The 56986-nt window shown below is 70.5% G+C and carries 51 protein-coding genes and 1 pseudogene (2 of these 52 cut by a window edge); 11 read left to right on the top strand and 41 right to left on the bottom strand.

What is annotated here, in order from left to right; genetic code table 11:
* The 3 genes from ACK1X7_RS40335 to ACK1X7_RS40325 all read right to left on the bottom strand — a co-directional run.
* A protein-coding gene (locus ACK1X7_RS40335) for an amidase family protein (RefSeq protein WP_390793516.1) crosses the window boundary here: on the bottom strand, positions 1–355 show its beginning. It extends 1226 nt beyond the left edge of the window; the window shows 355 of its 1581 coding nt (coding positions 1–355); it begins with the start codon at positions 353–355; its stop codon lies off the left edge, out of view.
* 638 nt (positions 356–993) lie between these two features.
* Positions 994–1443, bottom strand: a complete 450-nt coding sequence (locus tag ACK1X7_RS40330) for a hypothetical protein (RefSeq protein WP_093466426.1) — start codon at positions 1441–1443, stop codon at positions 994–996.
* On the bottom strand, positions 1440–1679 hold the full coding sequence (locus ACK1X7_RS40325) for a hypothetical protein (RefSeq protein WP_093470651.1): 240 nt from the start codon (positions 1677–1679) through the stop codon (positions 1440–1442). The genes ACK1X7_RS40330 and ACK1X7_RS40325 overlap by 4 nt, the downstream gene beginning before the upstream one ends.
* 714 nt (positions 1680–2393) lie before the next feature.
* Here ACK1X7_RS40325 and ACK1X7_RS40320 point away from each other — a divergent pair.
* Complete coding sequence (locus ACK1X7_RS40320; RefSeq protein WP_390793433.1) at positions 2394–3710, top strand: transcriptional regulator; 1317 nt, start codon at positions 2394–2396, stop codon at positions 3708–3710.
* A 16-nt stretch (positions 3711–3726) separates the two neighbouring features.
* Complete coding sequence (locus ACK1X7_RS40315; RefSeq protein WP_413116431.1) at positions 3727–4446, top strand: 5-formyltetrahydrofolate cyclo-ligase; 720 nt, start codon at positions 3727–3729, stop codon at positions 4444–4446.
* 308 nt (positions 4447–4754) lie between these two features.
* Here ACK1X7_RS40315 and ACK1X7_RS40310 read toward each other — a convergent pair.
* From ACK1X7_RS40310 to ACK1X7_RS40245, 14 genes and pseudogenes are all read right to left on the bottom strand, one after another.
* Positions 4755–5012 (bottom strand): annotated as a pseudogene (locus tag ACK1X7_RS40310) (recombinase family protein); the annotation flags it as partial.
* Between the two features lie 153 nt (positions 5013–5165).
* The gene (locus ACK1X7_RS40305; protein WP_390793435.1) at positions 5166–6551 is read right to left on the bottom strand and encodes a cytochrome P450; all 1386 of its coding nucleotides are present in this window, start codon (positions 6549–6551) and stop codon (positions 5166–5168) included.
* Positions 6552–6737: 186 nt separating this feature from the next.
* The gene (locus ACK1X7_RS40300) at positions 6738–7892 is read right to left on the bottom strand and encodes an ABC transporter substrate-binding protein (RefSeq protein WP_413116430.1); all 1155 of its coding nucleotides are present in this window, start codon (positions 7890–7892) and stop codon (positions 6738–6740) included.
* 60 nt (positions 7893–7952) lie between these two features.
* Positions 7953–8858: an ABC transporter permease gene (locus ACK1X7_RS40295; RefSeq protein WP_385139002.1), complete on the bottom strand. Its 906-nt coding sequence runs from the start codon at positions 8856–8858 to the stop codon at positions 7953–7955.
* Positions 8855–9694 carry an ABC transporter ATP-binding protein gene (locus ACK1X7_RS40290; RefSeq protein WP_385138999.1) on the bottom strand — a complete coding sequence of 280 codons (840 nt, stop codon included), beginning with the start codon at positions 9692–9694 and terminating at the stop codon, positions 8855–8857. Before ACK1X7_RS40290 ends, ACK1X7_RS40295 begins: the two co-directional genes overlap by 4 nt.
* A gap of 112 nt (positions 9695–9806) precedes the next feature.
* Positions 9807–11735 (bottom strand): glycoside hydrolase family 5 protein, encoded by a 1929-nt coding sequence (locus tag ACK1X7_RS40285; protein ID WP_390793437.1) that lies wholly within the window; start codon positions 11733–11735, stop codon positions 9807–9809.
* A gap of 114 nt (positions 11736–11849) precedes the next feature.
* Positions 11850–14111, bottom strand: coding sequence for a glycoside hydrolase family 3 N-terminal domain-containing protein (locus ACK1X7_RS40280; protein ID WP_390793438.1), 2262 nt, complete (start codon positions 14109–14111; stop codon positions 11850–11852).
* The gene (locus ACK1X7_RS40275; protein ID WP_413116429.1) at positions 14108–16042 is read right to left on the bottom strand and encodes a glycoside hydrolase 5 family protein; all 1935 of its coding nucleotides are present in this window, start codon (positions 16040–16042) and stop codon (positions 14108–14110) included. The genes ACK1X7_RS40280 and ACK1X7_RS40275 overlap by 4 nt, the downstream gene beginning before the upstream one ends.
* A 48-nt stretch (positions 16043–16090) precedes the next feature.
* The gene (locus tag ACK1X7_RS40270; RefSeq protein WP_385139072.1) at positions 16091–17119 is read right to left on the bottom strand and encodes a LacI family DNA-binding transcriptional regulator; all 1029 of its coding nucleotides are present in this window, start codon (positions 17117–17119) and stop codon (positions 16091–16093) included.
* Between the two features lie 11 nt (positions 17120–17130).
* A complete protein-coding gene (locus tag ACK1X7_RS40265) occupies positions 17131–17958 on the bottom strand; it encodes a carbohydrate ABC transporter permease (protein ID WP_385138987.1) in 828 nt (275 codons plus the stop codon).
* Between the two features lie 16 nt (positions 17959–17974).
* A complete protein-coding gene (locus tag ACK1X7_RS40260) occupies positions 17975–18913 on the bottom strand; it encodes a carbohydrate ABC transporter permease (protein ID WP_385138984.1) in 939 nt (312 codons plus the stop codon).
* A 52-nt stretch (positions 18914–18965) separates the two neighbouring features.
* A complete protein-coding gene (locus tag ACK1X7_RS40255; protein ID WP_216344002.1) occupies positions 18966–20255 on the bottom strand; it encodes an ABC transporter substrate-binding protein in 1290 nt (429 codons plus the stop codon).
* A 227-nt stretch (positions 20256–20482) separates the two neighbouring features.
* Positions 20483–21976, bottom strand: a complete 1494-nt coding sequence (locus tag ACK1X7_RS40250) for a carboxylesterase/lipase family protein (RefSeq protein ID WP_413116428.1) — start codon at positions 21974–21976, stop codon at positions 20483–20485.
* 59 nt (positions 21977–22035) lie between these two features.
* The gene (locus tag ACK1X7_RS40245) at positions 22036–22938 is read right to left on the bottom strand and encodes an MBL fold metallo-hydrolase (protein WP_413116427.1); all 903 of its coding nucleotides are present in this window, start codon (positions 22936–22938) and stop codon (positions 22036–22038) included.
* A 371-nt stretch (positions 22939–23309) separates the two neighbouring features.
* Here ACK1X7_RS40245 and ACK1X7_RS40240 point away from each other — a divergent pair, with 371 nt between their 5' ends.
* Positions 23310–24689 carry an endo-1,4-beta-xylanase gene (locus ACK1X7_RS40240; protein ID WP_413116426.1) on the top strand — a complete coding sequence of 460 codons (1380 nt, stop codon included), beginning with the start codon at positions 23310–23312 and terminating at the stop codon, positions 24687–24689.
* Between the two features lie 97 nt (positions 24690–24786).
* Here ACK1X7_RS40240 and ACK1X7_RS40235 read toward each other — a convergent pair whose 3' ends face one another.
* The 12 genes from ACK1X7_RS40235 to mhpD all read right to left on the bottom strand — a co-directional run bounded on the left by ACK1X7_RS40235 (position 24787) and on the right by mhpD (position 37363).
* Positions 24787–26127, bottom strand: coding sequence for an MmgE/PrpD family protein (locus ACK1X7_RS40235; RefSeq protein WP_385138973.1), 1341 nt, complete (start codon positions 26125–26127; stop codon positions 24787–24789).
* Entirely contained in the window at positions 26124–27173 is a 1050-nt protein-coding gene (locus tag ACK1X7_RS40230; RefSeq protein WP_385138970.1) for an LLM class flavin-dependent oxidoreductase, read from the bottom strand. Before ACK1X7_RS40230 ends, ACK1X7_RS40235 begins: the two co-directional genes overlap by 4 nt.
* Positions 27170–28024, bottom strand: coding sequence for an alpha/beta fold hydrolase (locus ACK1X7_RS40225; RefSeq protein WP_385138967.1), 855 nt, complete (start codon positions 28022–28024; stop codon positions 27170–27172). Before ACK1X7_RS40225 ends, ACK1X7_RS40230 begins: the two co-directional genes overlap by 4 nt.
* Before the next feature lie 49 nt (positions 28025–28073).
* Positions 28074–29426 carry a M20 family metallopeptidase gene (locus ACK1X7_RS40220; RefSeq protein ID WP_413116425.1) on the bottom strand — a complete coding sequence of 451 codons (1353 nt, stop codon included), beginning with the start codon at positions 29424–29426 and terminating at the stop codon, positions 28074–28076.
* Positions 29416–29589 (bottom strand): hypothetical protein, encoded by a 174-nt coding sequence (locus ACK1X7_RS40215; protein ID WP_385138961.1) that lies wholly within the window; start codon positions 29587–29589, stop codon positions 29416–29418. Before ACK1X7_RS40215 ends, ACK1X7_RS40220 begins: the two co-directional genes overlap by 11 nt.
* Before the next feature lie 55 nt (positions 29590–29644).
* Positions 29645–30787, bottom strand: coding sequence for a Rieske 2Fe-2S domain-containing protein (locus ACK1X7_RS40210; protein WP_385138958.1), 1143 nt, complete (start codon positions 30785–30787; stop codon positions 29645–29647).
* 244 nt (positions 30788–31031) lie between these two features.
* On the bottom strand, positions 31032–32000 hold the full coding sequence (locus ACK1X7_RS40205; protein WP_413116424.1) for a PDR/VanB family oxidoreductase: 969 nt from the start codon (positions 31998–32000) through the stop codon (positions 31032–31034).
* A 59-nt stretch (positions 32001–32059) separates the two neighbouring features.
* Entirely contained in the window at positions 32060–33409 is a 1350-nt protein-coding gene (locus tag ACK1X7_RS40200; protein ID WP_413116423.1) for an MFS transporter, read from the bottom strand.
* A 261-nt stretch (positions 33410–33670) separates the two neighbouring features.
* Positions 33671–34342, bottom strand: coding sequence for a TetR/AcrR family transcriptional regulator (locus tag ACK1X7_RS40195; protein WP_390793444.1), 672 nt, complete (start codon positions 34340–34342; stop codon positions 33671–33673).
* A gap of 164 nt (positions 34343–34506) precedes the next feature.
* The gene (gene dmpG, locus ACK1X7_RS40190; protein ID WP_413116422.1) at positions 34507–35571 is read right to left on the bottom strand and encodes a 4-hydroxy-2-oxovalerate aldolase; all 1065 of its coding nucleotides are present in this window, start codon (positions 35569–35571) and stop codon (positions 34507–34509) included.
* The gene (locus ACK1X7_RS40185; RefSeq protein ID WP_385138945.1) at positions 35568–36533 is read right to left on the bottom strand and encodes an acetaldehyde dehydrogenase (acetylating); all 966 of its coding nucleotides are present in this window, start codon (positions 36531–36533) and stop codon (positions 35568–35570) included. The genes dmpG and ACK1X7_RS40185 overlap by 4 nt, the downstream gene beginning before the upstream one ends.
* Positions 36530–37363 carry a 2-keto-4-pentenoate hydratase gene (mhpD, locus tag ACK1X7_RS40180; RefSeq protein WP_385138942.1) on the bottom strand — a complete coding sequence of 278 codons (834 nt, stop codon included), beginning with the start codon at positions 37361–37363 and terminating at the stop codon, positions 36530–36532. Before mhpD ends, ACK1X7_RS40185 begins: the two co-directional genes overlap by 4 nt.
* A 311-nt stretch (positions 37364–37674) precedes the next feature.
* Here mhpD and ACK1X7_RS40175 point away from each other — a divergent pair, with 311 nt between their 5' ends.
* Positions 37675–38475, top strand: a complete 801-nt coding sequence (locus tag ACK1X7_RS40175) for an alpha/beta fold hydrolase (RefSeq protein ID WP_390793445.1) — start codon at positions 37675–37677, stop codon at positions 38473–38475.
* A 13-nt stretch (positions 38476–38488) separates the two neighbouring features.
* On the opposite strand, the gene ACK1X7_RS40170 is transcribed toward ACK1X7_RS40175, so the two are convergent.
* Complete coding sequence (locus tag ACK1X7_RS40170; RefSeq protein WP_385138935.1) at positions 38489–39610, bottom strand: 50S ribosomal protein L11 methyltransferase; 1122 nt, start codon at positions 39608–39610, stop codon at positions 38489–38491.
* A 741-nt stretch (positions 39611–40351) separates the two neighbouring features.
* Here ACK1X7_RS40170 and ACK1X7_RS40165 point away from each other — a divergent pair.
* The 3 genes from ACK1X7_RS40165 (at position 40352) to ACK1X7_RS40155 (ending at position 43664) form a co-directional block, all read left to right on the top strand.
* Positions 40352–41662, top strand: coding sequence for an MFS transporter (locus ACK1X7_RS40165; RefSeq protein WP_385155295.1), 1311 nt, complete (start codon positions 40352–40354; stop codon positions 41660–41662).
* Positions 41663–41765: 103 nt separating this feature from the next.
* A complete protein-coding gene (locus tag ACK1X7_RS40160) occupies positions 41766–42359 on the top strand; it encodes a TetR/AcrR family transcriptional regulator (RefSeq protein WP_385155292.1) in 594 nt (197 codons plus the stop codon).
* Positions 42360–42539: 180 nt separating this feature from the next.
* Positions 42540–43664 carry an alpha/beta fold hydrolase gene (locus ACK1X7_RS40155; protein WP_413116421.1) on the top strand — a complete coding sequence of 375 codons (1125 nt, stop codon included), beginning with the start codon at positions 42540–42542 and terminating at the stop codon, positions 43662–43664.
* A 19-nt stretch (positions 43665–43683) separates the two neighbouring features.
* Here ACK1X7_RS40155 and ACK1X7_RS40150 read toward each other — a convergent pair whose 3' ends face one another.
* The 3 genes from ACK1X7_RS40150 to ACK1X7_RS40140 form a co-directional block, all read right to left on the bottom strand.
* The gene (locus tag ACK1X7_RS40150) at positions 43684–44304 is read right to left on the bottom strand and encodes a class I SAM-dependent methyltransferase (protein ID WP_413116420.1); all 621 of its coding nucleotides are present in this window, start codon (positions 44302–44304) and stop codon (positions 43684–43686) included.
* Between the two features lie 81 nt (positions 44305–44385).
* Positions 44386–44598, bottom strand: coding sequence for a DUF397 domain-containing protein (locus tag ACK1X7_RS40145; RefSeq protein WP_385155283.1), 213 nt, complete (start codon positions 44596–44598; stop codon positions 44386–44388).
* A gap of 1 nt (position 44599) precedes the next feature.
* Positions 44600–45463: a helix-turn-helix domain-containing protein gene (locus ACK1X7_RS40140; RefSeq protein WP_385155280.1), complete on the bottom strand. Its 864-nt coding sequence runs from the start codon at positions 45461–45463 to the stop codon at positions 44600–44602.
* Between the two features lie 222 nt (positions 45464–45685).
* Here ACK1X7_RS40140 and ACK1X7_RS40135 point away from each other — a divergent pair, with 222 nt between their 5' ends.
* Both ACK1X7_RS40135 and ACK1X7_RS40130 read left to right on the top strand, forming a co-directional pair.
* Positions 45686–45997 carry a hypothetical protein gene (locus ACK1X7_RS40135; RefSeq protein ID WP_385155277.1) on the top strand — a complete coding sequence of 104 codons (312 nt, stop codon included), beginning with the start codon at positions 45686–45688 and terminating at the stop codon, positions 45995–45997.
* 7 nt (positions 45998–46004) lie between these two features.
* Positions 46005–47111, top strand: coding sequence for an NAD(P)-binding domain-containing protein (locus ACK1X7_RS40130; protein ID WP_390793449.1), 1107 nt, complete (start codon positions 46005–46007; stop codon positions 47109–47111).
* Here ACK1X7_RS40130 and ACK1X7_RS40125 read toward each other — a convergent pair.
* Positions 47082–48164: a LacI family DNA-binding transcriptional regulator gene (locus ACK1X7_RS40125; protein ID WP_385155272.1), complete on the bottom strand. Its 1083-nt coding sequence runs from the start codon at positions 48162–48164 to the stop codon at positions 47082–47084. The two genes, ACK1X7_RS40130 and ACK1X7_RS40125, sit on opposite strands and share 30 nt — an antisense overlap.
* A 285-nt stretch (positions 48165–48449) precedes the next feature.
* Here ACK1X7_RS40125 and ACK1X7_RS40120 point away from each other — a divergent pair, with 285 nt between their 5' ends.
* Together ACK1X7_RS40120 and ACK1X7_RS40115 are read left to right on the top strand one after the other, a co-directional pair.
* Positions 48450–49922: a sugar porter family MFS transporter gene (locus ACK1X7_RS40120; protein WP_385155269.1), complete on the top strand. Its 1473-nt coding sequence runs from the start codon at positions 48450–48452 to the stop codon at positions 49920–49922.
* Positions 49919–50278: a universal stress protein gene (locus ACK1X7_RS40115; protein WP_385155266.1), complete on the top strand. Its 360-nt coding sequence runs from the start codon at positions 49919–49921 to the stop codon at positions 50276–50278. Before ACK1X7_RS40120 ends, ACK1X7_RS40115 begins: the two co-directional genes overlap by 4 nt.
* A gap of 114 nt (positions 50279–50392) precedes the next feature.
* On the opposite strand, the gene ACK1X7_RS40110 is transcribed toward ACK1X7_RS40115, so the two are convergent.
* From ACK1X7_RS40110 to ACK1X7_RS40080, 7 genes are all read right to left on the bottom strand, one after another.
* Positions 50393–51412, bottom strand: coding sequence for a LacI family DNA-binding transcriptional regulator (locus ACK1X7_RS40110; protein WP_385152871.1), 1020 nt, complete (start codon positions 51410–51412; stop codon positions 50393–50395).
* 155 nt (positions 51413–51567) lie between these two features.
* A complete protein-coding gene (locus ACK1X7_RS40105) occupies positions 51568–52593 on the bottom strand; it encodes a LacI family DNA-binding transcriptional regulator (RefSeq protein ID WP_385152869.1) in 1026 nt (341 codons plus the stop codon).
* Between the two features lie 3 nt (positions 52594–52596).
* Entirely contained in the window at positions 52597–54030 is a 1434-nt protein-coding gene (locus ACK1X7_RS40100) for a BNR repeat-containing protein (RefSeq protein WP_413116419.1), read from the bottom strand.
* Between the two features lie 214 nt (positions 54031–54244).
* The gene (locus ACK1X7_RS40095; RefSeq protein WP_413116418.1) at positions 54245–54565 is read right to left on the bottom strand and encodes an L-rhamnose mutarotase; all 321 of its coding nucleotides are present in this window, start codon (positions 54563–54565) and stop codon (positions 54245–54247) included.
* 13 nt (positions 54566–54578) lie between these two features.
* A complete protein-coding gene (rhaS, locus tag ACK1X7_RS40090; protein ID WP_385152860.1) occupies positions 54579–55661 on the bottom strand; it encodes a rhamnose ABC transporter substrate-binding protein in 1083 nt (360 codons plus the stop codon).
* Positions 55662–55690: 29 nt separating this feature from the next.
* On the bottom strand, positions 55691–56662 hold the full coding sequence (locus ACK1X7_RS40085) for an ABC transporter permease (protein ID WP_390793452.1): 972 nt from the start codon (positions 56660–56662) through the stop codon (positions 55691–55693).
* A protein-coding gene (locus ACK1X7_RS40080) for an ABC transporter permease (RefSeq protein WP_385152854.1) crosses the window boundary here: on the bottom strand, positions 56659–56986 show its 3' end. 716 nt of this gene lie beyond the right edge of the window; the window shows 328 of its 1044 coding nt (coding positions 717–1044); its start codon lies off the right edge, out of view; the stop codon is at positions 56659–56661. Before ACK1X7_RS40080 ends, ACK1X7_RS40085 begins: the two co-directional genes overlap by 4 nt.

The raw sequence follows: 56986 nt of genomic DNA, 5'->3' as shown, positions 1-56986 counted from the left end.
CGAGCGGGCCACGGGTGGCGCCGTGCCGGTGCCTGGCGTCGCTGGCGGCCGCCTGCCGCAGGGCGGTCGGGTCGGTGCGCAGCACCGCGTGGATCGTGGGGTCGATGGCCTTGATCCGCCGCAGATAGGCGCTGGTCAGCGCCGACGAGGTCAGCGAGCCGCCCGCCATGCGCGCCTGGAGTTCGGGGATCGTCACGGTGTCGAGATCGACGCCGAGTTCGGCGGGGGAAGCGGTCGGCGGCGACGACATGCCGCCGCCGGCCTCGGCGGCCTCGGCCCGCGGTCGAGGTGCGCCCGCACAGAGGGAGCCCACCACCAGGGCGGCGACCAGCGTGGCGAGGCTCGGTTTCCTCATAGCGCTCATGACCCTCATGCTCCTCATGGAGGTCAGCGGACTACGGGCCGGCGGTCCAGCACAAGGGGGTTACGCGCCGAGCTTGGGCGCGGACGCCTACGGGTGTCCGGCGGATCTGTCCCCTCCCCGCCCCTTCCCGCTACCAAGGACTCCGCCCCTGGACCCCGGCTCTGGGGCACAGCCTCGGTCCGGGGGCGCAGCCCCAAGTCCGGGCTCTGGGGGCACAGCCCCGACCCGGGCCCTGGAGCGCAACCCAGACCCGGGCCCTGGGGACACAGCCCCAACCCGGGGTCCAGGGGCGCAGCTCCAGTCCGAGGTCTGGGGCGGAGCCCCAGTTTCGGGAAGCCCCGATGCTCGTAAGTAAGTGTTCTGGAGCATACCGGCAGGTCAGCGGGCATGGAAGTGCCCCGCCCCCGGTCGTGATCAGTCGGGGGCGGGGCTGGTTGGTGGCGCTCTGACCGCGCGGTGCGCGGCGCTCCGGTGAAGGGGCGGACCGGGGCGGGAGCCTCAAGCGCGTCCGCTCGGCGTGGGCACGTCTGCCCATCGGGCTCGGGGCTTGTCCGGTCGGGAGAGCCACCGTTCCCGCGCGACTGGAGGCTACGGGGGAGCGTCCCCGGCCGTGCGGGCGCTTCAGCGGGTCAGCCGGTGTCCTGGCCGGTCCCGATGAGGTAGCCGCCGAGTCCGGCGGTCACGATGAACATGGTCAGGACCAGCGGTCCGGCGAATCGCCCCAGCCACGCCACGACGCGCCGCCAGCAGGCACCCCAGCGTCCGGGGGCGCGGTGCGTGGCGGGCGCCTGGCCGGCGCTGCGGGCCGGGGGCGGCATAGCCGTGCCGTGTCCGTCCTGGGGCCGTATGGGGTCCACGCGCCAGTGACGCTCAACGGTCACGAGGAACTGACCGTGATTCAGCCCTTGTTGCTGGGTGTGGAGGATGGCCCAGCGCGCGACGGGACCGGGATCGCTGTCCACCCGCCCCGACATGGCGGGGCACGTCATGCATTCGGCGAGATAGATCCCGTCCGGCGCTCCCTGGGCGCGTTCGGCGCTGAGCACCAGGTCCGAGCCTTTAAGGATGGTTCGCGTCACTGCCACGCTCCCGGTTCGAACCGGCAGGGGCGGGTGTTGATCTCCCGATAGGTGAAGTGCTCCGGGTTCGCCTTCAGGTGGCCGGTCGCCCATGCGTGCGCGGCGGCCTGCTCGTCGCCGGGCTCCCCGGTCTGCTCGCACACCGCGCACTGCATGGCGAATGTGATCGGTTCGGCGTCAGGCTCGGTGTCGGGGATGAGCTGGAACTCACGGAAACGGTACGTGGCCCGGTTCATGCCCGCCCCCTTCCAGAGAGCGCTCCTCTTGCTGTGGTCGGGGGGCGCTTGAGTAACACGGCACAGTCGGTGACCTTGCTCAGGTCCCCCGCCTGACGCGCCTCTTCCTTCTCGCGCTCCAGGCGGGCGCACTCCGCACAATTCGCACTCATGACACCCCTGCCGCACGTCGTGCCTCTTCCAGCCGTCGCGCTATGTCGCACGACTGGTCGGGCGTGCACGTCTGGCACTCGGTCCGGTGCATGAGGTACGCGGCTTGAAGTTGCTCAATGTCAGCGGCGCGGGGGTGTTCGGAGACTTCGCGCTCAGGCACGGCTCACCTCTGCCGGGCGAAGGTCTTCCGGGCGTGCCTGCCATTCCTTGCCACCGTGCTGGGGCCCGAGCATTAAGCATGGTTCGCCCCGGCCCATGTAGCTACCCAGGCGGTCGGTGGCCGTATCTCGTACCAGCATCCCCACGTTCGGGTGATCGTGGCTACTCTTGCGCACGGCTGCCTGTCCTTTCTCTCATGTGTACAGGTGGCCCGCGCCCCCGGACGTTGGCCCGTCGCGGGGGCACCCTTTGGGGCGCACTGCACGTGTTCCATGAGCTTCAAGGCGGCAGACCTCCGAGAGAACCGCGAATGGGGAACCCCGCAAGCGACTTTGGGGAACCCCGTTGCGAGGAACCGGGGACTACGCTGGGGAGATCACCTCCGTCCCTGCTAGGTGGGCCATGGACGAACGCGAGACGCAACGCGCTGGCTACCCGCTGACGATTCCTGACACGCTCCTCAGGAGCGAGGCCATGCAGCGGGCATGCGCTACCCGCAACTTCCAGGAGATCTTCCGCCTCGTCAACAGGCGTACAGGCTCAAGCCATGCGGCCATGGCCGCCGCCATCGGCAAAATGACGAGTTCCCGTGTGAGCGACATCATCCGGGGTGTACGTGGCGTACGCAGCCAACAAGTGATCGAACGTATTTCCGACGGCTTCGGCATTCTCGGCGAAATGCTCGGACTACCGAAACGGCCATGGGAGGGTTCCCCAAATGACATTGACGGAACCACCAACACCGGCACTACCGTCGAGGCTGTGACTGATTCGCAGGCCAAAGCGCGTACTCAGTACGTGCAGGAGAACCCCGGAAGCCTTGACCTATTGGCGGTGGCTGAACTCCGGCAACAAGTGCAAACCCTGGACGCGCGCTATGTCACTGAGCCGTCTACGGCGCTAATCGCCGAAATCGGGCAGCATTTAGGGCAACTCGCGTACTGGCATACTCACACGACCACGTATGCTGTTCGCCGAGACCTCTATGCCGCACAGGCGGAAGCCTCCACGTTAATGGGGCAATTGGTCTGGGATGCTTCGGGGAGGACCGACCACGACACCCCTCGCGCTTACTTCGCTCAAGCTGCCGAGGCGGCACGCGAATTACACGACCCCGTTGCCGAGGGGCTGGCCTTACTGCGTACTTCTTTTGTTTCCCTATATGGCGAGAAGAATCCGCGTACCGGTCTAGAAATTGCACAGCGCTCCGCCGACACGGTTGAGAATACCAGCCATGTTCTTGCGGGACTGGCTGTGCTACACACGGCCGAGGCTTACGCGATGTTGCAGCAACGCCGAGACTGCGAAAAAGCATTGAGAAACGCCGAATGGCATTTCAGTCAAGTTAGCACCAACGATGCTGGCGTGTCGATGTTCTCTCCTGGGCAGTTCGGGCGATTGACTGGGTCTTGCTTTCTTTTCCTAAATGAAACTACTCGCGCGCAGACAGTCCTAGAGGACACAGCTAAAGAGTTGCGTGAGGGGTCAAAATCTCATGCTATCGCCCTGGGGAATCTGACTCTTGCGTACATTCGACAAAGGAAGGTAGACGAAGCTGCGGGTACGCTCGGCAAAGCGATTGACGTTGTAGAACGTAACCGTGGCGGCGGCGGGCTGAACCTCATCTTTCAGGCAGGTCGTGAACTGCAACCATGGCGAGCCGTCCCGGCAGTACATGAACTCAATGACCGGCTTCTGAATCTCATTGCATCCGCATAAGCAGAAAGAGGCATCGATGAATAGGGCGCAAGTTCAGCATGCCAAACAAGCCGTCCGCGAACGCGTCTGGGCTCGACTGGAGCCCACGCACGGGGACGTGACGGGCCGTATCCCTTCTTTCATCGGTGCGGACTCTGCTGCTGCCCGTCTCGCTGAACATCTTGCCTGGCAGACTGCAAGCGTCATCAAGGCGGTTCCAGACAAAGCCCAGTTGCCTGTACGTGCTCGGGCGCTCCAAGAGGGCAAACGGATTTATATGGCATCGCCGAAGCTGGCGACGGAGAATCCTTTCTACCTCTTGGACCCTGAAAGTCTCAGCATTCCGCCGATCGAAGCCGCCGAACGGCGAACAGCAGCAAGAGTCGCGCAGCCGGTAGGCGTGCATGAGATGCCGGTCGTTGACTTGATCGTGTGCGGAAGTGTTGCCGTTAACTCAAAGGGTGTACGGCTAGGGAAAGGCGCCGGATACTCCGATATTGAAGTAGCCCTACTGCAGGAAGCTGGCCTCATCGGCCCGAACACACTTATCGCGACTACGGTTCACTCTCTCCAAGTCGTGAAAGAAGAGCTACCCGAGTCCGAACACGACTTTCGAGTGGACCTTATTGTTACTCCAGATGAAACTATCGAGTGTCCACCCCATCCACGTCCGCCCGGAATCTTCTGGGAACGCCTTACCTCTGACTCCATCGCCGCAATTCCCGCGCTGGCAAATCGCAAGCCAAGTAGCCGGTGAGAGGCTGAAGCCCCCGCACCTGCCATGGTGGGCGGGAACGGGGGTTTCGATGCTCGACAGGACAATGCGAACGGGGAATCATGGATCAGGGATTAGCTGCCGTTTTAGGCGGGCAGTGCGTCCCGTACTTGCAGGAGGCACACCCATAGTTGCCCGACGACTTGTTGAGGTACATCCGCCCGCCGCACCCCTCACAGTGGATGACGCGCAACAGCAGCGCGCCACAGTCGCTGCGCTGCGCAGCCCCCTCGGCACGGGACTGGGACGCGAACAGCGCGGCCACCTGGTCGAACTCCTCACGAGTGAGGATCGGGGCGGGCGAGCCATCCGCCGAGTTGCGGACGATCGAACGGACCGACCTTCGACGCGCTCACATCCAGGTCCACAGCCTCACGGACCCCGCTGCCCCGCCCGAAGTCGACACCGAGCGTCGCCGCCGCTATGTCGTCGGCCTCCCGCTGCCGCTCCGGGCTGGTGGTCTCGTCCGTCCGCACTGACAGCCGGATACACCGGACCCCGCGCAGCGTCTCAGTGACGCCGACCCCTACCGTCGTATTCGTCTCCATGCCCCGGGGGGAGCGCAAGGGGTGCGAGACTGCTTTGAACTGCTGCGTTACCACCACTGTCGATCCCAGAACTACCCATCTGGAGCATCGGGAAGGGGCAGGGAGGGGAACAGCCCGCCGCAGGCGTCACGCTCCGCCCGGACCATCCATCCCCTAGCCTCGGCGCAGGCTCGCCAGGAAGCGCCAGAGCGCGGAGCGGGGCCGTTCCGGCTCGGCGGGGGCGGGTGCCGCGGGCTCCGGCAGCGGGGCGGGCGCCGCGGCTCCGGCGGCCGGGGGCATCGGGGCCCGCCGCGTCCGCATCCGGTACCGGACCGGGAAGGACTTCAGGCCGCGTACATGCGTGGACGAGCGCCAGGGCAACTGGTCGATGGGCAGGCCCAGTTCGAAGTCACACCGTTCGAACAGCTTGCCCACCGCCGTGGTGACGATCATGTCGGCCAGCCCCCGGCCCGGGCACTGGTGCGCCCCCGCGCCCCACGCCAGATGGGCACGCGAACTCACCGACGCGTCCTGGCTGCCGGGCGTGGCGAACATCGGGTCGCCGTGCGCGGCGGCGATGGAGGGCACCACCACATCGCCCGCGGCGAGCCGGAAATCCCCCAGGTCGGTGTCGACCGCGGGGAAGCGGAAGGTGAGGTTGACCCACGGCGGCGAGGCTATGTGCACGCGGTTGACCAGTTCCTCGACCGGCCCCGCCATCAGTCCGGCCCGCGTCCCGGCCTCCCCGGCCAGCACCTCCAGCACGCTGTTGGTGATGGCGTGGCTGACCAGCTCCGACATGATGACGATGATCGCGTACAGCTCCAGGCCGATCTGCTCCACCGTCAGCGGGGGCTCGATGGCGAGCAGCCGGGTGGTCAGGTCGTCACCGGGGTGCTGCCTCTTGTACGCCGCGAGTTCGGTCGTCGCGGCCACCAGCCGGCCCACGGCCGCGGCGGCGTCCGGGCCGCCGTCCACCATGCGCCACGAGTCCATGAACACGTCGTCGCCCTGGTCGACCGGGAAGCCGAACAGCCGGTTGACGGCCATCAGCGGCAGCGCCCGCGCGAACTGCGCGCCGAGGTCCACCCATCCGCTCTCGCTGCCGTCCGCGAAGAAGGTGATCAGCTCGTCGGCGTGGCGGGAGACGGCGTTCGCCAGCTCCCAGGACTGGGGCGCGTCGGAGTCCTGGAAGGGGGCGAGTGCCTCCTCCACGGCGGCGCGTGTCGCCTTGTGCCGCTGGTCGTCCTGGACCAGCAGATGGCTGACCTGGTAGCCGGGCAGATGCGGCCAGTCGGACGGCACCCGGCCCTCGCGCAGCCACCGCCAGTGCTGGACGTCCTTCTTCCAGGCGCTCTCGTCGCGCAGCACCTCCCACACCTCGCGGTAACCAAGCACCAGCCAGACCGGCACCCCGTGCAGATCGACGGGTGCCACCGGCCCGTACCGGGCCCGCAGGCGTGCGTAGACCGCGGCGGGCCGGGTCTCGAAGTCCCGTGTCACCAGCGGCTCAACCGCCAGGGACGCCAGCTCGGACGGCGCGGAAGCAGGGAAGTGCATTTCATGTCCTTAGTGCGACAGCTGGGCCATTCCGACCGGGCCGCGGGGTCCGTGTGGGGGAAGCCACACGGCATCCGACGCGCGGCACGGAGCGAGAGTCGGCCCGCTACGGCGCAGGCCACACTATCGGCCGTTCGGCGGGCTGAACAGCGTGGCGGACCTCCATGGCCCAGGTCGTGGAGCGCGTCAGGGCTTGTGGCCGACCGCCTCCGCGTAGAACGAGCGGTCCACGACCCGGTCCTCGGGCAGGGGGTCGCCCTCGACGACCCCGGCGGTGGCGTACGCCTTCTGGAGCCGGTCCACCGTGCCCGCGCGGATCTCCCAGTCCATGCGGAGCGACGGTACGGCGGCCAGTGTGTCCGGCTCGGTCTTGAGCGCTTCGCCGAGGTCGTCGAGGAATGCCTGGTCCTTCTTGTAGTCCCCGGCGAAGTAGGTGTTGACGGTGCGGATGTAGGCGCGCAGGAACGCCACCCCCGCGTCCGGGTTCCCGGTCAGCAGATCGGGGCCGAACAGCAGCCCGCCGAGGGGTTCGCCGCGCGGCTGGCCGCCGAGGAAGGCGTAGCCCGCGTCGCCGTCCACCTGGCGCCACACCGGGTCGAGCAGCCATGCGGCGTCCACTCCGCCGTTCTTCAGCGAGGTGAGGACCTCGGCCGGGCCGAGCTGCTGGAAGCGGACGCTGTCCACGTCGGCCTGGTGCGCGGCGAGCACCTTCTCCATCGGGTACATGATGACCGAGCCCTTGCCGATGAGTGTGCCGACCGTACGGCCCTTGAGGCTGACCTCGCCCGCCGTCTCCCCCGGTTTCAGCCTGACCCAGAATCCGCTCTTGGAGCCGGGCGCGGGAGTGAAGTTCCCGGCGACCCAGCGAATGTCGAACCCCTGGCGGATGCCGTTGAGCACGGCGGCCTCCGGCGCCGCGTACTGGACGTCGATATCGCCCTTGGCGAGCAGCGGAAGCGCGTCCGGAGTGGGCAGCAGCTTCAGTTCGACGTCCAGCTTCTCCTTACTGAACTCGCCCTTCTCCATGCCGATCCGCAGGGGTGCGAGGTATTCGGCGGTCAGTGTGCTGGCGGAGACGACGATCTTCGTCTTCCTCTTCAGCGGCTTCGGCGCGGGCGCGCCGGGTGAGCAGCGGGCGGGCGCGCGGGCGGCGGACGCGTCGGCGGGGTCGGTCCAGCCCTTGGCGCAGCCCGCGACGGGGGTGATGGGGCGGGGCTTGCCCGGTGTGCCGGAGCGCGCCGACTCCGAGGTCTGCGCGTCGCAGGCGGCGAGGGAGCCGAGGACGCCGAACAGGGTCACGCCCGTCATCAGGGCGCGGGCGAGGAAGAGTCTCCGTGCCATGGTGCCGCCTTCCGGGGCTGGGGGTCGGAGCCGGGGTGAGGGTCAGGGCCTGGGTGAGGGTCAGGGCCGGGGGCGGCCACGGTCCCGCGGCGCCCAGGGGGTGAGCCGACGGCCGATGAAGCGGACGAGTTCGGAGAAGACCACGCCGAGTACGGCCACGCAGACGATGCCGACGAACATCACATCGTTCTGGAACAGCGTCCGCGAGTCGAAGATCAGGTGGCCGAGGCCGTCGTTCGCGGCGATCTGCTCGGAGGCGACGATGACCAGGACCGCCACTCCGGAGGCGACCCGCATGCCGACCAGGACCTGCGGCAGCGAGGCGGGCAGCAGGACATGGCGGAACATCTGCCAGGGCCCGGCGCCGAACACCTGCCCGGCCTCCCGGTAGCCCTCGGCGACGCCCATCACGGCGGCCATCGTGGAGATCCAGACGAAGAAGAAGACGGTGGTCGCGACGAGCGCGATCTGAGGGCCCTCACCGAGGCCGAACATATTGAGGAACACCGGGAGCAGCGCCAGCTTGGGCACCACGTACAGGGCGTCGAGCAGCGGTTCCAGCGCGGCGCGGACCATCCGCAGCGCGCCCATCAGCAGCCCGAAGAGATAGCCCGCGGCGGTGCCGAGCGCATACCCGGCGACCACCCGCTGGAGCGTGGCCCATACATCCGGCCACAGCTTGCCGTCGGCGGCGCGCTGCCAGCCGTCGGCCGCGATGGTGGACGGCGCGGGATAGATACGCGAGTCGATCCAGTGCCGATCCGCGGCGAGCTGCCACAGCAGGATCAGCGCGGCGGGCACGGCGAGGGCGAGGGCCAGCTCGATGCCGCGGCGCCGCCGGTGGGCGCGGACGGGATCGCGCTCCCCCGGTCCGGGGCGCCGCACCAGCACGGTCTCGGCCGGCCCGCCGCCGCTGTCACCGGGCCGGGCGGTCCGGGCCGAGGCGGGCGCGCTCTCGCTCTTCATGAGGGCTTCCCCGCCGGGTCCGACACCGGGTCCGCCGGAGCGGCGGCACCGGGCCCGGCCCGCTGGACCTCGTCGCGCAGCAGCTCCCACAGCTCGGACTGGAGCGCGGCGAACCGCGGGGCGCGGCGCATCGCCCCGGTGCGCGGGCGCTCGAACGGCGGGCGGCGTTCGGCGATCACCCTGCCGGGTCTGGCCGACATCACCACCACCCGGTCCCCGAGCACGATCGCCTCCTCCAGGCTGTGGGTGACGAACAGTGCGGTGGTACGGGTCGCCTGGCACACCGCGAGCAGCTCGTCCTGGAGGATGGTGCGCAACTGGGCGTCGAGCGCGGCGAACGGCTCGTCCAGCAGCAGCACCTCCGGCTCCACCGCGAGCGCGCGGGCGATGGCCACGCGCTGCCGCATCCCGCCCGACAGGGTGGCGGGGTAGGCGTCGGCGAAGTCGCCGAGACCGAGCCGGGCCAGCCAGTCCCTGGCCCGCGCGTCGGCGGCCTTGCGTGGTACGCGCTGCACATCGAGGCCGAAGCGGACGTTGGCCAGTACGGTCTTCCAGTCGTAGATGCCGTAGTCCTGCGGGATCATCGCGGCCGGATGGCGCCGGCCGGCGCGCAGCTCGACCTCACCGCCGCTGGGGCGGACGAGTCCGGCGACGATGCGCAGGAAGGTGGACTTGCCGCAGCCGGACGGGCCGACGATGCAGCAGAACTCCCCGTGCTGGATGTCCATATCGAGTGGTCCGAGGGCGTGCACCTGCCGGGTTCCGTGCCCGAAGGTGCGGGTCACCGCGCGGGCACGTACTTTCGGCGCGGTCCCGGGTGTGGTGTGCGGCTCCACCCGTAACTCCTGATCCGGTTCGGCGGGTGTCGTGCGACAACGGCTGCGCGCACCACCTCACGATATGACGGACCGTCAGATCCGGGCAAGGGTCGCGGTACGACTGGCGGACTCAGGACAGCCGGCGGCACAGCAGCGCGTCCGGGCTCCCGGAGCTGCCCACCCGCGTGGTGAAGGCGATTCCGGCGGCGTACTCGTCGGCCGCGCACTGCCCCTTGTAGGCGCCGTGGGCGAAGTCGCCCCCGGCGGCGTCGGCGGGCCGGTTGTCGGACCGGTCGAACCACACGGTGCGTCCCGTGGTGCCGAGCGGGGTGCGGGCCGGGGCGCACAGCGCGGCGGACACCCGGCCGCCACGGCGGCTGTAGCCGATCAGGAAGTTGTCCGAGGGGCACTGGAACTTGGTGTGGCCGGAGGCCCAGTCGCCACCGGCGGGCACATACCGCTCGTCCGTGACGACCGTATGGGCGGTGCCGGGGGCACGCGGGTCCTCGGCGCCGGTGTCGGTGCACAGTCCGCGCCCGGCGGTGTGGCCGAGGCCGATCAGCCGCAGCCCGTCGGGGCAGGCGGCCTTGTAGGCGCCCGGATCCCAGTCGCCGTGGGCCCGCTCGATCAGCGACTGCACCTGGTCGCCGTGGTCGGTGGCGAGCATGCGCCAGGTGGGGACGGGGTCGACGGTTCCGGTGTGCTCGGGCGCGGTCATCAGCCGCTGCCAGGGCGTGGTGCGCCAGTCGCCCTGGTCGAGGACTCCGGTGCGGTGGCCCGCGGAGTCGTAGCGCAGCAGCGCCCAGTCGTCGCTGCCCTCCCAGCCCACCAGTGGCCAGTAGGCGAAGTCGGCGTCGTGGTCGGCGAAGTAGTCGGTGAGGTTGGTGAACCAGGCGCGCGGGCGGGCGCCGGTCTCGGCCGCGCCGATGCCGAACTCGCTGATCCACACGGGTGCGGTGTAGTGCCGTCCGGTGTCCTCGGCGACGAAGAACGCCTGGTCGGTGAGGACCTTACGGAGCTCGTCGCGGCTGAGGTCCTGGTACCGGGGGTCGTGAGTCTCGCCGATGCCGGTGGCGCCGCTGTGGCGGGGGCCGGTGTAGCCGTAGAAGTGCGCGGAGTAGACCAGCTTGTGGGCGTTGACGAGGGTGTGCGAGAGGGTGCGCGCGGGCGCCAGGGTGGGCCGTTCATGGGGCAGCCCGTCGACCGGGATCCCCGTCCAGTTGATGCCCTCGATGACGATGAGGAGGTCCGGGTTGCCGTCGGTGAGGATGCGGTCGGCGGCTTGTTGCGCGGCGGCGTACCAGTCGTGCGCGTCGCCGAGCCCCCAGTTGGGGTCGTCCAGGATGTCGCGGCGCACCTCGTTGTAGAGGTCGGCGCCCACGACGCGTGGCTCATCGGCGTAACGGCGGGCCATGAAGACCCAGTCGTCCACCCAGCGCTGAGTGGTCTGGCCGCTGTTCCACCGCTCGTTGCCATCGACTCCACAGCACCACCGGGTGGTGTTGGTGTGGTTGTTGAGGATGACGGCGAACCCGTCGCGGCCGAGGGCGGACACCACGGCGTCGAAGATCTGGAGCGGTGTCTTCCCGCGCAGTTGCGGGTTGGCGGCCACGGCGCTGTCCGGCACGGTCGCGGTGGCGTGGATCATCTCGTTGGAGAACGGCAGCCGGATGCTGTTGATGCCGAGCCGGTGGAAGTCGGCGAGCAGGGTCGGCAGGGGGACCCGGTCCAGGCCGAGGGGTATGCCGTGGGAATTCTGGCCGGCGTGGTGGTTGGCGGGGTCGTCGATGCTGCCGCTGCCCGTCCACGACCCCTGCGCACCGTCCCAGTTGGCCGACTTGAGCCGGAAGCGGTCGCCCTTGGCGTCGACGATGTACCGGCCGCGGGTGGACAGCGGCGGCTGCCAGGTGTCGGCCGCGGGAGTGGCGGCCGGGGCGGTGGCGCGGGCGGCGGGCGCGGCCGGCTGTCGCGCGGCGGCGACCGGCCCCGGCGCCGTGGCCAGCAGCGCGAGGGTCGCCGCGAGTCCCGTCAGATACCTGAGTGATCTCCTGATCGGCATGCGGCCTTCCCCTGGGTCAGCGGCCGGGCGGTCCCTGCCGGGCACGTGACTGTAGGACGGCCCGCCCGAAGTGTCGAGTACGCCCCGGCCCAACACCCCGCTTCCGGCCGGGCATCAGCCGATCACCAGCCGCGCCCCCTGTGTCGCGGCGGAGGACGGTCCGGTCTCCAGCATCAGCTCTCCGGGTTCGACGGCGAGGCCGAGGTCCCGGGTGACGGAGGCGAGGGTGCCGGCGTCGATCGCGAACACGGCGTCGGCCTCCTCCCCCGGCCGCAGGTCGAGGCGGGCGAATCCGCGCAGCTCACGGACACGGGGCCAGGAGGAACCGCCCGACAGCCGCCGCAGATAGAGCTGGACCGTCTCGCGCACCGGCCGCTCACCCGTGTTGCGCACGGTGACCCGGCACGTGAGGGTGGGATCGTCCGGGGTGACGCGGGCCCGGGACAGCCGTGGCGGCTCGAAGGCGACCGTGGTGTACGACAGGCCGTGGCCGAAGGCGTATCGGGCGGTGGCGGGCTGGTCCACATAGCCGCGGTAGCCGTGGTCCTTGGCGTTGTAGAACACCGGAAGTTGCGCGGCCGACCGGGGGATCGACACCGGCAGCCGCCCCTCGGGCCCGGCCGCGCCGAACAGCACATCGGCCACGGCCCGTCCGCCCCACGGCCCCGGGTACCAGGCGCTCAGCACCGCTCCGGCGGTGCCGGAGAGGTCGGGCAGGGCGTGCGGACGGCCCTGGACGAGGACCACGACGACCGGCACGCCCGTGGCCGCCACCGCGTCCAGGAGCGCCAACTGTCCGTCGGGCAGGCGCGGATCGGCCAGGTCGACGCCTTCGCCACACGTCATACCGGCGGAGTCGGCCGAGGTCACGACGGCCGCGCCATTGGTGTCGAAGGAGGTGTCGCCCGACCGCGCGCTGGACCCGCCCAGGACGAGGACCGCGATATCCGCCGCTGCCGCCAGCGCGACCGCCTCGGGGACACCGGAGAGGTCGCCGCCGACCAGATCGCACCCGGGCGCATGGCTGACCTCGGTGTCCGGCGGGGCGGCCGACCGGATGCCGTCCAGGACCGTGACATGGTGGGAGCCGGGGCGCTGCGGGGCGGTGTAGTCGCCGATCTGCTGGGCGATGGAGTCGGCGTTCGGGCCGAGGACGGCGATCCGGCGGATGGAGGGTGCCAGCGGCAGCACTCCCCCGTCGTGGGCGAGCAGTGTGATGGACGCACGGGCGATGCGTTCGCTCAACTCACTTGGGTCATAAGGCTGTTCACCGGCGCGCGGAGAGGGCTGGTCGAAGAGGCCCAGGCGGAACTTCAGCGTGAGGACCCGGGCCACGGCGGTGTCCAGGGTCCGCTCCGTGACGAGCCCCTGGGCGACCGCCTCGGCCAGCCGCGGAAAGCAGGCGTCCCAGAGGCTCAGATCGCATCCGGCGTTCAGGGCCAGGGCCCCCGCGGCCACCGGGTCGCCCGTGAGCCGGACCAGCCGGTCGACGGCGGTGCCGTCCGCCATCACGATGCCGTCGAACTCCAGCTTCTCCCGCAGGAGTTCGGTCAGCAGCGGGCGGCTGGCGACACAGGGCAGGCCGTCGAATTCGTTGTAGGCCGCCATCACCCCGGCGGCCCCGGCGCGGATCCCGGCCCGGGCCGCCGCCAGATGGATCTCGTGCAGTTCGCGGGCGCCCAGTTCGGTGGCCGCGCTGTTGCGTCCGCCGACGGTGGCGCCCTGTCCGGCGAAGTGCTTGAGCACGACGGCCACATCGGCGGTGCGCATGCCGCGCACCAGCGCCTCGGTGAGCCGCGCCGCCAGATACGGGTCCTCGCCGAAGCACTCCTCCGCTCGGCCCCAGCGCGGGTCGCGCACCAGGTCGAGGGCGGAGACGAGCGCCACATGGCCGCCGCGCGCCCGCAGCTCCGCGCCGACGGCCGCGGCCGCCGCCTCGTAGAGCCCGGGGTCCCAGGTGGCGCCGACGGCGAGGTTGACCGGCAACACGGTGCCGTCCAGGGCCTGGTGGCCGTGCGGTACCTCCTCGACGAACAGCACCGGGATGCCCAGCCGGGTGTTCTCCACGACATGCCGCTGCACGGAGCCCGCGACCCGTGCCCCGTCCGCCGCCGTGATGCCGTCGGCGAAGCCGACGCCGGACCACGCGTCGGCCCGCTGGAGCCCGTACAGGGCGCCCATTCCGCCGTACGCGGCGACCTCGGCGCGGAAGGCGCCGGTGAGCCGGTGGCCGTCGCCGTCCCGTTCGTAGGCGTGCCAGCCGTACATGCGCTGGTTGACCTGGCCGACCTTCTCGGTGAGCGTCATACGCCCCAGCAGATCGCGGACCCGGTCGGCCACGGGCGCGGCCGGGTCGCGGTAGAGGTGGCCGGTCACCGCAGCTCCAGGACGCGCACCCCGTACGGGCCGAGCGACACCTCCGCGGCCGGTGCGCCGGAGGCGAGGTCGCGCAGGGTGCCGTCGGCGACGGGGCGGACGGTGAGCTCGTCGGGGCTCTGGCTGACCAGCCATACGAAGCGGCGCCCGTCGTCATGGACGAGGAGGTCCGCGCCGACATGGGGGCTGTCGACCGTCACCGGGCGGCGGGCCCCGGCGACATCGGCGAGCGCCGCGTACAGCCGGTGGGTGTCCTCGGGGTTGGCACGGGCGGTGCGGGCGGCCATGTGCTCCAGGGGGTAGGTGGCCAGGACGGTGCGGCCGTGCCCGGTGTCGCGCACCAGGAGGGCGGGCCGCCCGTGCGCGTCGACGGCCACCACCCGGGCATCGCGCGGCACGACCGGCAGATACGCCCGGCTGTCCTCGTTGCCCGCGACGGGGAAGCGCAGCGAGGTCCCGGCGCTCAGCCCGCCGAAGTCCTCGGTGAACGTCATCTCCAGGACATCGTCCTCGATGGGCTCGGCGACACCGTAGGAGAGCTGTAGTTCGACGCCGAACAGCCCGTCCAGGTCGTCGAACCACGGGCCGCGGGTCCCGGGGTGTTCGCCGGAGCAGAACGAGAGGTAGACCGTGGCGCCCGCGTGGGCGCGGCGTTCGAGCTCACGCCGGGTGCGGGTGGTGAGCTGGCGGGTGGCGGGCAGCAGATACAGGGCCGCGTCGCCGGGCAGTCCGTCGGCCTCCCGGGTGAAGCCCACCGGCAGGTCGGCGGCGCGGGTGGCCACGTAGCTCTGGTGCAGGGAGGTGAAGATCAGCGGGCGGTCGGCGGGCCTGCTGTAGGGGTAGCCGCGCTCCAGGAAGGCGGGCACGACCAGCGCCGCGTCCGCGTCGGCGCGTCGGCAGTGTGCGAAGTCCACGTCCTTCAACACATCGGCGAACGCGGCGAGTTCGAGCAGCGGGGCCTTGGGGGCTCCGGTGCTGTCGGTGATGCCGAAGTGCATCTCGAAGGGGTGGTGGTCGTACGGCGAGCGGTCCCACAGGTCGTCGTAGTCGGTGTTGTTCCAGGCGATCCAGCCCGTGGCCCCGCCGAGCAGGGAGTTGTGCAGGGTCTGCCGGTAGTAGACCGCCGCGTTCCGGTCGGAGACGGTGTCGGTGGAGAGGCCGAACTCCTCCAGGACGACGGGCTGTCCGGTGACGGATGCCAGTTCGCACTCGAAGGCGGCGCGCAGGTGCTGACGGGGCCGGTCGGTGTCCGAGCGGTACACATGCGGGCCCACGAAGTCCACGTACTCGGCGGTGTCGCGCAGTGAGAAGCCGTTGTCGCGGCCGGTGACCTCGATGCCCCACGCGCCGTCGCCGAGCGAGACCGGCTGGGTGCCGCCCGCGGCCCGTACGGCGTTGCACATGGCCTGCGCCCAGGCCGTCACCACATCGGAGGAGGGCGGATCCACCTGGTAGATCCGGCCGTAGCCGGGCATCTCGTTGGTGATGAGCCAGCCGGTGACGGCCGGGTGGTCCTTGAAGCGGCGGGTCATCTGGGACACGAACCACGCCTGGCGGCCGACCATCCACACGTCCTCGTAGAGGTCGCGGCCGCCGCGCCAGGCGGGGTCCCAGTTCTCGCCCGACATGTGGCCGACGATGAAGGTGGGCACCGTCCCCATGCCGGTCTCGGTGTGGGCGTCGAGGAAGTCGCGGAAGCGTTCGCACAGCGTCTCGTCGACGCGGTCGGGCTGCGGATGGAAGTCCGGCCAGTAGAAGAACGACCGGGTCATCGTCAGGCCGTGCTCGTGCAGCACCCGCAGCTCCGCGCGGACCGTCTTCGGGTCGTAGTCGCGCCACATCAGGGGCCCGCCGGTGCGGGACCAGAAGTTGGCGCCGAGCCAGGGCAGGACGGCGGGCTGGTGGATGAGCTGGGCGCTGTGGCGTCGCATGGTCCTTCTCGGGTGTCGGTGGTGCGGGTGGGGGGTTGGACGTGGGTGTCAGCCGGGGGCGGGTCCGGTGGACTCGCGGACGACCAGCCGCGGCCGGTCGTCGAGCACCGTCTCCTCGACGTCCTCGCCGCAGCGGGCGAGGAGCAGCCGGGCGGCGGCCGCGCCGACCCGCCGCACCTGCTGGTCGACCGTGGTCAGCCGGGGGTGCAGCCAGCGGCCGAGCGTCAGGTTGTCGTAGCCGACGACGGACAGCTCGTCGGGGACGCGCAGCCCGCCGCGCTGGGCGGCGCCGATGCCGCACATGGCCATGGAGTCGTTGGCGTAGACGATCGCCGTGGCCCGGTCGGCGGGCTCCAGCAGGGCCTGGGTGGCGGCGACGGCGGACACTTCGGTGAAATCGGTGTGCAGGACCGCGTAGGGCCGCAGGCCCGCTTGCTTCAGGGCCGTCTCGAAGACACCGCCGCGCAGCCGGGTGTGCCGCAGGTCGGCGGGGCCCGCCACATAGGCGATGCGCCGGTGGCCGAGCCCGAGCAGATGGCGGACGACCTCCTCGACGGCGGCGTCCTGGTGGCCGAGGCCGACGCGCGGCACGGCGGCGGCGCGGTCGGGGGGACCGAGCAGCACGGCGGGCAGGCCGAGGCGGGTCAGCAGGGCGGGGCGCGGGTCATCGGCGCGGGCGTCGGTCAGCACGGCCCCGTCGACGCGGCCCTCGGCCGCCAGCCGCTTGTAGAGGGCGTTCTCCTCCTGCGCGCCCGCGACCAGGTGCAGCAGCAGACCGTAGCCGCGGGGCGCCAGTTCGCCCTCGATGCCGGTGATCAGCTCGCTGAAGTGCGGGTCCGCGCCGAGCACATCGGTGGGGCGCCGGACGACGAGGGCGAGGGTGCGGGTGCGGGCGCTGCGCAGGGCGGCGGCGGACGCGCTCGGCGACCAGCCGAGTTCCATCGCGGTGTCCAGGATGCGCGCCCGGGTCGCCTCCGACAGCCGGCCCTTGTCGTTGAACGCCTGGGACACGGCCGCGGTCGACACCCCGGCGGCGGCCGCCACCTGCTTGATGGTGGGGCGCCGGCCCTGCTGCACGGCGGGTGTGCTCACGCCTTGACCGCCCCGTTGACGAGCGCCTGCTGCATGCGCTTCTGGAGCACCGTGTAGACGACCCATACGGGGACCAGGGTCAGTACGGTACCGGCGGTGAGAACACCGTAGTCGGTGCCGGTGATGGCCTTCAGGGTGGGCAGGGCCACCTGCACGGTGCGCTGTTCGGGGTCCGGGCCGATGATGATCAGCGAGTACAGATACTCGTTCCAGAAGGTCAGGAAGTTCAGCAGCAGCACGGTCGCGATGCCGGGCAGGCACATCGGTATGTAGATGTGCCGCAGCACCGTGTAGGTGGACGCCCCGTCCATCCGGGCGGCCTCCTCCATCTCCCTGGGAATGGTCCGCATGAACTGCACCAGGATCACCACCGACAACGGCATCGCCGTGGCGGGCAGGAAAAGGACCATGAACAGCCGGGTGTGGAACAGCCCGGTGGCGGCGGCGAGCAGGAAGGTGGGGAAGAGCGCCGCGAACGTGGGGATGAGGAAGCCCAGCGAGAAGATCTTCTCCATCGCCGAGGCGAGCCGGCTCCTCGAGCGGGCGAGCGCGAACGCCGCGGGCAGCGCCAGCAGCAGGGTCAGCGCCAGCGCGAGGGCCGTCACCAGCGCCGAGTTGACGACGGCCGTCCCCAGGTCGGCGCTGTCGTAGGCGGTGCGGAAGTTGCCGAAGCCGAACGACGAGGGCAGCGCGAAGGGATGGGCGAAGATCTCCTCGTTGCTTTTGAACGCGGAGGCGAGGAAGTAGTAGAGCGGCACGATCAGCAGCACCGCATAGGTCCACACCAGCAGGTGTGCGGGCAGCCAGCGTTTGCCGAGTTTCATGGTGAGCGCCTTCGGGTCAGTAGTTCTGGCGGAACGCGCGGCGGATGGTGAGCAGCCCGACGAGCCCGGCCAGGAAGAGGATGACGCCGACGGTCTGGCTGTAGCCCAGGTCGGCCGCGATGAACGCCTTCTGGTAGACGAGGAAGGACAGCGTCGTGGACGAACTGCCGGGGCCGCCCTGGGTCAGCAGCAGGACATGCTGGGCCGAACCGAAGAGGGTCCACAGGAACTGAAGCATGGTGACGACGCCGACGTAGTCGCGGATCACGGGGAAGTGGATGCGCCACATGGTCCGCCAGTGCCCGGCCCCGTCCAATTGCGCCGCCTCGCCGAGGTCGTCCGGGACGCTGTCGAGCCGGGCGGCGAACAGGACGGCGGTGAAGCCGATCCCGCTCCACACGTCCAGGGCGATGAGACAGGCCAGGGCCGTCGACGGGGAGGCGAGCCAGGCGTCGGTGAGCGAACCGAGCCCCACCGACTTCAGCGCGCCGTTGGCCAGCCCGTCCGGGGACAGCGCCGCGTAGAACACCATCGCCTTGGCGGGGGTGGAGATCAGGCCGGGGATGAACAGCAGATAGCGGATGACACGGTGTCCGGGCGGCTTCTGCGCCACGTAGTAGCCCAGCATGTACGCGCACACGATCATGATCGGCAGCGCCACCGCCAACTGGACGGCGGTGTTGCTCACCGCGTCCCAGAAGACGGGGTCGTCGAGGACCGTACGGACGTTGCCGAGACCGGCGAAGGACACCGGCTGGAGCATGCCCGGCCAGTGCAGGGCGGCGATCACGAAGAGGGCGATCAACGGGCCGATCATGAAGACCGCGTACCAGACCAGCGCCGGGACGGCGAGGATCGTGCCGCCCTGCCGGGGGGTGCCGCTACGGCCCGTGGTGGCGGGCGGTGCGGGTTGGCGGACCGCGGCCCCGCCCGGGGTCGACGTCAGCGTCGTCATGAGGTGGCTCCCGTGGAGTCGGGCTCGGGATATGAGCGAACGGGCGGGCGGTTCACGCGGAGCGGTACGCGGTCTCGAGCGCGGCGCGGACCTTCGCGGCGCTGGTGCCGCGGGTGAAGGAGGTGCTGGTCGCGGTGATCAGCGGCTGGGCGGCGGCGGGCGGGACGTACACATCGGGCAGCAGTGCCTGGCTCACCGCGCCGCCGAGCCGCTGGGCCGCGGCGACCAGCGGGAAGTCCGTGCTGAGGGTGTCGGAGCGCAGCGCCATGTCGCGGCCGCTCTCCTTGATGAACCGGGAGACGGTGTCCGGCCGGTACATGAAGCGCAGGAACTTCTCGACGGCGTCGATCTTCTTGGTGCCGTTCGGGCTGATCCAGAACCCGATGAGGGTGTAGGTGCGCAGGATGGTGGGCTTGTCGTGGACGGCGCCGCCGGTCAGCGGCCAGCCGCCGACCTCGGTGTGCCGGGCCACCTTCTCGGGCACCTTGGCCAGGGCGGAGGACATCGCCGACTCGATCGCCGCGGCCTGGGTGTTGAACTGCGTGGTCATCGTGTCCGAGGTGAGGCCCTGCGCCTTGTCGGCGAAGACGCCCGCGTCGCGCAGTGTCACGAAGTAGTCGATGCCCTCCCGGGCGCCCCTGCTGCCGAAGTCCCCGGTGGTGTAGGCGTGCCGGGCCTCGTCCTCGGTGAGGAAGGTCTGGATGATCTGGGCGAGCAGCTTCTGCCCGGTCCAGTCGTTGCCGCCGACGGTCACGGGCGCGATCCCCTTGGCGCGCAGCTTGCGGGCCGCGGCGATCAGCTCATCGCCCGTGGTGGGTATCGCGTCGACGCCCGCGCGGTCCAGCAGTGCCCGGTTGTAGGCGATCGGCCAGTTGGTGGCGAAGTAGGGGAAGGCCCGCACCCGGCCCTTGGCGTCGGTCCATTCGGCCAGCGCCTGCGGGAGCACCCGCGTCCGCAGCCCCCAGTCGTCCAGGTAGCGCTTGACGTCGACCGTGGCGCCGACGTCGGTCCAGGCCAGCGTCTTGTCGTAGAGGTTGACCATGACGACGTCCGGCTCCTTGCGGGCCAGCCGCGAGGTCTCGTAGACCTGCGCGAGGTCGTCGCCGTTGATGAGGTTCTTGACCTTGAGCCCCGGATTTTCCTTGCGGAACCGGTCCAGGGCCGCGAGGTAGGTCGGCGATCCCGGGGCGGTGGTGCCGAGCTGGCTGTGCACGACGAGGGTATCGGGATCGGAGTCCGCTCCGGTCAGTGCGGAGCAGCCGGACAGGCCGGGCAGGACGGTCGCGGCGGCCAGGCCGGAACCGGTGGCGAGGAAGCCGCGCCGAGTCAGCGGTGAGTGCACTGCGGGGGTCTCCAACCAGGCGGTTAACGAGTGGTTAATCGATCTACCTCGAGGGTGAGAGGAATGTAGGAGCCACTTCGCCTCTGGTCAAGCCCTTGCCGGGGGCGAAAAACACCGCCGCCGGAGATGGCGCGTACGGAAAACGGAACGGCGCCCACCGGGAGGTCCCGATGGGCGCCGAAGCCGAGGTCCGTGTGATGACGGCGGTGTGACCGCCCGCGAGACCGCTATTCCCAGGCCCGGCGTATCGGGGCGCCGGGATCCGCCACCCGCGTCCATGCCTCGGCGATGCGCATGGTCGTCCGGCGCACGCTCTCGTACGGCGGCCAGCCGGGGTCGCCCGTTCTCGCGAACCGGATCCAGGTGGCGTGGACGCGGGAGGCGAGACCGGCGGGCGGCTCGGCCGGGCCGAGGATCGCCTCGGGGCCGTGGAGCGGTGGCAGATCGGTGCGGTCGAACACGAACGGCAGCTCCATGACATGCGTGGCGCCGAGCCGCCCGTCCAGGGCCCGCGACCGCCAGGCGAACTCATAGACGTGGGTACGCGACGAGGGGTGCTGGGCGTGGGCGGCCGCGAGCCGCCGGGTGCCCGCGCCGAACAGGGCGTCCGTCATGATGGCGGACCGCAGTTCCCCGGCGGAGGCCCCGGGCCGCTCGCGGCGGTAGACCTCCACCAGCTTCTGAGGGGCGGGGTGGGAGCGTGCCGCCACGGCGTGGACATCCTCCTCGGTCGAGGACGCCAGGTGGCCGAGTGGGACCAGATAGAGGTTGCCCTCCTCGGCGTTCGTGCCGAGCAGCAGGTCGACGCCCGCGCCGCGGCCGGTGGCCACGGCCTCGGCCGGCTGCTGGTCCAGGACGAGACTGAACGGGCTCAGGCCGATCAGCGGATCGAAGTGTCCGTCGACCGTGAGATCGATGCCCGCGAGTTGGGGCATGGCCTCGACGAGGCGCTCGTCGGGGACCGACGCCAGCGCCTCGGCGGTCGGGGCGGCCCCCAGGACGCGGGCGAGGGCCCGGGTGACCCGGTCGGCCTGGGCGGGGGTGAACGCTCCCAGGCCGTTGCCGCTCTGGATGATCGCCCGCTGGAAGAGACCTTCGGCCCGCGGGTCGGCCACCACCGCGCCCACGATCGTGGCGCCCGCCGACTGCCCGAAGAGCGTCACCCGGGACCGGTCGCCGCCGAAGGCCGCGATGTTCTCCTCGACCCAGCGCAGGGCCGCGATCACATCCAGCAGACCCCGGTTGTCGGGCGCGTCGGGGAGGTGCAGGAAACCGGGTACGCCGAGCCGGTAGTTGAGGGTGACCAGGACGACTCCGTCACGGGCGAAGCCGGTGCCGTCGTAGAGCGCCGACCGGGTGGACCCGGCCACGAACCCGCCACCGTGCACGAACACCATCACGGGCAGGTCGCCGCGTGTGGTGTCGGGCGTCCAGACGTTCACCGCGAGATAGTCCTCGCCCGGGACCCAGCCCTGCCCGAAGTACGGGGACATGTCGAGGTCGCCGAACGCGTCGCGCCCCGGCTGTGGCGCCGTGGGGCCCGCGGCGGTGGCATCCCGGACACCGTCCCACGGCGGGTGGGGCACCGGCGGGGCGAACCGGGCGGCGCCCCGTGGCGGGGCGGCGTAGGGGATGTGCCGGAAGACGGTGGCGTGTTCCTCCCGGCGGCCGCGGACGGCGCCCTGGGAGGTGGCCACGATGGGGGCGAAGGTGTTCGTCATATGCGGGGTGTGTCTCTTCCTCGGTATCGCTCCGGTCCGGATCACAGACGGGTCCGGGGTCACAGACGCGCGAAGGCCGCCCATTCCTTGATGGCGAACCCGCCGCCGTCGCGCCGTACCTCCGCGGCGCCATGACCGCCCAGGTGGGCGGGGAAGACCAGAGTGTTCTCCTCGGCCGCCCGGCCCAGGATCCGGCGGCGGGTGGCGCGGGATTCGGCCGGGTTCTCGCAGAAGCAGCTATTGGTGTCGGGATCCGCGATCTGCACCGGGTTGTGCAGCATGTCCCCCACGAAGAGCGCGCGATCGCCTCGGGAATCGAGGGCGAGCACGGACGATCCCGGGGTGTGTCCGGGGGCGAGTTCCAGACGCAGATTGGCGTCGATCTCGAGGCTGCCGTCCCACAGCACCGCCTTGCCCGCTTCCTGGATGGGGACGACGGAATCCTCGAAGACATTCTGATTGCCCCTGCCGAACACTGTCTTGTGCTCATTCTCCGGATTCCAGAACTCGAAGTCGCGCTCCGGCATGAGATAGGTGGCATTCGGGAAGGTCGGCACCCACTGCCGACCGTCGAGCCGGGTGTTCCAGCCCACGTGGTCGACATGCAGATGTGTGTTGATCACGATGTCGACGTCCTCCGGGTGCACCCCTGCCCTGGCGAGATTCCCCAGGAAGTCGGTGTTCAGATAGCTCCACACCGGTGCGTAGGGCCGGTGCTTGTGGTTGCCCACACCGGTGTCGACGAGAATGGTCTTGCCCTCGCTGCGCAGGACCCAGGTCTGAATCGCGGATCGCACATTGTCGGCGGCGGGGTCGTAGAAGTCAGGGGCCAGCCAGGACGCGTTGTCCTCCCAGACCTTCTCCGGGCTTTCCGGGAAGAAGGCCCGGGGCGTCAGGTCGACCGGGCCGTAGTATTCCTCGACGCGTGTGATGGTGACATCGCCCAGCGTTATCTGCTGCATGGATATTCGCCTCATGTGTCGGAAAGTCGATTGGCAGCAAAATCCTCACCGGAGGGGGCCTGGGACGGTATCCGTCACCTGACTGCACCTGCTCTCCGACGACGGCCACGCGACCGATAACACATCACCGCCGCTCCGAAAATTTTTCGGAGACTGGCTTGGAGAGATCTTCTTTGCGGCCGACATCCGCACGTGCACATCGAAGAGCAGCAGCTCAGGGGCAGGGAGGCGGAGGAACCAGCGAGTGCTTCTACCGGAATGATTCCGGAAGGAAGCGTTGACGTTGCGTCGGTCCCGCAGCATACTCCGCAGCGATCGTTGCCCATCGGCACACCACTGCCACCCGCTCGGCCTTCGAAGAAGGGACAGCAATGGTCATCAATTCCCGTCAGGAACACAGAGATCGGCATCCTCGGTTACGCGTCCGAAGGGCGTTCAGCCTCGGCGCGGTCGGCTTCCTCACCGCGGCCGGTGTTCTGGCCCTGTCCGGTCCCGCCAGCGCCGCGAGCACCCTCGGCGGCGCGGCGGCGGCCAAGGGCCGGTACTTCGGTGCCGCCGTTGCCGCGGGCCACCTTGGCGAAGCCCCGTACGCCGCCACGCTGGACACCGAGTTCAACGCCGTCACACCCGAGAACGAGATGAAGTGGGACGCCGTCGAGCAGTCGCGGAACTCGTTCAACTTCGGCTCCGCGGATCAGATCGTCGGCCATGCGCAGGGCAAGGGCATGAAGATCCGTGGCCATACGCTGGTCTGGCACTCCCAACTGCCCGGCTGGGTAGGCGGTTTGAGCGCCACCGAGCTGCGCTCGGCGATGAACAACCACATCACCAAGGTGATGCAGCACTACCAGGGCAAGATCTACGCCTGGGATGTGGTCAACGAGGCGTTCCAGGACGGCAACAGCGGTGCGCGGCGCAGCTCGCCGTTCCAGGACAAGCTCGGCGACGGGTTCATCGAGGAGGCGTTCCGCACCGCCCGTGCGGCCGACCCCAACGCCAAACTCTGCTACAACGACTACAACACCGACGGTCAGAACGCGAAGAGCAACGCCGTCTACAACATGGTGAAGGACTTCAAGGCCCGCGGTGTGCCGATCGACTGCGTCGGCTTCCAGTCGCACTTCAACAACCAGTCCCCGGTCCCCGGTGACTACCAGCAGAACCTCCAGCGCTTCGCCGCCCTCGGCGTCGATGTGCAGATCACCGAGCTGGACATCGAGGGCTCCGGCACGGCCCAGGCCGACAGCTACCGCCGCGTCACCCAGGCGTGTCTGGCCGTGTCCCGCTGCACCGGCATCACCGTATGGGGCATCCCCGACAAGTACTCATGGCGCGCCGGCGGCACTCCGCTGCTGTTCGACGACAACTACGGCAAGAAGCCCGCGTACAGCGCGGTGCTCGCCGCGCTGGGCGGCACCGGCGACGGTGGCGGTGGCGGTGGCGACAGGACGTGCACCGTGTCGTACGCCGAGACGCAGCGGTGGGGCGACCGTTTCAACGGTCAGGTGACGGTACGGGCGGGCAGTTCCGCCATCAGCGGCTGGACGGTGACGGTGACCGTGCGTTCCGCGCAGACCGTCTCCACCACCTGGAACGGCAGTCCTAGCTGGGACGGCAGCGGCAAGGTCATGACGATGCGGCCGAGCGGCAACGGCAATCTGGGTGCCGGAGCGTCGACCAGCTTCGGCTTCACGGTCATGGCGAACGGGGACTGGTCGGCCCCCACCATCGGTTCGTGCACCGCCTCCTAGCCGACCGGCAGCAGCATCCTGATGCACGACGGCGCCCCCGAGTTCGCCACCGTGGTGGGCGGTGTGCGACGGGGGCGCCGACCTCAGGCGCCGGTGGTCACGGCCGACGGGGTTTCCGGCCGAGTCGGCACAGGTCCCGCCGCAGGTCACCGATGTCGGGGACGGTGTCCAGCGTCAGGCATCGCTCGATCCACCGCGCCCAGTCCGGGTCGTCCTCGTCCGCTCCGGTCTGGCGGCGGAACTTGGCCGTGACCGCCTCCGTGGGCGTGGCCCCGGCGGCGCCACCGCCCGCGCTCACGATCTCCTGCTCGACCCGCCGTCCGTCCGCGAGATCCACCAGCACCCGGGCGCCCCAGTGGTCGGGCAGACCGGAATCGAGTGCGGGGGCGTGGCCGAGGACCACCTCCGGGGCGTCCTCGGGCAGGGTGCCGCGGAAGAAGGCCACGTCCCCCGCGGCCCCGTGGAGCCAGGCGGCGACGGCGAACGCCGCGCTGGCCGCGGCCTCCGTGGGGCCCGCGGGTGCCCGGTCGGCCGTGACGAAGCGCAGCAGCGCCGCGGGCAGAAGGATCTCCATACGGCGGGCCGTGTGGAGTGGCAGTCCCCTGTCCGCCAGCGTGTCCAGCGCTTCCAGCGCCGCGTGCAGGGGCCGGGCACACGGGTACGCCTTGAACACGCAGTCGGCCAGGTGCGGTTGCCCCTCGGGCGACGGGGCTGCGGCGCCGGCTCCCAGGGCCGCGGCGGCGGGCTGATCCAGCAGGGTGCGGCTGGCCCGCGCCCCGGCCCGGGCGAGGTAGGCGGCCTCCATTCCGTCCGCCGCCGCGCGCCCGGCGAGCAGATAGTGGCCCGCGCCGAGTTCATCCGCACTGAGCAGTCCGCCGAGCCCGGCCGCGGCCAGGCCCAGGGACGCGATCGTCTCCTCCTCGTCCAGGCGCAGCAGATGCGCCACGGCGGCCGCCGACCCCAGCGCGCCGAAGACCGCGGTCGGCCACCAGGCCCTGCCGTACAGACTCGGCCCGCCGAATCGCAGCCCCGCCTCGACGACCACCTCATAGCCGGTGATCACGGCGTCGGTCACCGCGCTGCCCGGCAGCCCTTCGCGGTCGGCCACGGCCAGGGCGGCCGGGACCACCACGGCGGCCGGGATGACCGCCGCGGCGGGGTGCAGGGCGTCGTACTCATCGGCGTGGGCCAGCACCGATTCCATGAGCACCGCCGTGCGCGGGGAGTGCGTCCCGGCCATGGCGGGGGTGCACAGCTCACCGGTGTCACCGGTCCGCGCCGTGAACGTGGCCAGTTGCGCGGCCAGCGGATGGGAGGCACCGGCCACCACACAGCCCAGGGTGTCCAGGATGTGCAGGGCCGCCCGGGACCGGATGTCCGGCCCGGCCGTGCGCGGGCCGTGGCGGCCGCGCCGGACCAGCTCCTCCAGTACGCTCACCGGCCGGCTTCCGGCCGCAGGGCGGGCAGCACCTCGGAGCCGACGCTTTCGATCAGCTCGGTGGGCGGATCATAGGAGCCGACATGCTGGAGGAACACATCGGTCACCCCCTCGGCGTGCAGCGCGGTGAGCCGTTCGGCGATCTCCTGGGCGGTGCCGAACAGGCAGAACTCCTGGGCGAACCGGAGCACCGCCGCATCGCTCACCCAGGCCGAGCAGATCTCGACGGCCGCGTCCCAGTCCTCGGCGTGGACGAGGTCCGGATAGACGCCCTCCACCCGTGCGGGTACCTCCAGTTCGATCCCGGCCAGGGCGAGGAAGGGCGCGCCGCCGTTCTGGGCGATCGAGGCGCAGATCGGCTTGAGCAGCCGGGCCTCGGCCTCGATGTCGTCGGTCACCGCGCAGAACGCCGAGACCGTCAGCGGGATGGCCGCCGCGGTGCGGCCCGCGGCCTCGGCGCCCTCCCGCACCCGGGCGGTGGCACTGGCGAGGGTGTTCCGTGAGACGCCGCTGAGCAGGATGACACCGTCGGCGATCTCCCCGGCGAGCCGCAGATTGCGGGGGCCGCTGGCGGCCATGTGGATCGGCACGTTCGGATCGGGGTCGCGCAGCCGGGACCGTACGCCGTTGAAGTCCCACTCCTCCCCCGCGAACAGCGCCCGCAGCGTGGCGAGTCCGTCGCGCAGCTCCGCCCCGGTGCTCTGGCGCATGCCGATGGGGCCGACCGAGCTGTTGCCCACGCCGAGGCCGAGGGTGAACCGGCCGGGGGCCAGTTCGGCGACGCTGCGCGCGGCCGAGGCGACGACGGCCGGGTGCCGGGTGGCGAGGTTGGTGACCGCGCTGCCCAGGCCGATCCGCTCGGTGCCCAGCGCGGCGGCGGTCAGGACCGTGAACACGTCCCGCCACAGCAACTGGGAGTCGGGGAACCACACCTGGTCGAAGCCCAGTTCCTCGGCCCGCCGGGCGGTCGTGGCCAGCCGGTCCACCCGGTCGCACGGGGGTATGCGGACGCCGACGCGTATCCCGCTCTTCTCCGGTGTGTTCATGCCTGCCCCCCGTTCAGGAAGTCCAGGTGCAGTGCGTTGAAGCGGTCCGCGTGTTCATGCTGGGGCCAGTGGCCGCATTCGGGGAAGATCTCCAGCGTCGAGCCGGGGATGTTCCGCTGGAGGGCGTGGGCCTCGGGGACGTCGCCGAAGGGGTTCTGCGCGCCCCAGACGATCAGTGTGGGGGCGGTGATCCGCGCCAGTTGCCCGGGGGTGAGCAGATCCTCGACGCGGTTGTCCATCTCCTGGAGGCACAGCAGATGCGGCAGCGCCTTGATGAACTCGGGCCGGTGGTAGATGGCGTGGCGGACCTCGACCAGTTCGTCGCTGACGTTCGCCGGGTCGAACATGAGCAGTTCCAGCCGCTTGCGGGTGAGGGCGATGTCGTCGCGCTCCACCGCCTCGCGGGTGCTGGTCCTGATGCGCTCCATCACCTCCGGGTTGGCCACCGTGCCGCCGGGGGCGACGAGGGTCAGCCGGTCCACCCGGTCGGGATGGTCGGCGGCCAGCCGGGCGGCCACCCAGCCGCCGAGCGACTCGCCCACGAAGTGCGCGCGGTGGATGCCGTTCGCGTCCAGGTAGTCCAGTACGTGCTGGACATAGCGGGGGATGCGGTACGGGGCGTCGGGGCCGGTGGTGTGGCCGTGGCCGATCATGTCGATGGCGTGGCAGGCGTATCCGGCGGCCACATGGGCGGGGATGTTGCGGACGAACGCCTCCAGGTGGCCGCTGGTGCCGTGCAGGAAGACCACGGCATCGCCCGCCCCGGCCTGGAGCGTCCGGGTGCGCAGCTCGCCCGCGTACACATAGCCGAGGCGGAATTCCACGCCGGTCAGCTCGGTCCATAGGGTCATGCGGGATACCTCTTTCGTGCGTGTGCTTCGGCCGCGGGGTCCAGCGAGCTCATGACGGGGCACTTCCTTCCGCGGCGGTCAGGTCCGCCCGGGTGCGGGTGCAGGTGTTGATCACGGCGTGCACCAGGCAGCGGGTCAGGCGATGTGCCTCGCGGAGGTCCACGACGTTCATTCCGGCGGGGAAGTCCAGTGGCAGCGGGGCGTCCTCGCCGATGCGGTCCATGCCGATCCGGGCGGTGGGGATGCCCCGATTGCGCAGGATGTTGGCGTCGGTGGCGCCGCTGTTCAGCAGGATCGGCTCATGCGGGCGCCCCGCCAGCTCCTCCCAGGCGGCTTTTCCGGCCCGTACGATCCAGTTGTCCTCCGGGGTGGACGTGCCGGGGATGGCGAGCGTCATCTCCCAGTCCAGGTCGATCCCCGGGTGGGCGGCGCGGATCGTCTCCATCGCCTCGGCGAACTCCCGGCGGGCCTGCGCGGGGCTGGTCCTGGGGCTGATCCGCAGGTCGACGGTGAACCGGCAGAGGGCCGGGGAGAGCGAGGCGGTCCGGGGCCAGCCGCCCTCGATGGAGCCGATGTTGCCCTGCGGGGCGACCAGCCCATCGGTGTGCCGGGCGGTGTACTCGGGAAGCCACCGCTCCAGCCCGGCGATGACGAGACCGGCGTCCACGATGGGGTTGCGGTACGGCATGCGGTGACGGCTGCCCACGTAGCTGTACGTTCCGCCCAGGCGGACCTCGAACCAGCACAGGCCGACCTCCTCCCAGGCCGTCGTCCAGCCCGGCTTGGCGATCAGCGCGTAGTCCGCCCACAGCCCCTGCTCCAGCAGATACGAACAGCCGCTGCCCTGCCCGGCGTTGTGGCGGGCGTGCGGAACGGGCCGCCGGTTGGTCGGCATACCGCCCGCGCCGAGCCCGACCAGCACATCACCCCGCAGCGGCACCCCCGCCCGCCGGACCGCCTCGACGGCGGCGATCAGACAGGCGCCGTGCCCCTTGGGGTTGCTCGCGCCCAGGCCGAGCACATAGTGGCCGTCGACGGTCGGCTCCGCGCGCATATCGGGGCGCAGCACCGGGCCCGCCCACGGCAGGTCCTCCTCCTCGGTGCCGACGGTGAGCGTGTCGATCGGCGCGTACAGCAGCAGATCGGCACCGGTGCCGTCGCCGCGCAACCGGCCGACCGCGTTGCCCTGGGCCGCGTCGATGGGCTGGTAGCGGCCCTCGGCACCGGACTCGGTGAGCTGGTCGGCGAGCCAGGTGGCCAGCGGCCCCTCCTCGCCGGTGGGGCTGGGGATGCCCACCATGCCGACGACGAGTTCGGCCAGGCGGCGGTCGTCGATGTGCTGCCACGCGGCCTCGGCCCAGGCCCGGCGCCGCGGGCCGAGGGCAGCGGTGTCAGCGGCCATCGGGGTTCACGGACGTGGTGTGGGCGGCCCGGGGCCGCTCGTCGCGGACCACGGTGCCGGTGGTCTTGAGGATCAGGGCGCCCGCGGCCCGCCGCAGGGGCGCGGCGGCGGCGAGGGCGACGAGGGCGCCGGCGACGCCCGTCAGTAGCGCCGTACGTGACATGGAGGGAACCTCTGCTCGTTCAGGAGGACGTGAACCAGGGGGGGATCAGGGGGGATCAGGGGCGTGCGTCAGGGGCGGGGGTCGTGCTGTGGCGGTGGGGCTGGACGGTCAGACCGCCGCGCTCGACATGGCGGCGCCAGGCGGTCAGGGACAGGTCGGGGCGGTACAGCCGCTCCGGCGGCGCGTCCATGACGTCGACCATCCAGGCGTCCTGGCCGGTGAACTGCCCGTGGAAGAGCCACCGGATGGCGGTCAGGTACTTGGCCTTGAACAGCGCGGCCCTGGGCCCCGTTTCGTATCGGACCATGATCTGCACATAGCGGACGTGGTCGGCGTCCACGGGGACGTACCACTCGTAGTGGATGAAGTGCGGGTAGGCGACCCGGAGCAGTCCGGGCAGGCGCACCGAGACAAAGCCGGGGAGGTCCAGCTTGGCGATCACCGGGTTGATGTTCCGCGATTTGCCCGGGCGGTCCGGCAGCGCGGCCCGCTTCCACCAGCGCTTGTTGGACCAGGTGCCGATGCCGGGGTAGTCGGCCTCCCAGTGCACCTCGTCCTGGACCCGGATGAGCCAGGACCCCGACTCGATGACACGGGTCTTGTTCCAGGCGGGCATGACCTTGAACAGCCGCCACAGGGCCGTGTTGTGGAGGTACTTGGCGTGGCCCTCGTCGAAGCCGTTCTCGGCCGCGAACCGCCAGTTTCCCTTGCGGATGTCGGTCCTGCCGCCCATGACGAACGGCTCGGCGAGGAGTTCTTCGGGGATGTCCCGCTCCACCGGCGGGGCCTCGCCGTCGCCCACGTACACCCAGATCAGGCCCAGCCGCTCGGCGACGGGGTAGGTGCGGACCGCCATCTTGCCGCAGATCGGCGAGTCGGGGCCGTCGGTGAGCACCGCGCGCAGCTTGCCGTCGGTCAGGTCGTAGGTCCAGCCGTGGTACGGGCAACTGATGGTGCCGGGGAACTGACGCCGCCCCAGGGACAGCGGCACCCCGCGGTGGGGACAGCGGTCGTGCAGCGCACGGATCACGCCGTTGTCCCGGACCAGCACGATCTTCTCCCCGAGCAGGGTGATCGGGACCGGCTTCTCGCCGATCTGTCCGGCCCACTGCACGGGGTACCAGAAGTTACGGAAGCCGAGGGTGGCGCTGTTGTAGACGGGCCAGGCGGACCAGTCCTGCCCCTCGGGGTCCGACACCGGACGTTCCGCCACTGATGCCACCGATGCCACTGACGCGGCCGAAGGGGCCGGAGCACGGGTGGCGTGTGCGGCCGGGGTACGTGGCCTGCGCCGGGCCACGGGCGGTTCCGCTACGGGCCCGGTGTCGCTTCCCGCGTTCGTTGGGTCGTTCACCATGATTGCTCTCCGAGTCCGTTTCCACGATTCACATCCGATGCCGCACCCGCGCCCGGCCCCGTTCCCGGGCGGGGAGGGCGGCGCTTCACAGGTCCAGCACCAATTCACCGGAGACGGCCCGGGAGACGCAGAGCATCATGGTGTGGCCCGACTCCCGTTCGGTCGCCGTGAGCAGGGAGTCGCGGTGTTCCACCGCGCCCGCCAGCACCTTGGTCTCGCAGCTTCCGCACACGCCCTCCCGGCAGGCGCTGGGGACGACGATCCCCGCCTCGTCGAGGCAGTCGAGGATCGAGCGGCCGGCGGGTATCCGCACCGAGGTCCCGGCGCGCTCGCAGACCACGTCGAACTCGCCGTCGGGCGCGAAATCGCCCGCCTCGGCGGGCTTCGCCGCGAACCGCTCGAGGTGCAGGCTGCCCTCGGGCCAGGACGCGCACCGCCGCTCGACGGCGGCGAGCAGCCCCTCGGGACCGCAGCAGTACACGGCGGTGTCCGGCCGTGGTGTGCCGAGCAGGGTGTCCAGATCCAGCGGGCCGCGCTCGGCCTGGATGACGACGTCGACCTTGTCGCCGTACGCGGCCAGCTCGTCCAGGAAGGCCATCGACGAGCGCCGTCGGCCACCGTAGGCCAGCGACCACCGCGCACCGCCCGCCTCGGCGGCGGCCACCATCGGCAGCAGCGGGGTGATGCCGATGCCACCGGCCAGGAACACATACCGCTCGGCGGGGACCAGGGCGAAGCGGTTGCGCGGGCCCCCCACCTCGACCAGGTCGCCGACGCGCAGGGTTTCGTGCACATACCGCGAGCCGCCCTGGGAGCGCTCCTCGCGCAGCACCGCGAAGCGGTATGTGTACCGGTCGCCCGGGTCGCCGCACAGCGAGTACTGCCGGGTGACGCCGGGCAGCACGAGGTCCAGATGGGCTCCCGGGGTCCAGGCCGGAAGGGCGGCGCCCCCGGGGTCGGCCAGGGTCACCGAGACCACACCATCGGATTCCCGGCGCAACTGCTCGACCCGCAGGTCCAGGACGCCGTCGGGGTCGTCCAGTGGTTCGCTCACGGTCTCCTCCTGACGGCTCGGTCCGTTGTTAGTACTATGTACGGTACGACGTACGAGAGTCAATGGACCTGTGCGGTGCCGCTGTCGGCCACGTCATGCGGAGCCGGATCGCGCGGCGGCGGCTGCGGGGGGTCGCCCTCCTCCCGGAGGAACAGGCCCGCGATCACCGAGACGACCGACATCGCCGCCATGTACACCGCGATGCCCAGCCACCCGCCGGTGGTGTGCAGCAGATAGGTGGCTATGTCGGGGGAGAACGCGTTCCCGGCGATCAGCCCGATGGTGAAACCGATCGACATGCCGGTGAACCTCAGGCGCGCCGGGAAGACCTGCGAGAAGTACGCCGGCACCACCCCGTAGTTGACGGAGTAGCCGATGAACAGGAGCGTGAAGCCCAGCAGCATCAGCCAGTACTCCCGCGTCTCCAGCAGCGCCAGCCAGACGAACGGCAGCACGATCAGCGAGGCCGCTCCGGCGAGGAAGACCCTGCGGTTCCCGAACCGGTCCGCCAGCTTGCCGGCGAGCGGCACGCAGACCATGATGACGACGATGGCCGGCAGCAGGACGGAGATCATGGCGTCCTTGTCCAGCCCCAGCCCGGTGCGGGCGTATTCCAGGCTGTACACGCTGGCCAGGGTGAAGGCCACCCCCGCGCTCAGGATGGCGCAGGCCATCAGCGCGACCCGTCCGCCGCACTCGCGGAACACCTCGACCACGGGCAGCCGCTCCGCCGTGTTCTGGGCCTTGACCGCTTCGAACTCGGGGCTCTCCTCCAGGCTGAGGCGCACGAAGAGGCCCACCCCGACGAGCACCGCGCTCAGCAGGAACGGAATCCGCCAGCCCCAGGAGTGCAGTTGGCCGTCCGGGAGCTGGAGCACTCCGAGGAAGACGAGGTTGGCCAGGAGGAGTCCGGCCGAGGTGCCGGTATTGATCAACGAGCCCCGGAATCCGCGTTTCCCGTGGTCCGCGTGCTCGATGGTCATCAGGACCGCCCCGCCGTATTCGCCACCGACGGAGAACCCCTGGGCGAGCCTGGCGATGATCAACAGGATCGGCGCCACGATCCCCACCTGGCCGTAGGTCGGCAGCAGACCCACCACGAAGGTCGCCACGCCCATCAGTCCCAACGTGGCGACCAGCGTGGACTTCCGGCCCAGCCGGTCGCCGAAGTGCCCGAACACCACCGCGCCGATCGGCCGGGCCAGGAAGCCGATGGCGAAGGTCGACAGCGAGAGCATCGTGCCGATCACCGGGTCCGAGGTGGGGAAGAAGAGCTTGGCGAACACCACCGACGAGGCCAGTCCATAGATGGAGAAGTCGTAGTATTCGACGGTGGTGCCGATCCAGCCCGCGACCAGCGCTCGTGTGCTCTGGTCCCGGCCGTGGTCAGGAACATGGGTTGCTGTCATGAGGGTCCTTTGTCCGTAGGGACGGGCGAGGCGTGGGAAGAGGTAGCGGCGGCGCGCCCCTGACAGATGCAGCGGGCCTTGGAAAACCGCAGGACGCCTGGTGCCGAATCGAAGTCGGCTCAGCGATCGCAAGTGGTCGTACTATGTACCGTTCGGTGTATGCCGTCAAGGATCCCGACGGCACCCACGACGGATACGGACAGAAGACACCTCAGCCCCGGGCCGAAGGACCCGGGGCTTGAGGAAACCAGGCAGCGAGCCTCAGTCGCCGGTCTGCCGCAGTACGCCCGCGATGAGGCAGTCGAGCCCGAAGAGGAACTGTTCGTCGCTGGGCAGCGTGGTCATGTCCTCGGCGAGCTCCACCATGTTGGGGAAGTCCTCACGTGGCAGGGCCCCGTAGAAGTGCCTGCGCCGGCGCCGCAGCTCCTCGGCCTCGGGATGGTCCGCCTTCCCCCACGGGCGGGGGGCCTGGTAGCTGGCGAATCCCAAGCTGTACTGCACGATCAGGCCGTAGACCCGTACCGCGTCCCGGTCCGCGAACCCCGCCTCGCGCAGCCTGCCGATGACCGCTTCGAACGCGCCCCGCATGGACTGCGGACCGGTGCTCACCCGCGTGGCGAAGAGCCGCACGATGCTGGGGTGCTCCCGCATCATGTCGAGGAAGGCCAGCGCCAGGGCCCGCACGACCGCCTCGGGCGAGGTCTCCTCGGCGGTGGGCAGCCGGAAGTTCCCCATGACGTGGTCGGCGATGCCGTCGAGGATCTCCTCCTTGCTGCGGAAGTAGCTGTAGAGCGTCATCGCGCCCACGCCGAGGTCCGAGGCGAGCCGCCGGATGGTCAGCACCTCGATGTCTTCCTCGTCGCAGATCCGGGTGGCCACCTCGATGATCCGCTCGGCAGTGAGCGCCCTCGCACGCGACCGCGGACCCGCCACCTGGACTCTCCTCTTCTCACACCACCGGAAACCGGCGACGCGCCCGGCGCCGTCGTACCGCACACCGTACAGCCGCCCTCGGGCATTTTCCCCCTCGGGCGAACCGCCGGTCCGGCGGACTGTGAGACGCGGACGAGATGAGGTGGCCGGAGCCGATCGGGCGGTCAGGAGGCGGTGTTCGCGCGGGCGGCGAGGTCCAGGGCGATGTCCGTGATCATGTCCTCCTGGCCGCCGACCATCTTGCGGCGGCCGACCTCGACCAGGATCGCGCGGGTGTCCAGACCGTGGCGGACCGCGGCGGCCTCCGCATGGCGCAGGAAGCTGGAGTACACGCCCGCGTAGCCGAGGGTGAGGGTCTCCCGGTCGACCCGGACCTCACGGTCCTGAAGCGGCCGGACGATGTCGTCGGCGGCGTCCATGAGGGGGAACAGATCGCAGCCGTGCTTCCAGCCCATCAGGTCGGCGACGGCGATGAACGCCTCCAGCGGGCAGTTGCCCGCCCCCGCTCCCTGGCCCGCGAGGGAGGCGTCCACGCGTGTGACGCCGTTCTCGACGGCGACCACCGTGTTGGCCACGCCGAGGGCGAGGTTGTGGTGGGCGTGGATGCCGAGTTCGGTGGCCGGGTCGAGCACCTCGCGGTAGGCCCGGAAGCGGTCGCGGACACCGTCCATGGTCAGCCGGCCACCGGAGTCGGTGACGTACACACAGTGGGCGCCGTAGGACTCCATCAGCCCCGCCTGGCGGGCGAGTTCGGCCGGTTCGGCCATATGCGACATCATCAGGAACCCGGCCACGTCCATGCCCAGCTCGCGGGCGGCGGAGATGTGCTGGGCGGAGATGTCGGCCTCGGTGCAGTGGGTGGCGACGCGCACGGAGCGGATGCCGAGGGCGTGGGCCCGCTTCAGATCGTGCAGGGTGCCGATGCCCGGCAGCAGCAGCGTGGTGGGAATCGCCTTGCCCGAGGCCCCGACGACGGCCTCGATCCAGTCCCAGTCGGTGTGGGCGCCGATGCCGTAGGTGACGCTGGAGCCGGACAGGCCGTCCCCGTGGGCGATCTCGATCGCGGCCACCCCGGCGGCGTCCAGGGCGGCGGCTATGGTGCTCGCCTGCTCGACGGTGTAGCGGTGGCGGACGGCGTGCATGCCGTCCCGCAGGGTCACGTCCTGGATGTACAGGGCGGGCGGGGCCGAGGGGGTGGGGGCGGTTGCGGCGGCGTCGGTCGTGGTCATCGTGCGGCCTCCTCGCCGGAGCGGTGTGCGGCCAGGCGCTCCGCGGTGCGCAGCGCGGCCGAGGTCATGATGTCGAGGTTTCCGGCGTAGGCCGGGAGGTAGTGGGCGGCGCCCTCGACCTCGAGGAAGACCGAGACCTTCACCGCGTCGCCGCCCGCGGCCTCGGCGGGCAGCAGCGAGCGCAGCGGGTCGTCGGCGCTCACCTGGTCGAACTGCACCTTCTGCTTGAGGCGGTATCCGGGCACATACGCCTGGACCCGGCCGACCATCTCCTCGACGGAGGCGGTGACCTCCTCGGTGTCGCAGCCGGAGACCAGGCAGTGCACGGTGTCCCGCATGATCAGCGGCGGCTCGGCCGGGTTGAGGATGATGATGGCCTTGCCGCGGGCGGCGCCGCCGACGCGCTCGATGGCGGAGGCGGTGGTCTCGGTGAACTCGTCGATGTTGGCCCGGGTGCCGGGGCCCGCGGAGCGGGAGGAGATGGACGCGACGATCTCCCCGTAGTGGACGGGGGTGACCGCGCCCACCGCGGCGACGATCGGGATGGTGGCCTGGCCGCCGCAGGTGACCATGTTGACGTTCGGCGCGCCGAGGTGGGCGTCGCCGTTGACCGGGGGCACCACATAGGGGCCGATGGCCGCCGGGGTGAGGTCGACGAGGGTACGGCCGAGGGGGCGCAGCACCTCCTCGTGGCGCTTGTGGGCACCGGCGGAGGTCGCGTCGAAGACGATCTCCACGTCCGCGAACTCGTCCAGCTTCACCAGCCCGTCCACGCCCTCGTGGGTGGTGGCCACCTTCAGCCGGCGGGCGCGGGCCAGCCCGTCGGAGTCGGGGTCGATACCGGCCATCGCGGCGATCTCCAGGGTGTCGGAGAGCCGCAGCACCTTGATCAGGAGGTCGGTGCCGATGTTGCCGGACCCGATGATCGCCACCTTGGTGCGGGTGTTCGTCTCGCTGCTCACCGGTTGTCTCCTTCCGCGGCGAACCCGACTCCTACGGCGCCCAGGTTCGAGATACGGGCTTGGAACACATCGCCCGGGGCCGCCGGGACCATCGGTCCCAGGGCCCCGGTCAGGACGAGGTCGCCCGCCCGCAGCGGGTCACCCCGCTCGGCGAGGGCCGAGGCCAGCCAGACGGCCGCGTTGAGGGGGCCGCCGAGGCAGTCGGCGCCGGTCCCCTCGGAGACCATCTCGCCGTTGCGGCTCATGCTCATCTGTACGGAGCGCAGGTTGACCGCGGTCAGCGGCACCGGGAAGGCGCCGAGGACGTACATCCCGCAGGAGGCGTTGTCGGCGACGGTGTCGACGATGGAGATGTCCCAGTCCCGCACCCGGCTGTCCACGATCTCCAGCGCGGGCAGCGCGAAGTCGGTGGCGCGCAGCAGGTCGACGACGGTGCACCGGGCGTGCGGCAGATCGCTGCCGAGCACCAGCGCCACCTCGGCCTCCACCTTGGGCTGGAGCAGCCGCCCGGCGGGCACCTCACCGCCCTCCGGCACGGCCATGTCCGCGAACAGGGCGCCGAAGTCCGGCTGGTCCACGCCGAGTTGGCGCTGCACGGCCGGCGACGTCAAACCGATCTTCCGGCCGACGATGCGGCGGCCGGCGGCCTGTTCGCGTTGCAGATTCAGCCGCTGCACCGCGTAGGCGGCCTCGATGTCACCGTCGGCCAGGAGTGTGCGCACCGGTGGGCAGGCGGTCCCGCCGCGGGCGGCCTCCGCCAGTGCGTCGGCGGCCTTGACCACCGCCCCGGGGAAGGCGTCCGTCGGGACGCGGTCGGGCACATTCGGCACGGGCTACCTCCTGAGGTGGAACGTGGGTGCCGGGCCCCCGGCGCTCCCCATGTGGCCTCCGGTATAGACGCGCGACCCGCCACGAGCCAACTTTTGTTCCGTTACGCGGAACACGGCGGGTGCGGGACTGCCGGACGAGGCCGTGCTGACCTGCCGTGCCCGCGTCCGGCCGGAGGGGCGTACCGCCTCACGGAACTCTCCGGGCGAGGGGCAGGCCCCGGCCGCCCGGTCCTTGACGCCACCCGAGGAGTTCCGTACAAAGTACGACCAGGGCCGCGGGCTCACCAACCTGCCATACCGGGAGAGTGCATATGCTGACCGCCCACTACACCTCCAGCCGCTTCGGCCAGTTGCACCATGTCGAGTGCGGCGAGGGCGAGCCGGTGCTGCTGCTCCACCAGACCCCACGGTCATGGACCGAGTACCGCGATGTGCTTCCGCTGGTCGGCGCCGCGCACCGGGCGATCGCGATGGACACCGTCGGCTACGGGGCGTCGGCGAAACCCGCGGAGGATCAGAGCATCGAGATGTTCGCCGACGGGGTCGAGGACCTGGTGGCCGGGCTGGGACTGGAGTCGTTCCACCTGGTCGGCCACCACACCGGCGGCGTGATCGCGGTGGAGGTGGCGGCGCGCCTGGGCGCCCGGGTGCGGAGCCTGGTGCTCTCCGCGACCCCGTTCATCACCCCGGAGAAGCGCTCCCGGGCGGCGTGGAAGCGCCCGGTCGACTGGGTGCAGCCGAAACCGGACGGCTCCCACCTCATGGAGCTGTGGAACCGGCGGAGGCACTTCTACGAGCCCGGACAGGAGGCCGCGCTCAACCGGTTCATGGCCGACGCCGTGCGGGTGCTGGACCGGGCGGAGGACGGCCATATCGCCGTTCGGCTGTTCGCGATGGACGAGCGACTGCCACGGATCACCGCCCCGGCCACGGTCATCTGCGGGCAGGACGACGATCCGTCGATGCCCAGCTTCGAGCCCATGGTGAACGCCCTGTCCGCCACGGGGCACATCGTGCCCGAGGCCGGTGTGCCGTTCCCCGAACAGCGGCCGGAGGAGTTCGCCCGGCTGGTGCTGGAAGCGGTCGCATCCGCCGGGGCGGCGGACCGCTGACGATGGTGTGGTGTCAGGGGGCGGGGAACAGCGAGCGATAGAAGGGCGTCTCACGGAAACCGTCCCCGTGGTGCGTGGAGCTCCACTTCAGGGGCACCGCCGGGCCACCGGCCCGGTACAGCTCGCCGACGAGCGCGTAGTCGGGGTGTACACCGTCATCGCTCATCGTCGTGGTGAAGTCGAACTCGAACCGGTCGCCCGGCCGTACCTGCAGACCCTCCTCCGACAGCGGGGCGTACACCGGGGTCCAATTGCTCGACTGGACCAGCGAGTCGAGCGGCTCGTCGTCCTCGGTCACCCACAGGCGCACGCCGAGCGCGAGCCCGGAGAAACGGCCCGCTCGGCTGAAGGTCAGCTCGACGGCGTCGACGCCCTCCGGCTGCAGGTCGCCGTTGTACTCCAGCGGCTCCACCTCGACGGTATCGGACAGATACGACCGCTGCCGCACCCTCGGGTTGTCCTGCAGCCCTTCGAGGACCACCCGCAGATCGAAGGGGCGGCCCACCGACGCGAACACCTCTTCCACGTAACGGAAGACGAGGGGCGGAAAGCCGGGGAGCGTGCCGAGGTTCGCGCTGTTCAGGTCCAGGGCGACGGCGGTGGTGGCGCTGCGGTGCGGGATGAACACCCCGCCGGGCTTCACCAGGCGCTCCCGCGCGTCCCGCAGGACGGACCCCGCCCCTTCCGAGCCGGCGAGCGTGCCGATGATCTCGGAGACGCACATATCGACGGGCTCGGGCAGCTCGATCTCGGTGGACAGCCCCTCCACCACCGTGATCCGGTCGGCGAAGCCTGCCTTTTCGATGTTCTTCCGGGCGATCCGCGCGGACTCGGGAAGGACCTCCACGGCCCATACGTGTCGCGCCCCGGCGCGGGCGGCGGCCAGCGCCCACACCGCGTCCTGCCCGGTGCCGATGTCGAGCACCGTCCGGCCGGGTGCGTAGCGCCGGACGGCGTCGTGGTACGCGCCCATCCGACGCTCGTCCTTGATCATCGCGTCGTAGGCGACCTCGTCGTACACCGGATACTCGCCGATCGAAGCGAACAGCCACACCGGGCTCGACTCCAGTTCACATGCCCGCACCGGCACCTTGCACCCCGGTGCGGCCAACTCTGCGAGGAAGGAACGCGGCATCTTCAGACCTTTCCCAGGAGTGACTTTTCACGACCAGCATGACAGGCAGGGAAACCTGGAATTCCCTAGCAATCGAACTCACCACGGGTGAATAAAGTCCGAATATAGCCCGGTTAAAGCAAAGTAAAAGCTCGAGAAGCGAGGCGATCGAGGCTCGATTTCACCGATACCCGGCCGCGACCACCGCCGGGGCCTCGGCCGCGCGCCGGCAAAAGCCGCCGAGGGCCCGTGCCGCCATGGGGCGGCCTCATCGAACAGACGCACGCAGGCGATTGGCATGTCCGCGACCAAATGGAGGTTGCCTGCGAAGGTAAATTCGGCTTGATTTCGCGGCTGGGTATCCGGATCCCGGCACTGGAGCGTCCGAAAGTAATCGGACCTCGTATTCAAATTGGTGATCCGTAGTAATCGGCGAGACAGGCGCTCATGGATAATGGTTGAAATAGCAACCATCCGTCATGTCTTTCGGCCAGGGCTTCTACGGCTGGATCGGCGACACCCGCATCGTCAAACGGGCCCTGCGGCCACAGGACTTCATGAACCACCTGCCGGCTTCGGAGCGGTAGGCCCGGCCTCGCGGGCCAGAAGCCCGCCGCGAGCCCGCGAGCCCGCGAGCGCTTGAGCGCTTGAGCGCGCCCCGGGCGACGCTCGCCTCTTCCGCTTGACCTGATTAGACCTGTCTGTCTAATATCATTCGCGATTAGATAGACAGGTCTACTCATACTTCGAACGGGGAAGGTCATGACGAATCTCTCGGTCGTCCCGGCGTCCAAACCGGCGCGCACCTCCGATGCGGCGCCCGCCGACGCCGGATCCGACTCCGCCGCCGTATCCGCGCGGGGCCGGCGGCTGCCGCCGAACGTGGCGCTGTATGTACTCGCCTCGATCACCATCTCGTTCCTGGCGGCCTCCAGCGCGCCGACCCCGCTCTACGCCGCCTACCAGGCCGAATGGGGCTTCGACCCGATCACCACCACCGTGGTCTTCGGCGTCTACGCGGTGGCCGTGCTGCTCGGGCTGCTCACCATGGGCAAGCTCTCCGACCACGTCGGCAGGCGGCCGGTGCTGCTGGCCGCGCTGGCGGCGCAGGCCACCTCGATGGTCGTGTTCGCCACCGCCGACGGCGTGTCGGGGCTGATGGTCGCCCGGATCGTCCAGGGACTGTCGACCGGCGCCGCGCTCGGCGCGATCGGGGCGGGGATGATGGACATAGACCGGCCGCGCGGCACGATCACCAACGCGGTCGTCCCGGGCATCGGCACGGCGACCGGCGCGCTGGTCTCCGGCCTCGTCGTCCAGTTCCTGCCCGCCCCCACGCATCTGGTCTACCTCGGGCTGCTGGCGGTCTTCGTCCTCCAGGCCGTCGCCGTCGCGCTGATGGCGGAGACGGCGACCCGCAAGCCGGGGGCGCTGGCAAGCCTGGCGCCGGAGATCAAGCTGCCGCGTGCCGTACGCCGCCCGATGCTGGTGGCCGCGCCGGTGCTGTTCGCCGTCTGGGCGCTGGCCGGGCTGTACGGGTCGCTCGGCCCGTCCCTCGCACGGCAGTTGACCGGTTCCGGGTCCGAAGTCCTCGGCGGGCTGAGCCTGTTCGTGCTCGCCGGCGTGGCCGCCGTCTCGGTGCTGGTCCTGCGGATGGCGGCGACCCGGACGGTGATGCTCATCGGCATCCTCGCGCTGATCGCCGGGGTGGCCCTCACCCTCGTCTCGATCCGCGACTCCTCCCCCACCGGCTTCTTCGTCGGCACCGCCATCGCGGGCGTCGGCTTCGGCAGCGGGTTCCAGGGCGGCATCCGTACGGTGATGCCGCTGGCCCGGCCGCATGAGAGTTCCGGGGTGCTGTCGCTGCTCTTCGTCGTCTCCTACCTGGGCATGGGGGTGCCCGCCGTGATCGCCGGGTTCCTCGTCGTCCACGCGGGCGGACTGACCGCCACCGCACAGGAGTACGGCGTCGCCGTGATCGTCCTCGCGGCGTTCGCACTGCTCTGGCTGCTGCGCGGCGGCCGGGACGGGGCGGCGGTCCTGCCGGGCGAGCGGGTCGGCGGCAACGGCTGAGGGGTGGCCTCCGGCCGGGCTCGGTCGAGACTCGGTTGGGACTCGGCCGGAGGCATGCGGCCGGGGCATAATGTAGACAGGTCTGTCTGAAGGAGTGACCGTCATGGCGAGTGTCCAGAGCACCGCGAAGCCGTCGGCGCGTGAGCGCCTGCTCGCCGCCGCGAACGAGCTGTTCTACGCCGAGGGCGTGCAGAGCGTCGGGATCGACCGGGTCACCGAGCACGCGGGCGTGGCCAAGGCGTCGCTGTACAACACCTTCGGCGGCAAGGAGCAGCTCATCCGGGCGTACCTCGACACCCGGCACGCGGGCACCGCCGACCGGATCACCCGGGCCGTCGCGGAGCGCGACACGCCCCGCGAGAAGATGCTGGCGGTCTTCGAGTCCCAGGGGCGGCAGTTCGACCGGCCCGACTTCCACGGCTGCGCCTTCATCCGCGCCGGCGCCGAGGCCAGCCCCGGCGGGCTGGTCCAGGAAGCGGCGGACGCCTTCCGCGGCTGGATGCGCGAACTCTTCACCCGCCTCGCCGCCGAGGCCGGCGCCGCCGACCCCGACGCCCTGGGCCACCAGCTCCAACTCCTCTACGACGGCGCCGGCATCTCCGCCCTGATGGACCACGACTCCACGGTGGCCGCGACCTCCCGCGCGGCGGCGACCGCCCTGATCGCGGCGGCGACGGGCGCATCCGCCGAGGCATGAGCGGCGCTCGGCACGCACGCGGGCCGGGACCGCGAGCGTGTGCACCACCGCGCTGACCGCCGCGATCTGGCACAACGACCACACAAGGCAGCCCGTCCTCCAGTGTCTTCTCGATCAAAGGGGGTAGGTGGCGATCGTCCCGCCCACTGCGTCACCTCCCCCTATGACCAGGAGAGACACGTGCCCAGAACGCTTGTCACGGGTATCGCCGCCACCGCCGTCGCCACCGTCCTGCTCACCGGCTCCGGGGCCGTGAGCGCCACCGCCACGGCCACGGCGCCACGTGAGCCGCACGCCACCGATGTCCACCGGGTCCGGATCCAGGACGACTTCGACTCGCTCGGCCCCGAGGTCCGGGGGATGAAACTGGACTCGGGGCGCACCGCCCACTACATCGACGACGGGCCCCGGGACGGAAAGCCGGTGCTCTACATCGGCGGCACGGGCACCAGCGCGCGAGTGGCCCATATGACGGACTTCCTGCGCAGCACCCGCGAGTCCCTCGGGCTGCGGCTGATATCGGTCGAGCGCAACGGCTTCGGGGACACGGAGTTCGACAAGAGCCTGGGGAAGGCGGACTTCGCGAAGGATGCGCTACAGGTACTGGACCGCGTCGGGGTGCGCAAGGTCAGCGTGATCGCCATCTCGGGTGGCGGTCCGTACGCCGCCGAGCTGGCGTCCCTGGCCCCGGACCGGGTCCAGTCACTGCACTTGGCCGCCGCTCTGCCGCCGTACGGCGCGAAGCGCCCCTACTGCTCGATGTCTGATGACGAGCTGGGCAAGTCGCTGGAGAAGCAGATCGCCGATCCCCGCGTCTGGTGGGCGCTGCCGGACGACAGCCCGACCAAACGCATCCCCGGCTTCGCCGACACCGCCTTCGAGGACGGCGCCCGCACCTACAACCAGCGCGGTCAGAAGTCCGACCCCGCGCCTCAGGTGCATGAGCAGAAACTCTACTGCCAGCGGCCCGGCCCCGATCTGTCGAAGCTGACGGCCCCCGTCACCCTCTACAGCGGGAAGAAGGACACGACCGTGCCGCCCAGCACGATCGACACCTGGAAGCAGCACCTGCCCGGCAATCCGGCCGTGCGCAGCTATGCCGACTCTGGGCATGATGTGCAGTACCGGCACTGGGACCAGATCCTCGTCGACCTCGCCGGGCACAGGGACCACACCGTGATCTGCTACCGGGGCCACAGCTCCATGCCACCGGCCCGGATCGCCGACCCGCTGGTCGAGAAGGGCCGGGCCACGCTCGGCAGTTGCGCCTGGCAGAAGTCCGGTGAGGACGGGCCCGTCGGCTGAGACGAGATCCCGAGACACGTCATGGCCGCCGCGCCCAGAACAGGGCGTGACCGCCGTCGCCCTCGGGGGCGAACTCCTCTCCCTCGACGGTCAGTCCGGCCTGGGTGAGCCACGTCCGATAGGTCGCGGCGTCGGCGTGGCTCCACCACATCGTGGCGCCACCGCTGAGCCAGTTGTCATCGGTGCCGGTCCAGGCGGTGTGCCCGGTGGTGGCCAGGAACCAGCCGCCCGGGCGTAGCCAGGTGGCGATCCTGGCGAGGAGGGGAGGTTGCTCCGCCAGCGGGATGTGGATCAGGGCGTAGAGGGAGACCACGGCGTCGAAGGAGGCGGCCGGGAACTCCACGGCCGTGGCATCGGCCTGGCGGAACTCGGCCTCCGGCACCAGCTCCCGCGCCCGGCGGATCTGCTCCCCGCTGATGTCGACACCGGTGACGCGGTGCCCCGCGGCGGCCAGCGCGCGGGCCACCGGCAGGCCGCAGCCGCACCCCAGGTCCAGCACGGTGGCGGCGGGCGGAATGCGCTGCTGGAGGGCGCCGAGCCAGGGCTGGTACTTGGTTTCGGTGGCGTAGGACTGCTCGTAGTGGCGGGAGAGCGCGTCGTATCCGCGCCTGACCACGTCCTTGGGATCGTCGATGTCCACGACGGAGCACGGTAGTTGGGGGCGGACGCCTTCCGCGAACGGTTTTCGGGCGCGAGCCGATGCCCGCGCCCGGCAGCGCCGTCAGACCTTGCGCACTGCGGCGACGAACTCCGCCCAGGCCCCGGCCGGGACGACCAGGGCGGGACCTGTCTTGTCCTTGGAGTCGCGGATGCCGACCTGGGCGGTGTGGGGCAGGTGGGCGATCTCGACGCACGCGGTCCCGTTGTTCTCGCTGTAGGACGACTTGAACCAGGCACCTTCGGGTGCGACATCAGAAGCTATGCGGTGTGTCATGTCAGATCTCCCGTACTAGTCGTTGCAGGAAGGCGGGTGTCTCCCCAGGCGCGAGAGCGCCTGCCCGCAGGGCCTCGAACCTGCGGGAGAAGGTCCAGATGGTGGTGTCCTTGTCGCTGATCTCCGACCCGTCGGCGGCGTCGCTTTGCACCACCGTCGGAAGCGGGCTGCCGAACTCCAGCAGGGTGAAGTTGGCACCTGTCCGGTAGGTGGCCGTGGTCATCGGGAGGATCTGGACGGTCACGTTGTCGAGTTGCGCGAAAGCAAGGATCTCCTCGTACTGCTCACGCATCACGTCCGGGCCGCCCACCACCCGCCGCAATGTCGCTTCCTCCTGGATGACCCAAAGCTCCACCGGACTGTCTCGGCGCGTCAGAGCCTTCTTGCGCTCCATTCGGATCTGAATGTGGCGCTCGACGAACTCCGTCGTCGTCTCCTCAACCGGCTTGGCGGTCTGGAACATCTCCCGGGCGTATCGCTCGGTCTGCAACAACCCGAGGACCACATTCGGTTGCCAAGCCCGGATGCTCCGAGCACCGCTTTCCAGCCCGATGTACATCCCCATGCCGGACGGCAGGACACTGCGATAGAGCGACCACCAGCCCCGGTTGAGCGAATCCCGGTGGATCTCGACCAGGAAGTCCACGTCGTCCTCGTCCTCGACGCCGTATCGGTCCAAGAGGGCTTTCAGGTCTGCGGCCTTGGGCAGGGCCGAGAGGCCGTTCTCGACCCGGAACAGTTTCGTGGTGGAAAACGTCAACCCGTCCACCGCCTCCGCGAGGGTGAATCCGGCCTTGTCCCTCAACCGCTTGAGCTCCCAGCCGAGTTGCATGCGACGGACCGTCGGTCCCGTTGGTGCTGCCACGAGTATGCCTCCGGAGGAGTCGAGCCTGCCATGTCGCCGTGCGAGTTCTGAGTCTGGCAAGGACAGACCGCCGTATCAGGCCATTTGCCCACTCGGTCACATATGCCATCTGAAGCGGAAATTAGCTGTCATCTTGCGCGCCAGCTTCCGCGCGTCCGAAGCTGTTTCCGCCACCGCCTCATCACTCGCGGTAGCCGAACCTCGGAACGCCATGGAGCCCTCATGCCTTCATCACGCCCCCGTCTGCTGCCCTGGCCCGGACTGAACGGGCAGCCCTGCTTCCTCGTCACCGACGACACCGGCACCAGCTACCTCTCCCGGCTGGCCGACGAGATGGAGGCCGTACAGCTACGGACCGGGGCCGAGCTTCTCGGGCATGCGCGGCCGCTGCTCCGGGACCGCAAGGCCGACGCCTGCGAGCTGCGCTTCGTGGGGCATCGGCTCGCCGAGGCGCTGTATGACGCGCTGCGGGTGGCCGAGAGCCGGGGGCGGCGGCTGGAGGACCGGGAAGAGACCGCCCCCGAGCAGAGTTAGTAGAAGCATGAACAACAGCGTGGACGTCGTGGTCATCGGTGCCGGGCAGGCCGGGTTGTCCGGTGCCTATCACCTCCGGCGGGCCGGGTACGAGCCCGGGACCGGCTTCGTGGTGCTCGACCACGCGCCCGCGCCCGGCGGGGCGTGGCAGTTCCGGTGGCCGTCGCTGACGTACGGCAAGGTGCACGGGATGTACGACCTGCCCGGTATGCGGCTGACCAGCGACGACGCGGATCCGGAGCGGCCCTCGTCCGAGGTGGTCCCGGCCTACTTCGCACGGTATGAGCGCGCCTTCGATCTGCGGGTCGTCCGGCCGGTGCATGTCGACGCCGTACGGGACGGGGACGACGGGCGGCTGCTGGTGGAGACCTCGGCCGGGACCTGGTCCGCCCGCGCGCTGATCAACGCGACCGGGACCTGGGACCGGCCCTTCTGGCCGCGCTACCCGGGACAGGAGACCTTCCGGGGCCGCCAGCTCCACACCGCGCAGTACCCGGGGCCCGAGGCGTTCGCCGGGCAGCGGGTGATCGTCGTCGGGGGCGGTACGTCCGGGGTGCAGCATCTGCTGGAGGTCGCCGAGGTGGCGGCGGAGACGACCTGGGTCACCCGCCGCCCGCCGGTGTTCCACACCGGGCCGTTCGGCGAGGACCAGGGGCGCGCCGCCGTCGCACTGGTGGAGGAGCGGGTCCGGCGGGGGCTGCCGCCGCAGAGCGTGGTGTCGGTGACCGGGCTGCCCATGACGGAGGCGATGCAGCGGGCCCGGGAGAAGGGGATACTCGACCGGCTGCCGATGTTCGAGCGGATCACCCCGTCCGGGGTGGCCTGGGCGGATGGGCGTCATGTCGACGCGGATGTGATCCTCTGGGCCACCGGTTTCCGCGCCGCGATCGACCATCTCGCCCCGCTGCGGCTGCGCGAGCCGGGCGGCGGGATCACCGTCGACGGCACCCGGGCGGTCCGGGATCCCCGGGTGCATCTGGTCGGCTACGGGCCGTCGGCCAGCACGGTGGGCGCCAACCGGGCGGGCCGGGCCGCCGTACGGGAGATCCAGGAGCTGCTGGCCGCCCCGTACGACAGCCGGCCGTCACCGGAGAAGGTCGCCGTCGGGCATTGACGTGGCGCGGGGCGGGCCGGTGCTTCCCCGGACGACGAGGGTGGGGTCGAGGACGATGTCCCGGTCGGTGGTGCGCCCCTCGTCGAGCCGTTCGACGGCCGCCCGGACGGCGCGGTCGGCCGCCTCGGCGGCGTCCTGGCGTACCGAGGTGAGGTCGATGAAGGACAGCCGGGCGAGTTGGCTGTCGTCGTAGCCGACGATGGACACGTCCTCGGGCACCCTGACGCCCGCGCGCAGGAACGTGCCGAGCAGACCGTGCGCACAGCGGTCGTTCCCGGCGATGACCGCCGTGGGCAACTCGGCCCGCGCGAGCAGGTCCCGGGCCACCCGGGCTCCGGACTCCTCGGTGTAGTCGCCGGGGTGGACCTGGATGTGGTCGGCGAGTCCATGGCGGCGCATGGCGGCGCGGTATCCGCGTCGTCTGTCGTCGGCGGCGGGCATGGTGCCGCCGTCTATGTGCGCGATGGCGCGGTGTCCTTGGGCCACGAGATGGTCGACGGCCTGGCGCATCCCCCTCCGCTCGGCGGTACGGACGACATCCGTACCGGCGGCTCGCGTCAGCGGGTTGATCTCCACGACGAAGGGCCCGCCGACACCCGTGGCCGGGTGGTGCCGCTCGAACGTCGTACCGATGGTGATGATGGCTTCACAGCGCAGTCCGAGCAGCTCGTCCATCGCCTGACGCTCGTCGCGGGTGTCGACCATGGCGTTGAGCACGAGGGTGTAGCCGTGCTTCCGGGCGGCGGCGTACAGGGCCTCGACGACGCCCACGTCGTGTGGCTGGCGCATGGTGAACAGCACGCCCAACTGCCGGCTGCGCGTGCGGCGCAGCAACTGGGCGGCGGTGTCGGGACGGTAGCCGAGTTCCTCGGCCGCCCGGAACACGCGGCGGCGCGTATCGGCGCTGGCGCCGGGCTGGTTGCGGAACACCAGTGACACCAGGGCCTGCGAGACACCGACCCGCGCGGCGACATCGGACATGGTCGGGCGCTTGGGGCGCGCTGCCGAGGTTCCCCGGCCGTCGGACCGGCCGGTGCCCCCTGGATCGTCCATCCGTACCTCCCCGTGCTTATGTCTTGACATGGATCACACCGCACTCCCATAGTACGTAGCACTTGTACGTACTAGTTGTACTGACAAAAAGACAAAGGCTCTGCGCGGCCGCGCGATCGCGGCCGGCCGGCCATGAGAGACCGCACGGCAGGTGACCCCTGCCGGAATGGCCGCGCCGTCGCACCGGGCCCACGTACGCCGCCCACTCAGTCGACATCGGGAAACACACCGCAGCCGGCCGGGGCGCCACCACGACCTCCGCTGCCTCCACGAGGAGACACGACGATGAACACCCGACTCGACTCAGAGGACACGGGCATCACACACCAGGACCCCGAACTGCCACCGGACACCAAGGGCCCCCATTCACGACGGCTCGGCCTGGTCGCCGTCATCGTGACCTTCGGCGGGCTGCTGTTCGGCTATGACACCGGCGTTGTCAACGGCGCCCTCGACCCCCTCACCGACGACCTCGGGCTGACCGCGCTCACCGAGGGAATCGTCGTCAGCAACCTCATCTTCGGCGCCGCCTTCGGCGCCATGATCGGCGGAGTCCTCTCCGACCGGCACGGCCGCCGCCACAACATCCTGCTGCTGTCCCTGGTGTTCATGGTCGGCACCCTGGGCTGCGTACTGTCGCCGAGCTGGCAGGTGCTCGCCCTCTTCCGCTTCATCCTCGGCCTCGCCGTGGGCGGAGCCTCCGCGACGGTCCCGGTCTATCTCGCCGAAATCGCCCCGGCCGAGCGCCGCGGCTCCATCGTCACCCGCAACGAGGTGATGATCGTCTCCGGCCAGTTCGCCGCGTTCGTCATCAACGCGATCATCTTCAATCTCTGGGGCGAGAGCGATGGCATCTGGCGGCTCATGCTGCTCGTCGCCCTCCTTCCGGCGATCGGGCTGTTCATCGGCATGCTGCGGCTGCCGGAGAGCCCGCGCTGGCTGGTCGCCCAGGGCCGTGAGGACGAGGCACTCGCCGTCCTGTCCCAGGTCCGGGCCCCCGAGCGGGCCCGCGCCGAGATGGCGGAGGTGCACCGCCTCGCCGAGGAGGAGCGGGTCGCCAAGACCGCGGGCCGGGTGGATCTCGGGGTGCGCTGGGTGCGGGTGCTCATCCTGATCGGGGCGGGGCTCGGCTTCTGCCAGCAGTTCACCGGCATCAACTCCGTCATGTACTACGGCACACAACTGCTCGGCGACGCCGGGTTCTCGGGCGACTCCGCCATCATCGCGAACACCCTCAACGGCGCCTTCAGCGTCATCGGCATCGCGGTGGGCGTCTCGGTCATCAACAAGCTCAAACGGCGCACCATGCTGATCGGCGGGTTCACCCTGACCACGACGTTCCACCTGCTCGTCGGCCTCTCCGCGCTGCTGATGCCCGAGGGCACCGTGAAGGCGTGGTTCATTCTCGTGTTCGTCGTGCTCTTCGTCTTCTCCATGCAGGCCACCATCGGTCCGCTGGTCTGGCTCATCCTCTCCGAGATGTTCCCGCTGAAGATCCGCAGCCTGGCCATCGGCATCAGCATCTTCGTGCTGTGGATGGCGAACGCCCTGGTCGCCCTCGGCTTCCCGCCCATCGTGAAGGCCATGGGGATCTCGAACACCTTCTTCGCCTTCGCCGCCTTCGGTGTGCTGGCCCTCCTGTTCATCGCGACCTGTGTGCCCGAGACCAAGGGCCGCTCGCTGGAAGAGCTGGAGGACGACTTCCGTACCCGCTACTCCTCATCCGCGCCGCTCCGGAAGGAGGGCTCCACAGCATGACCGTCCTGACCGCCATCGCCGAGGGCCGCGAGGGAGACCACGCGCTGACCGCGGGAATCGCCGAGGCCCGGCTGCTGGGCACCGATCTGGTGCTGGTCAATCTGCGCCTGTCGGCGCTGGACCGCTCCGGCCTGCCCGAGAACCTGAAGATCACGATCGTCGAGCGCAGCGGTCCCGGCGACCGCGACCCCGTCGACGCCGTTCTGGACGAGATCGAGGCCCGGCCCGATGTCGACCGGCTGGTCGTCGGCATCCGCCGGCGCTCGCCGGTGGGCAAGGCCCTGCTGGGCAGTGTGAGCCAGCGGCTGCTGCTGGAGAGCCCCGTCCCCGTCGTCGCGGTCAAGCCCCCGGTCTGACCGGGCCTCGGCGTCGGGAAGGGCCCCGGTTCCAACGCGGGGCCCTTCCCGACGCCGAGGCTCTGCCTGACGCCGAGGCTCTGCCCGACGCCGAGGAGACCGGTGACCCCGAGGTCAGGCCCCCGGCCGCGCCGCGAAAGTCGAATCCCTGACCACCAGTTCGGGCTGGAGGACGATCCGCCGGTGCTGATGGTCCGCCATCTCCTCACCGGTCTCCTCGATGAGCAGCTCGGCCGCCGTACGCCCCATCCGGAACGCCGGCTGGCGTACCGACGTCAGCGGCACCGCGGCCGCCGCCGCGAACTCGATGTCGTCGTACCCCACCAGCGCCACCTCCCCCGGCACCGACACCCCGGCCGCGAAGAGGGCCTGAAGCACTCCGAGCGCCAGGAGGTCGTTGGCGCAGAACACCGCCGTCGGGCGCGGTGAGATGCCCAGCAGCCGCGCGCCCGCGTCCCGGCCCGAGGCCACGTCCAGCCGCTCGGCCTCGATATGCACCATCGCCTCCGTCGCCAGCCCCTCCTCGGCGAACGCGCCGAGCAGCCCGGCGCGCCGGTCCTGGCACTGCGGGAGCAGCATCGGACCGCTGACGTAGACCACCGAGCGGTGTCCCTGGGCGATGAGGTGGCGGCCGGCGAGCGCCCCGCCCTCGATGTCGTCGACCGACACCGAGCAGCCGTCGGCGCTGGGCACCTCGCGGTCCACGAAGACGAACGGGATGTCGTGGCGCCGGAAGCCCTCCAGGTTGGCCCCGGTGACATCGGCCGGGGTGACCAGCACGCCGCGCACCCGGTGCTCGGCGAAGAGACCGAGGTAGTCCGCCTCCTCCTCGGGGCTCTGCGCGCTGTTGCACACCATCACCCCAAGACCCGCCTCCCGCGCCGCACGCTCCGCGCCACTCGCCACGTCCACGAAGAACGGGTTCGCCATGTCCAGCACCAGCAACGCGATGATGCGGCTGCGCCCCGCGCGCAGTTGACGCGCGGACTCCTGGCGTACGTAGCCCAGGCGCTCGATCACGCCCTGCACCCGGTCGCGCGTGGCCTCGGCGACCATCTCGGGCCGGTTGATCACGTTCGAGACGGTTCCGACGGACACTCCCGCCTGCCGCGCGACGTCCTTGATCCCCACCATGCGTCCCACGACCCGGAGCCTCCGTCTTCCCGCGACCCACCGCGGTCGCGGGAACATGGTAGTGCTCTGTTCGACCGGTCGGGCAGGACCGGGCCGCCGCCGCGGGCCGCTCCCCACCGCCTCAGGCCCGCTCCGGGCCACCGCGGGGCCCCGGCTCAGCCGCGGGAGCGGACCAGGCTCGACCCTCGGACGACGAGTTCGGGCTGGAGGACGATCCGCTGGTGGCGGTGGTCCGCCGCCCGCTCCCCCGTCTCCTCGATCAGCAGCTCGGCCGCCATACGCCCCATCCGGAACGCGGGCTGGCGCACCGACGTCAGCGGCACCGCGGCCGCCGCCGCGAACTCGATGTCGTCATACCCCACCAGCGCCACCTCCCCCGGCACCGACACCCCCGCCCCGTACAGCGCCTGGAGCACCCCCAGCGCCAGCAGGTCATTGGCGCAGAACACCGCCGTCGGCCGCGGTGACATGCCCAGCAGCCGCGCCCCCGCGTCCCGCCCGGACGTCACATCCAGCCGCTCCACCTCGACATGGCGCAGCGCGGACCCGCAGAGCCCCCGCTCGCGCAGGGCACGCAGCGCGCCCTCGCGGCGGTCGCGACACTGGGCCAGCCGCATCGGCCCGCTCACATAGGCGACGGTGCGATGACCGAGGCCCAGCAGATGGCGGACGGCGAGTTCGCCGCCGGTGACATCGTCGACCGACACCGAACATCCCTCGGCGCTGGGCAGCACCCGGTCGACCAGGACGAACGGAATGGGCTGCCGCCGGAAGGAGGCGAGGTTGCGCCCGGTCATATCGGCCGGGGTCATCAGCACCCCGCGCACCCGCTGTTCGGCGAAGAGCCCGAGGTAGTCGGCCTCCTCCTCCGGGCTCTGCGCGCTGTTGCACACCATCACCCCAAGACCCGCCTCCCGCGCCGCACGCTCCGCGCCACTCGCCACGTCCACGAAGAACGGGTTCGCCATGTCCAGCACCAGCAGCGCGATGATGCGGCTGTGACCGGCCCGCAACTGGCGCGCGGACTCCTGGCGTACATAGCCCAGGCGCTCGATGGTGGACAGCACCCGGGCCCGGGTCTCCTCGGACACCGACTCCGGGCGGTTGATGACGTTGGAGACCGTGCCGACCGAGACCCCGGCCTCGCGCGCCACCTCTTTGATGCCCACTCCGGGTGCCATCCGTCAGGAGGGGAGCGTGAAGTCGATGACGCGGAGGGCGGAGGGTGTGGTGCCGCTGGACCGCCGCTGGTACAGATACGACAGAACGCCGTCCTGCGCGAGCCGGGTGTCGTCCACGACGACCTCGCCGAAGGCGTTCAGCCCGCTGCCGTCGAAGAGGGTCTTCCAGTCCGTCCAGCCCGAGGACTTGGACGCGGCCACGATCCTGCCGTACGGCATCACGGCGTAGGCGTTGTCGTAGCGGTCGAAGACCAGGTGGCTGCGCTGGGTGGAGCCCGGCGGCACCGGGATCTCGGTCTTCTTCCAGGTGCCCGCGGCGTCCTTGAAGAGGTGGAAGGTGCGGCCGTTGGCCTTCCGGTCGGCCGCGTAGTCGGTGGTGCACTGGCCGAAGCGACCGGGCACATAGCTGATCAGGGCGTGCGGCAGTCCGGCGGAGTCGGTGGCCTGGCTCTCCTGGTTCATCAGCGAGTGGTCGGGGCCCAGCGGGTCGACAACGGTCCCGGCGTCGCCGACCGCCACCGTGTCGGCGCCACCGGTGGTGCCGACGGCGGTGCCCGCCGCGGTGCGCCAGGTGCGGCCGCGGTCGGAGCTGCCCACATAGCCGGTGTCGTGGTTGGTGAGACCGCCGCTCGCGCACATCACCGCGTTGTTCTGCTCGCGCCAGGTGTAGAAGGCGTGCAACCGGCCGTCGGGCCCGTAGTCGATGCCGTGCAGATACATATTGCGGGCGGTGCTGGAGCCATGCTCGCCGGCGTAGGTGCCGGTGGCGGAGGACCATGCGCCCAGCGCCGTCCACTTGCTGCCGTCGTACTCGGCGAGCGCGTTTCGGCCGTTGCCGGAGACGCCGGAGCGGTAGCTGAGCTGGAGTCGGCCCTCGGGGGTGGCGATGAACTGGGGGTAGGTGAACTGGGAGGTGAGCGTCAGGCCGTCGAGGGTGGTCCGGACCGCGCCGAACTGGCCAATGGTCCAGGGGTGTCCGGCGGGGTCGTCCACCAGCCCGGCCACCGACTTCACATAGAAGAAGCCGCTGCTGTGGGAGTCCATGTTCAGATGCAGCCGGCCGTCGATCCGCGAGATTCCCATGGAGATGACGTTGTGGGAGTCATCGGCGGTGAGCCGGTGCGGCAGGGTGACGGTCTGCCAGCTCTGCTGGGTGAGCGCGCGGCGCCCGATGACCGCGCTGCGGTCGCCGGTGTACCAGACGGCGTACTGATAGCCCTTGTAGGTGAGCAGCCCGTTCTTCTGGAAGGCGTTGTTGTTGACCAGGCCGTCGTACGACTCGAAGTAGATTGCCTTGGCGTCGAGTTGGGTGTCGACGAGCTTGCCGATGGCCGGGCCGGGGGCAGCGACGGAACCCGGGGTCGCGCCCGCGCCCGCGCTCGGGGCCGCGGCGCCGAGCAGGGCGGTGGCCAGGACGGCGATGGCCAGTGGTCTCATGTCCGTTCCTTTCCTGGTGCGCTTGTGGGGGGGCGGAGCGAGCTTCTGTCCCCACCCCGCCCCCTCCCGAACCATTGCGTCGTCGGCCGACTGCGGCGTCGTCGTGGCTGGTCCCACGCGGCGGAGCCGCACATCGGCACAGCCGCGGCGGAGCCGCACATCGACACAGCCCCGCGCCCCTTCGGGGCGCTGCCCGGACCGCCGCGTCCCGCGGCTACGCGAGGTGGAAGACCTCCGTCAGCGGCTTCATCCCCTCGTCCGGCCGCGCCCCGTCCAGCGCTTCGAAGAAGGGCGCCATCTCGGTCTGCCAGCGGGCGTTGACCTCGGTGGCGGCCATCGCGGCCTGGGCCGCCGCGAAGTCCTCGGTCTCCAGATAGCCCACCAGCAGCCCGTCCTCGCGCAGGAACAGCGAGTAGTTGTGCCAGCCGGTCTCCGCGAGCGCCGCCCGCATCTCGGGCCAGACGGCCTCGTGGCGCTCGCGGTACTCCTCGATCCGGTCCTGGCGGACCTTCAGCAGAAAACACACCCGCCGCATCGCCGGACCGCCCTCAGAAGTCGAACTTGTCGATGTTGGCCTTGTCGAAGACGGTGGGCGGGCCGAGGATGATCTCGCCGTTCTTGCCGACCGTGTACTCGCCCAGCTTCCCGGCCTTGAACTTCTCCCCCTCGGCCCCGGTGATCTGCCCGGAGGCGAGCGCGGCCGCGGCGTACGAACCGAGGTAGCCGAGCTTCTTGGGGTCCCAGAGCGAGAACTGCTCGACAGTGCCGTCCTTGACGTACTTGCGCATCTGGTTGGGGGTGCCGAGTCCGTTCAGCACGACCTTGCCCTCGTATGAGGAGCCGCTGATGTAGCGGGCGGCCGCGGCGATGCCGACCGTGGTGGGCGCGATGATGCCCTTGAGCTTCGGATACGCCTTGAGCAGGCCCTGGGTCTCCTGGAAGGACTTCTGGTCGTCGTCGTCCCCGTACACCGTCTTGACCAGCTTCATGTTCTTGTAGGCGGGCTTGTTCAGCTCGTCCTTCATGAAGCGGATCCAGGTGTTCTGGTTGGTGGCGTTCTGGGTGGCGGAGAGGATCGCGATCTCGCCCTTGTAGTCGAGCTGCTTGGCGAGGTGCTGGACCTGGCTACGGCCGATCTCCTCGGAGCCGGCCTGGTTGATGAAGAGCTGACGGCAGGCCGGGGCGGTGTCGGAGTCGTACGCCACCACCTTGATGTCCTTCTTCATGGCCTGCTTGAGCGGGCCGCAGACCGCGTTGGGGTCGTTGGCCGCGATCAGGATGGCGTCCTGGCGCTGCTGGACCAGGGTGTTGATGTACGACACCTGGGAGGAGGCGCTGGCGTCGGACGGGCCGACCTCCTTGCCCTTGCCGCCGAACTCCCCGGCGGCCGTGATCCCCGCCTCGTCGATGAGCTTCTCGTAGGGGTTGTTGATCTGCTTGGGCAGAAAGGCCAGCTTGAGGCCCTTCTTCAGGGGTGCGCCGGGGTCGGCCTTGGCGTCGGTCTTGGCGGGGCCGCTGTTGTCGTTGTCCTTCTTGGTGGTGCCGCCGCAGCCGGCCAGGGCCACGGCCAGGGCGCAGACCGCGGCGGCGGTGGCGGCGGCGCGGCGGCGTCCGGAAGTGGACTGGATCATGAGAAGACCTTTCGCGGTGCGTGGGTGGATCAACTGGTCGAGGCGGCGGCGCGCCGGTGACGCCAGGCGCTCACGGTGGTGATCAGGCGGGGGGTGAGGACGGAGGCCACCAGCAGCAGCCCGGTGACGATCACCTGGACCTCGTTGGCCACGTCGTTGAGGGTCAGCAGGTTCTTCAGGACGCCGATGAGCAGCACCCCGGCGACGGCGCCGAACAGTGTGCCCTTCCCGCCGTCGAAGTCGACGCCGCCCAGCAGGACGGAGGCGATGACGAGCATTTCGAAGCCCTGGCCGTTGTCGGCCCGCGCGCTGCCGTACCGCAGGGTGAACACGACCCCGGCGAAGGCCGAGATCAGCCCGCTGACGACGAACAACAGCAGCTTGACGCGTTTGACACGGATGCCCGCGAAGTAGGCGGCGTCCTCCTGGGCGCCGATGGCGAACAGCGACCGGCCCAGGCCCGTGGCGTGCAGCACCACCGCTGCGATGGCGGCCAGCACGATGAACAGCGCCACCGGATAGGTGAGGAAGGTGCCGGGCACGGTCGTGGTGTCCACGGACCATTTGGCGTACGTCTCGGGGAAGTCGGTGATGGCGCCCGTGCCGAGCACCACCGAGGCCAGCCCCCGGTAGAGGGCGAGTGTCCCGATGGTGACGGCGAGCGAGGGCAGCCCGACCCGGGTCACCAGCCAGCCGTTGAGCAGCCCCCCGGCCACCCCGACCAGCAGCACGATCGGCACGATGGTCTCGAACGCCCAGCCCGCGTCCCACAGTTGGCCGGTCAGCGCGCTGCCCAGACCGAGCATCGAGGCCACCGACAGATCCACCTGCCCGGCCACCACCAGCAGCGTCATCGGCAGCGCCATCAGCGCCACCTCGGCGATGTCGTTGAAGGCGAAGGCGAGGTTGTCGCGGCTCGCGAAGCCGTCCGTGGTGCCGAGGCCGGTGAGGAAGACGGCCACCAGCAGCACCCCGACGGCGGTGTCCCACCTGAGCTTCATCGAGCGCTCCTCTTCCTCAGCGCACGGGTCATGCGCACCCTCACGATCCGGTCCACGCTGATGGCCGCCAGCAGCAGCGCACCCGCGATGGCGTCCTGCCAGAAGGAGTCGACCTTCAGCACGGCCAGGGCACTGCCGATGGTGGTGAGCAGCAGCGCGCCCAGCGCCGCGCCCCACACCGTGCCGGTGCCGCCGACGATGGCGACGCCACCGACCACCACCGCGCTGACCACGGTCAACTCCCAGCCGTGGGCGTTGTCGGCGACGACGGTGCCGAAGCGGGCCAGCCACAGCGCGCCCGCGAAGCCCGAGACGGCGCCGGAG

This window comes from Streptomyces sp. CY-1 (assembly GCF_047218265.1).
GTDB classification, from domain to species: domain Bacteria; phylum Actinomycetota; class Actinomycetes; order Streptomycetales; family Streptomycetaceae; genus Streptomyces; species Streptomyces niphimycinicus.
The sequence above is the reverse complement of the archived record's forward strand: the minus strand, read 5'-3'. Positions and strand labels throughout refer to the sequence as shown.

Bases quoted from the DNA above. Each gene is read 5' to 3' on its own strand.
- ACK1X7_RS40135 (WP_385155277.1), top strand. From the start codon at position 45,686: ATGCCTTCATCACGCCCCCGTCTGCTGCCCTGGCCCGGACTGAACGGG.
- rhaS (WP_385152860.1), bottom strand. From the start codon at position 55,661: ATGATCCAGTCCACTTCCGGACGCCGCCGCGCCGCCGCCACCGCCGCC.
- ACK1X7_RS40250 (WP_413116428.1), bottom strand. From the start codon at position 21,976: ATGACGAACACCTTCGCCCCCATCGTGGCCACCTCCCAGGGCGCCGTC.
- ACK1X7_RS40220 (WP_413116425.1), bottom strand. From the start codon at position 29,426: ATGGCCGCTGACACCGCTGCCCTCGGCCCGCGGCGCCGGGCCTGGGCC.
- ACK1X7_RS40295 (WP_385139002.1), bottom strand. From the start codon at position 8,858: ATGAAGAGCGAGAGCGCGCCCGCCTCGGCCCGGACCGCCCGGCCCGGT.
- ACK1X7_RS40105 (WP_385152869.1), bottom strand. From the start codon at position 52,593: ATGGCACCCGGAGTGGGCATCAAAGAGGTGGCGCGCGAGGCCGGGGTC.
- ACK1X7_RS40175 (WP_390793445.1), top strand. From the start codon at position 37,675: ATGCTGACCGCCCACTACACCTCCAGCCGCTTCGGCCAGTTGCACCAT.
- ACK1X7_RS40200 (WP_413116423.1), bottom strand. From the start codon at position 33,409: ATGACAGCAACCCATGTTCCTGACCACGGCCGGGACCAGAGCACACGA.
- ACK1X7_RS40315 (WP_413116431.1), top strand. From the start codon at position 3,727: ATGAATAGGGCGCAAGTTCAGCATGCCAAACAAGCCGTCCGCGAACGC.
- ACK1X7_RS40115 (WP_385155266.1), top strand. From the start codon at position 49,919: ATGACCGTCCTGACCGCCATCGCCGAGGGCCGCGAGGGAGACCACGCG.
- ACK1X7_RS40170 (WP_385138935.1), bottom strand. From the start codon at position 39,610: ATGCCGCGTTCCTTCCTCGCAGAGTTGGCCGCACCGGGGTGCAAGGTG.
- ACK1X7_RS40285 (WP_390793437.1), bottom strand. From the start codon at position 11,735: ATGCCGATCAGGAGATCACTCAGGTATCTGACGGGACTCGCGGCGACC.
- ACK1X7_RS40215 (WP_385138961.1), bottom strand. From the start codon at position 29,589: ATGTCACGTACGGCGCTACTGACGGGCGTCGCCGGCGCCCTCGTCGCC.
- ACK1X7_RS40245 (WP_413116427.1), bottom strand. From the start codon at position 22,938: ATGCAGCAGATAACGCTGGGCGATGTCACCATCACACGCGTCGAGGAA.
- ACK1X7_RS40160 (WP_385155292.1), top strand. From the start codon at position 41,766: ATGGCGAGTGTCCAGAGCACCGCGAAGCCGTCGGCGCGTGAGCGCCTG.
- ACK1X7_RS40260 (WP_385138984.1), bottom strand. From the start codon at position 18,913: ATGACGACGCTGACGTCGACCCCGGGCGGGGCCGCGGTCCGCCAACCC.
- ACK1X7_RS40100 (WP_413116419.1), bottom strand. From the start codon at position 54,030: ATGAGACCACTGGCCATCGCCGTCCTGGCCACCGCCCTGCTCGGCGCC.
- ACK1X7_RS40095 (WP_413116418.1), bottom strand. From the start codon at position 54,565: ATGCGGCGGGTGTGTTTTCTGCTGAAGGTCCGCCAGGACCGGATCGAG.
- ACK1X7_RS40325 (WP_093470651.1), bottom strand. From the start codon at position 1,679: ATGAACCGGGCCACGTACCGTTTCCGTGAGTTCCAGCTCATCCCCGAC.
- ACK1X7_RS40305 (WP_390793435.1), bottom strand. From the start codon at position 6,551: ATGCACTTCCCTGCTTCCGCGCCGTCCGAGCTGGCGTCCCTGGCGGTT.
- ACK1X7_RS40110 (WP_385152871.1), bottom strand. From the start codon at position 51,412: ATGGTGGGGATCAAGGACGTCGCGCGGCAGGCGGGAGTGTCCGTCGGA.
- ACK1X7_RS40165 (WP_385155295.1), top strand. From the start codon at position 40,352: ATGACGAATCTCTCGGTCGTCCCGGCGTCCAAACCGGCGCGCACCTCC.
- ACK1X7_RS40265 (WP_385138987.1), bottom strand. From the start codon at position 17,958: ATGAAACTCGGCAAACGCTGGCTGCCCGCACACCTGCTGGTGTGGACC.
- ACK1X7_RS40130 (WP_390793449.1), top strand. From the start codon at position 46,005: ATGAACAACAGCGTGGACGTCGTGGTCATCGGTGCCGGGCAGGCCGGG.
- ACK1X7_RS40320 (WP_390793433.1), top strand. From the start codon at position 2,394: ATGGACGAACGCGAGACGCAACGCGCTGGCTACCCGCTGACGATTCCT.
- ACK1X7_RS40240 (WP_413116426.1), top strand. From the start codon at position 23,310: ATGGTCATCAATTCCCGTCAGGAACACAGAGATCGGCATCCTCGGTTA.
- ACK1X7_RS40145 (WP_385155283.1), bottom strand. From the start codon at position 44,598: ATGACACACCGCATAGCTTCTGATGTCGCACCCGAAGGTGCCTGGTTC.
- ACK1X7_RS40085 (WP_390793452.1), bottom strand. From the start codon at position 56,662: ATGAAGCTCAGGTGGGACACCGCCGTCGGGGTGCTGCTGGTGGCCGTC.
- ACK1X7_RS40225 (WP_385138967.1), bottom strand. From the start codon at position 28,024: ATGACCCTATGGACCGAGCTGACCGGCGTGGAATTCCGCCTCGGCTAT.
- ACK1X7_RS40230 (WP_385138970.1), bottom strand. From the start codon at position 27,173: ATGAACACACCGGAGAAGAGCGGGATACGCGTCGGCGTCCGCATACCC.
- dmpG (WP_413116422.1), bottom strand. From the start codon at position 35,571: ATGACCACGACCGACGCCGCCGCAACCGCCCCCACCCCCTCGGCCCCG.
- ACK1X7_RS40120 (WP_385155269.1), top strand. From the start codon at position 48,450: ATGAACACCCGACTCGACTCAGAGGACACGGGCATCACACACCAGGAC.
- ACK1X7_RS40275 (WP_413116429.1), bottom strand. From the start codon at position 16,042: ATGCGACGCCACAGCGCCCAGCTCATCCACCAGCCCGCCGTCCTGCCC.
- ACK1X7_RS40300 (WP_413116430.1), bottom strand. From the start codon at position 7,892: ATGGCACGGAGACTCTTCCTCGCCCGCGCCCTGATGACGGGCGTGACC.
- ACK1X7_RS40125 (WP_385155272.1), bottom strand. From the start codon at position 48,164: ATGGACGATCCAGGGGGCACCGGCCGGTCCGACGGCCGGGGAACCTCG.